General features: G+C 58.0%; 52 protein-coding genes, 1 tRNA gene, 1 other RNA gene and 1 riboswitch (1 of these 55 only partly in view). Of the genes, 30 read left to right on the forward strand and 24 right to left on the reverse strand.

All coding sequences use genetic code 11. The features are described from left to right. Window positions 1–50 precede the first annotated feature (50 nt). Both N1689_RS01645 and N1689_RS01650 read left to right on the forward strand, forming a co-directional pair. Window positions 51–126 (forward strand) — tRNA-Lys (locus N1689_RS01645). Between the two features lie 43 nt (window positions 127–169). After that, window positions 170–303: non-coding RNA, RtT sRNA (locus tag N1689_RS01650), on the forward strand. A 519-nt stretch (window positions 304–822) separates the two neighbouring features. Here N1689_RS01650 and N1689_RS01655 read toward each other — a convergent pair. Further along, window positions 823–2,298, reverse strand: coding sequence for an AlkA N-terminal domain-containing protein (locus tag N1689_RS01655; protein ID WP_253421344.1), 1,476 nt, complete (start codon window positions 2,296–2,298; stop codon window positions 823–825). A 158-nt stretch (window positions 2,299–2,456) separates the two neighbouring features. Here N1689_RS01655 and N1689_RS01660 point away from each other — a divergent pair, with 158 nt between their 5' ends. From N1689_RS01660 to pnuC, 3 genes are all read left to right on the forward strand, one after another. After that, complete coding sequence (locus N1689_RS01660) at window positions 2,457–2,990, forward strand: methylated-DNA--[protein]-cysteine S-methyltransferase (protein WP_260057692.1); 534 nt, start codon at window positions 2,457–2,459, stop codon at window positions 2,988–2,990. 126 nt (window positions 2,991–3,116) lie between these two features. After that, entirely contained in the window at window positions 3,117–4,178 is a 1,062-nt protein-coding gene (gene nadA / locus N1689_RS01665) for a quinolinate synthase NadA (protein ID WP_260057693.1), read from the forward strand. Between the two features lie 23 nt (window positions 4,179–4,201). Further along, complete coding sequence (pnuC, locus tag N1689_RS01670) at window positions 4,202–4,924, forward strand: nicotinamide riboside transporter PnuC (RefSeq protein ID WP_161736263.1); 723 nt, start codon at window positions 4,202–4,204, stop codon at window positions 4,922–4,924. On the opposite strand, the gene zitB is transcribed toward pnuC, so the two are convergent. From zitB to N1689_RS01690, 4 genes are all read right to left on the reverse strand, one after another. After that, complete coding sequence (gene zitB / locus N1689_RS01675) at window positions 4,918–5,907, reverse strand: CDF family zinc transporter ZitB (RefSeq protein ID WP_222924338.1); 990 nt, start codon at window positions 5,905–5,907, stop codon at window positions 4,918–4,920. The genes pnuC and zitB overlap by 7 nt on opposite strands. Further along, complete coding sequence (locus tag N1689_RS01680; RefSeq protein WP_260057697.1) at window positions 5,885–8,986, reverse strand: ATP-binding protein; 3,102 nt, start codon at window positions 8,984–8,986, stop codon at window positions 5,885–5,887. Before N1689_RS01680 ends, zitB begins: the two co-directional genes overlap by 23 nt. Continuing rightward, on the reverse strand, window positions 8,968–9,549 hold the full coding sequence (locus N1689_RS01685; RefSeq protein WP_161736266.1) for a response regulator transcription factor: 582 nt from the start codon (window positions 9,547–9,549) through the stop codon (window positions 8,968–8,970). The genes N1689_RS01680 and N1689_RS01685 overlap by 19 nt, the downstream gene beginning before the upstream one ends. A gap of 100 nt (window positions 9,550–9,649) precedes the next feature. Beyond that, window positions 9,650–10,018, reverse strand: a complete 369-nt coding sequence (locus tag N1689_RS01690; RefSeq protein ID WP_202605056.1) for a YbgS-like family protein — start codon at window positions 10,016–10,018, stop codon at window positions 9,650–9,652. A 287-nt stretch (window positions 10,019–10,305) separates the two neighbouring features. Here N1689_RS01690 and aroG point away from each other — a divergent pair, with 287 nt between their 5' ends. Continuing rightward, complete coding sequence (gene aroG / locus N1689_RS01695; protein WP_260057699.1) at window positions 10,306–11,358, forward strand: 3-deoxy-7-phosphoheptulonate synthase AroG; 1,053 nt, start codon at window positions 10,306–10,308, stop codon at window positions 11,356–11,358. Window positions 11,359–11,701: 343 nt separating this feature from the next. Here the strand turns inward: aroG and gpmA are convergent, their stop codons facing one another. From gpmA to modE, 6 genes are all read right to left on the reverse strand, one after another. Then, window positions 11,702–12,454, reverse strand: a complete 753-nt coding sequence (gene gpmA, locus N1689_RS01700) for a 2,3-diphosphoglycerate-dependent phosphoglycerate mutase (protein WP_161736268.1) — start codon at window positions 12,452–12,454, stop codon at window positions 11,702–11,704. A gap of 151 nt (window positions 12,455–12,605) precedes the next feature. Then, window positions 12,606–13,640, reverse strand: a complete 1,035-nt coding sequence (gene galM, locus N1689_RS01705; RefSeq protein WP_260057700.1) for a galactose-1-epimerase — start codon at window positions 13,638–13,640, stop codon at window positions 12,606–12,608. Further along, window positions 13,634–14,782 (reverse strand): galactokinase, encoded by a 1,149-nt coding sequence (galK, locus tag N1689_RS01710; protein ID WP_260057701.1) that lies wholly within the window; start codon window positions 14,780–14,782, stop codon window positions 13,634–13,636. Before galK ends, galM begins: the two co-directional genes overlap by 7 nt. Beyond that, window positions 14,779–15,825 carry a galactose-1-phosphate uridylyltransferase gene (gene galT / locus N1689_RS01715; protein WP_260057702.1) on the reverse strand — a complete coding sequence of 349 codons (1,047 nt, stop codon included), beginning with the start codon at window positions 15,823–15,825 and terminating at the stop codon, window positions 14,779–14,781. The genes galK and galT overlap by 4 nt, the downstream gene beginning before the upstream one ends. 236 nt (window positions 15,826–16,061) lie before the next feature. Continuing rightward, the gene (modF, locus tag N1689_RS01720; RefSeq protein WP_260057703.1) at window positions 16,062–17,534 is read right to left on the reverse strand and encodes a molybdate ABC transporter ATP-binding protein ModF; all 1,473 of its coding nucleotides are present in this window, start codon (window positions 17,532–17,534) and stop codon (window positions 16,062–16,064) included. Between the two features lie 69 nt (window positions 17,535–17,603). Then, a complete protein-coding gene (modE, locus tag N1689_RS01725; protein WP_222924333.1) occupies window positions 17,604–18,386 on the reverse strand; it encodes a molybdenum-dependent transcriptional regulator in 783 nt (260 codons plus the stop codon). Between the two features lie 136 nt (window positions 18,387–18,522). On the opposite strand from modE, the gene N1689_RS01730 reads away from it, so the two are divergent. The 4 genes from N1689_RS01730 (at window position 18,523) to modC (ending at window position 21,341) form a co-directional block, all read left to right on the forward strand. Further along, window positions 18,523–18,678, forward strand: coding sequence for an AcrZ family multidrug efflux pump-associated protein (locus N1689_RS01730; RefSeq protein WP_033731900.1), 156 nt, complete (start codon window positions 18,523–18,525; stop codon window positions 18,676–18,678). Window positions 18,679–18,823: 145 nt separating this feature from the next. Continuing rightward, entirely contained in the window at window positions 18,824–19,597 is a 774-nt protein-coding gene (modA, locus tag N1689_RS01735; RefSeq protein ID WP_161736273.1) for a molybdate ABC transporter substrate-binding protein, read from the forward strand. Then, window positions 19,594–20,283 carry a molybdate ABC transporter permease subunit gene (gene modB, locus N1689_RS01740; protein ID WP_161736274.1) on the forward strand — a complete coding sequence of 230 codons (690 nt, stop codon included), beginning with the start codon at window positions 19,594–19,596 and terminating at the stop codon, window positions 20,281–20,283. The genes modA and modB overlap by 4 nt, the downstream gene beginning before the upstream one ends. Then, on the forward strand, window positions 20,283–21,341 hold the full coding sequence (gene modC, locus N1689_RS01745) for a molybdenum ABC transporter ATP-binding protein ModC (RefSeq protein ID WP_222924332.1): 1,059 nt from the start codon (window positions 20,283–20,285) through the stop codon (window positions 21,339–21,341). Before modB ends, modC begins: the two co-directional genes overlap by 1 nt. Here modC and N1689_RS01750 read toward each other — a convergent pair whose 3' ends face one another. Further along, on the reverse strand, window positions 21,342–22,160 hold the full coding sequence (locus N1689_RS01750; RefSeq protein ID WP_253421362.1) for a pyridoxal phosphatase: 819 nt from the start codon (window positions 22,158–22,160) through the stop codon (window positions 21,342–21,344). A gap of 155 nt (window positions 22,161–22,315) precedes the next feature. Between N1689_RS01750 and pgl the strand changes: the two genes are divergently transcribed. Next, entirely contained in the window at window positions 22,316–23,317 is a 1,002-nt protein-coding gene (gene pgl / locus N1689_RS01755) for a 6-phosphogluconolactonase (protein ID WP_161736277.1), read from the forward strand. A gap of 333 nt (window positions 23,318–23,650) precedes the next feature. Here pgl and N1689_RS01760 read toward each other — a convergent pair whose 3' ends face one another. Together N1689_RS01760 and bioA are read right to left on the reverse strand one after the other, a co-directional pair. Then, complete coding sequence (locus N1689_RS01760; RefSeq protein WP_013357177.1) at window positions 23,651–24,127, reverse strand: kinase inhibitor; 477 nt, start codon at window positions 24,125–24,127, stop codon at window positions 23,651–23,653. 75 nt (window positions 24,128–24,202) lie between these two features. After that, a complete protein-coding gene (bioA, locus tag N1689_RS01765; protein ID WP_260057704.1) occupies window positions 24,203–25,507 on the reverse strand; it encodes an adenosylmethionine--8-amino-7-oxononanoate transaminase in 1,305 nt (434 codons plus the stop codon). Between the two features lie 86 nt (window positions 25,508–25,593). Between bioA and bioB the strand changes: the two genes are divergently transcribed. The 4 genes from bioB to bioD are packed head-to-tail and all read left to right on the forward strand — an operon-like array spanning window position 25,594 to window position 29,183. After that, window positions 25,594–26,625 (forward strand): biotin synthase BioB, encoded by a 1,032-nt coding sequence (bioB, locus tag N1689_RS01770; RefSeq protein ID WP_161736280.1) that lies wholly within the window; start codon window positions 25,594–25,596, stop codon window positions 26,623–26,625. Further along, window positions 26,625–27,776 (forward strand): 8-amino-7-oxononanoate synthase, encoded by a 1,152-nt coding sequence (gene bioF, locus N1689_RS01775; RefSeq protein WP_253421369.1) that lies wholly within the window; start codon window positions 26,625–26,627, stop codon window positions 27,774–27,776. Before bioB ends, bioF begins: the two co-directional genes overlap by 1 nt. Continuing rightward, window positions 27,760–28,515: a malonyl-ACP O-methyltransferase BioC gene (gene bioC / locus N1689_RS01780; RefSeq protein WP_161736235.1), complete on the forward strand. Its 756-nt coding sequence runs from the start codon at window positions 27,760–27,762 to the stop codon at window positions 28,513–28,515. The genes bioF and bioC overlap by 17 nt, the downstream gene beginning before the upstream one ends. After that, window positions 28,512–29,183, forward strand: a complete 672-nt coding sequence (gene bioD / locus N1689_RS01785) for a dethiobiotin synthase (protein ID WP_222924324.1) — start codon at window positions 28,512–28,514, stop codon at window positions 29,181–29,183. Before bioC ends, bioD begins: the two co-directional genes overlap by 4 nt. A gap of 3 nt (window positions 29,184–29,186) precedes the next feature. On the opposite strand, the gene N1689_RS01790 is transcribed toward bioD, so the two are convergent. Then, entirely contained in the window at window positions 29,187–29,909 is a 723-nt protein-coding gene (locus N1689_RS01790; protein WP_013357183.1) for an ABC transporter ATP-binding protein, read from the reverse strand. Between the two features lie 892 nt (window positions 29,910–30,801). Between N1689_RS01790 and uvrB the strand changes: the two genes are divergently transcribed. Further along, window positions 30,802–32,823, forward strand: a complete 2,022-nt coding sequence (gene uvrB, locus N1689_RS01795) for an excinuclease ABC subunit UvrB (RefSeq protein WP_161736233.1) — start codon at window positions 30,802–30,804, stop codon at window positions 32,821–32,823. Here uvrB and yvcK read toward each other — a convergent pair. Next, window positions 32,807–33,730 carry a uridine diphosphate-N-acetylglucosamine-binding protein YvcK gene (yvcK, locus tag N1689_RS01800; RefSeq protein WP_161736232.1) on the reverse strand — a complete coding sequence of 308 codons (924 nt, stop codon included), beginning with the start codon at window positions 33,728–33,730 and terminating at the stop codon, window positions 32,807–32,809. The genes uvrB and yvcK overlap by 17 nt on opposite strands. A 204-nt stretch (window positions 33,731–33,934) precedes the next feature. Then, a riboswitch (molybdenum cofactor riboswitch) is annotated at window positions 33,935–34,068 on the forward strand. On the opposite strand from yvcK, the gene moaA reads away from it, so the two are divergent. From moaA to moaE, 5 genes are all read left to right on the forward strand, one after another. Beyond that, window positions 34,058–35,044, forward strand: coding sequence for a GTP 3',8-cyclase MoaA (gene moaA / locus N1689_RS01805; protein ID WP_161736231.1), 987 nt, complete (start codon window positions 34,058–34,060; stop codon window positions 35,042–35,044). It overlaps the preceding riboswitch by 11 nt. Window positions 35,045–35,058: 14 nt before the next feature. Continuing rightward, window positions 35,059–35,574, forward strand: a complete 516-nt coding sequence (moaB, locus tag N1689_RS01810) for a molybdenum cofactor biosynthesis protein B (RefSeq protein ID WP_161736230.1) — start codon at window positions 35,059–35,061, stop codon at window positions 35,572–35,574. Between the two features lie 2 nt (window positions 35,575–35,576). Continuing rightward, a complete protein-coding gene (moaC, locus tag N1689_RS01815; RefSeq protein WP_161736229.1) occupies window positions 35,577–36,062 on the forward strand; it encodes a cyclic pyranopterin monophosphate synthase MoaC in 486 nt (161 codons plus the stop codon). Further along, window positions 36,055–36,300, forward strand: coding sequence for a molybdopterin synthase sulfur carrier subunit (gene moaD, locus N1689_RS01820; protein WP_161736228.1), 246 nt, complete (start codon window positions 36,055–36,057; stop codon window positions 36,298–36,300). Before moaC ends, moaD begins: the two co-directional genes overlap by 8 nt. Before the next feature lies 1 nt (window position 36,301). Then, window positions 36,302–36,754, forward strand: a complete 453-nt coding sequence (gene moaE, locus N1689_RS01825; protein WP_161736227.1) for a molybdopterin synthase catalytic subunit MoaE — start codon at window positions 36,302–36,304, stop codon at window positions 36,752–36,754. Window positions 36,755–36,843: 89 nt separating this feature from the next. Here moaE and N1689_RS01830 read toward each other — a convergent pair whose 3' ends face one another. Further along, entirely contained in the window at window positions 36,844–37,629 is a 786-nt protein-coding gene (locus N1689_RS01830; protein WP_161736226.1) for an OBAP family protein, read from the reverse strand. Window positions 37,630–37,735: 106 nt separating this feature from the next. Here N1689_RS01830 and N1689_RS01835 point away from each other — a divergent pair, with 106 nt between their 5' ends. Continuing rightward, entirely contained in the window at window positions 37,736–38,830 is a 1,095-nt protein-coding gene (locus N1689_RS01835) for a DUF1615 domain-containing protein (protein WP_260057705.1), read from the forward strand. A 98-nt stretch (window positions 38,831–38,928) separates the two neighbouring features. After that, window positions 38,929–39,636: a Bax inhibitor-1/YccA family protein gene (locus N1689_RS01840; RefSeq protein ID WP_260057706.1), complete on the forward strand. Its 708-nt coding sequence runs from the start codon at window positions 38,929–38,931 to the stop codon at window positions 39,634–39,636. 50 nt (window positions 39,637–39,686) lie between these two features. Here the strand turns inward: N1689_RS01840 and N1689_RS01845 are convergent, their stop codons facing one another. The 3 genes from N1689_RS01845 to N1689_RS01855 are packed head-to-tail and all read right to left on the reverse strand — an operon-like array spanning window position 39,687 to window position 42,654. Further along, window positions 39,687–40,652, reverse strand: coding sequence for a YbhN family protein (locus N1689_RS01845; RefSeq protein ID WP_222924320.1), 966 nt, complete (start codon window positions 40,650–40,652; stop codon window positions 39,687–39,689). Beyond that, the gene (clsB, locus tag N1689_RS01850) at window positions 40,652–41,896 is read right to left on the reverse strand and encodes a cardiolipin synthase ClsB (RefSeq protein ID WP_161736223.1); all 1,245 of its coding nucleotides are present in this window, start codon (window positions 41,894–41,896) and stop codon (window positions 40,652–40,654) included. Before clsB ends, N1689_RS01845 begins: the two co-directional genes overlap by 1 nt. After that, complete coding sequence (locus tag N1689_RS01855; protein ID WP_013357197.1) at window positions 41,893–42,654, reverse strand: endonuclease/exonuclease/phosphatase family protein; 762 nt, start codon at window positions 42,652–42,654, stop codon at window positions 41,893–41,895. Before N1689_RS01855 ends, clsB begins: the two co-directional genes overlap by 4 nt. Before the next feature lie 179 nt (window positions 42,655–42,833). Here N1689_RS01855 and N1689_RS01860 point away from each other — a divergent pair, with 179 nt between their 5' ends. The 4 genes from N1689_RS01860 (at window position 42,834) to N1689_RS01875 (ending at window position 47,025) form a co-directional block, all read left to right on the forward strand. Beyond that, a complete protein-coding gene (locus N1689_RS01860) occupies window positions 42,834–43,226 on the forward strand; it encodes a YbhQ family protein (RefSeq protein WP_031594396.1) in 393 nt (130 codons plus the stop codon). A gap of 217 nt (window positions 43,227–43,443) precedes the next feature. Then, a complete protein-coding gene (rhlE, locus tag N1689_RS01865) occupies window positions 43,444–44,814 on the forward strand; it encodes an ATP-dependent RNA helicase RhlE (RefSeq protein WP_110331543.1) in 1,371 nt (456 codons plus the stop codon). 2 nt (window positions 44,815–44,816) lie between these two features. Next, window positions 44,817–45,767: a tRNA dihydrouridine(16) synthase DusC gene (gene dusC, locus N1689_RS01870; RefSeq protein WP_161736221.1), complete on the forward strand. Its 951-nt coding sequence runs from the start codon at window positions 44,817–44,819 to the stop codon at window positions 45,765–45,767. Window positions 45,768–45,837: 70 nt separating this feature from the next. Beyond that, window positions 45,838–47,025, forward strand: a complete 1,188-nt coding sequence (locus N1689_RS01875) for an MFS transporter (protein ID WP_161736220.1) — start codon at window positions 45,838–45,840, stop codon at window positions 47,023–47,025. 20 nt (window positions 47,026–47,045) lie between these two features. Here the strand turns inward: N1689_RS01875 and N1689_RS01880 are convergent, their stop codons facing one another. The 4 genes from N1689_RS01880 to N1689_RS01895 form a co-directional block, all read right to left on the reverse strand. Continuing rightward, window positions 47,046–48,647: an inorganic phosphate transporter gene (locus tag N1689_RS01880; protein ID WP_222924316.1), complete on the reverse strand. Its 1,602-nt coding sequence runs from the start codon at window positions 48,645–48,647 to the stop codon at window positions 47,046–47,048. Window positions 48,648–48,834: 187 nt separating this feature from the next. Beyond that, the gene (locus tag N1689_RS01885; RefSeq protein WP_222924312.1) at window positions 48,835–49,956 is read right to left on the reverse strand and encodes a L,D-transpeptidase family protein; all 1,122 of its coding nucleotides are present in this window, start codon (window positions 49,954–49,956) and stop codon (window positions 48,835–48,837) included. Window positions 49,957–50,170: 214 nt separating this feature from the next. Next, window positions 50,171–51,985 (reverse strand): glycoside hydrolase family 15 protein, encoded by a 1,815-nt coding sequence (locus tag N1689_RS01890; protein WP_161736217.1) that lies wholly within the window; start codon window positions 51,983–51,985, stop codon window positions 50,171–50,173. A gap of 202 nt (window positions 51,986–52,187) precedes the next feature. After that, window positions 52,188–52,769 (reverse strand): DedA family protein, encoded by a 582-nt coding sequence (locus N1689_RS01895; protein ID WP_260057710.1) that lies wholly within the window; start codon window positions 52,767–52,769, stop codon window positions 52,188–52,190. A 205-nt stretch (window positions 52,770–52,974) separates the two neighbouring features. Between N1689_RS01895 and N1689_RS01900 the strand changes: the two genes are divergently transcribed. From N1689_RS01900 to N1689_RS01910, 3 genes are all read left to right on the forward strand, one after another. After that, window positions 52,975–53,562, forward strand: a complete 588-nt coding sequence (locus N1689_RS01900; RefSeq protein ID WP_161736215.1) for a Yip1 family protein — start codon at window positions 52,975–52,977, stop codon at window positions 53,560–53,562. Window positions 53,563–53,741: 179 nt separating this feature from the next. Continuing rightward, a complete protein-coding gene (gene pbpG, locus N1689_RS01905; RefSeq protein ID WP_161736214.1) occupies window positions 53,742–54,689 on the forward strand; it encodes a D-alanyl-D-alanine endopeptidase in 948 nt (315 codons plus the stop codon). Between the two features lie 227 nt (window positions 54,690–54,916). After that, a protein-coding gene (locus N1689_RS01910) for a DUF3772 domain-containing protein (RefSeq protein WP_253421382.1) crosses the window boundary here: on the forward strand, window positions 54,917–56,544 show its 5' portion. Its footprint extends 817 nt past the window's final position; only the first 1,628 of its 2,445 coding nucleotides appear in the window; the start codon lies at window positions 54,917–54,919; its stop codon lies off the right edge, out of view.

Genomic DNA, 56,544 nt, shown 5'->3' on the forward strand with positions numbered 1-56,544 from the left:
ACCATCTTATCTCAGCCGCCTGGCGCGCTGAAGGGTTGTAAGCCCCCAGCGGGTCGTTAGCTCAGTTGGTAGAGCAGTTGACTTTTAATCAATTGGTCGCAGGTTCGAATCCTGCACGACCCACCAATTAAGAAAGAAGCGCCTTTAAGGCGCTTTTTTCGTTTCCGGGGCACGGACTTTATCGTGCAGGGTGAGAACCTGCAGCAGGTTCGACTGAATCGCCCGGCGATTCAGGCTGATGCGTTAGCATCACCCGGAGGGTGAGGCCCTGGAAGGGCCGAGGCAGTCCTGCACGACCCACCCATTAAGAAAGAAGCGCCCTCAGGGCGCTTTTTTCGTTTCTGCGGCACTAACTCACTTTGAAGAAGCAAAACACCTCAAGTGCTTGAGGTTGTCGCTGCCCGCTGTTTGATCGAGCCTGCGCAGAGAACAGGGTCAGATCGGAAAGACGCAAAAGCCGTCATCCCTGACCTGCTCGGCCCGCGCCGTCCCTGGCGCGGGACGCTTTCCTCTTCTGACCCTGTTCCCTGCGCGTTGAGCATCTGTATTGTTGGGAAAATTACCCTGGTTTGCTTTCCTCAACAGTCTGAAAGCATCACTGGCGTTTTTGTCTTTGGCGCGGGACGCTTTCCTCTTCTGACCCTGTTCCCTGCGCGTTGAGCATCTGTAATGTTGGGAAAATTACCCTGGTTTGCTTTCCTCAACAGTCTGAAAGCATCACTGGCGTTTTTGTCCCTGGCGCGGGACGCTTTCCTCTTCTGACCTTGTTCCCTGCGCGTTGAGCTTCTGTCTTGTTGACAGAGTTGCCCCCAAATCTCGCCCTCACGCCTTTTTCTTCACCTTTGCCACCGCCAGGCTCTCCCAGATATGCATCACCGCATAGCTGCGCCAGGGACGCCAGGATTGCGAGCGCGCTTCCGCTTCTTTGGATGACAGGCCGCCCAGGTTGTTACGGATGGCGATATCCTCTTTGGGAAAAGCATCCGGCCAGCGCAGGGCGCGCATCGCGATATAATGCGCTGTCCAGGGGCCAATGCCCGGCAGGCTGACCAGCTTTTTTATCACCTCGTCAGGCTGCTGAGCGGCGCTAAGACGCAGGTCACCGCTGGCGCAGGCGCTGGCAAAGGCGATGATGGCGCGGGAGCGCGCGGCGCTGACAATGCCCATCGGTGCAACATCGTCCACCGTCAGTCCGGCGATACGTTCAGGAAGCGCGGTATAACGGGTGAGATCGGCAAAAGGCGTCTCGCAGGGCTCACCGAAGGCGGCGGCAAAGCGGCTGCTGACCGTGGTGGCTGCTTTGACCGTTACCTGCTGGCCGATAATGGCGCGCACGCCCAGCTCAAAAGCGTCAAACGCGCCAGGCACGCGCAGACCCGGATGCGCGATCAGGCTGGGCGCCAGCAGCGGATCCTGGGCCAGGCAGGTGGCGATACGCTGCGGCTGCGCGTCAAGATCGAACAGGTCACGCAGACGGCGCAGCAGCAGAGGCAGCACTGGCGTCAGGGACGTTGAGAGCGTCACCTGCAATGCGTTCTTCTGCGGCAGATGGGAAACGCTGACCCAGCCCCGGCAGCGACCCAGCGCTACGGTGCGTCGCCAGCTGCCATCTTCCACTGCTTCGACCTCCTTCATCAGGTGCGTCTGCAAAAACCAGAGCATCGCTGCCCAGTCGTAGGGTGGGCGATAGGCCAGCCGCAGCGTCACGTGGTTGCCGGGCTGCGCACGTTGAGTGCCCGTATCGTCCCGACGCAGCGCGCTCGGCGTCATGCGGTAGCGCGCCTGGAACACATCATTAAAGCGACGCAGGCTGCTGAAACCGCTGGCGTAGGCGACTTCTGTAACCGGCAGTTGTGTTTCGGTCAGCAGCTGTTTTGCCAGCAGCATACGACGCGTCTGCTTCAGCTCCATCGGCGAGACGCCGAGTTCAAGCTGCACGATACGGCGCAGCTGACGCAGGCTAAGGCCGAATTCAGCGGCAATCGCTTCCAGACCTTCGCGCTCCTCCAGCATGCCTTCCTCAATGCGCTGAATCAGCCGCTCCGCCACACGATGCGGCTGATCAACGGGCGCATTGCCGGGTGCCAGTTCTGGCCGGCAGCGCAGGCAGGGACGGAAGCGCGCTTTTTCCGCTGCCTCGGCGCTGCTGAAGAAAAGGCAATTCTTCTGCATGGGTGCTTTGACCGGGCAGATCGGACGGCAATAGATACCGGTTGACGTCACGCCCACAAAGAAAACGCCGTCAAAGCGGGTATCACGAGAGGTCAGCGCCTGATAAGCAATGTCGGGATCGATCATGGTATTTCTCCGGTAAATAAGCACAGCCTACAATGGTGAATCCCGAGAGACTGGCTGTTTTCGGACAGCACAACAGTTTAGAACCATGACCGAAAACAGCCAGTCAGGCTGATGAAAAGTGCGATAATAGGCGATGAAACCGTGACGGGAGAATCACTATGTACTACTTCAAACCGATAGTTACCCCGGTAGGCGAGCTGAAACTGGTCGCCAGCGACAGTGGCCTGGCGGGCATCTTGTGGGAAAATGATGATCCGAAGCGCAACCGATTTTTGCCCCAGACGCGCGATGACGATCATCCCATCCTGCTTGAAACTGAACGTCAGCTCAGCGAGTACTTTACCGGTGCGCGTCGCTGCTTTGAGCTGCCGCTCGATTTTGTTGGTACCGAGTTTCAGAAAAAAGTCTGGCAAGCGCTGGTGGCGATTCCGTTTGGTGAAACGCGCAGCTACAGCCAGATTGCCAGAGAGATCGGCCATCCGCTGGCAGTACGGGCGGTCGGCGCGGCCAATGGCCGTAATCCACTCTCCATTGTTGCGCCATGCCACCGCGTGATCGGTGCCAACGGCAAGCTGACCGGCTTTGCCGGCGGGCTGGATATCAAAGCTTTCCTGCTGGCGCTGGAAGCGCCGCAGTCGCTTCCCGACAAAGCGGCTCCAGAGCCGGTCCAGTTAGTGATACAGGCGGACTAAAAATCCCACGACACAGTCTGACTTTTCCGTTATCGTGTTTAGCATATAAAACACTACGGCGGATTCATCGCCATTATTCGCCTTATCAGGCGATTTTCGTTAATTAGATAAAACGAGAGCTGTGTCATGAGTGTGATGTTCGATCCTGAAAGCGCCGTTTACCCTTTTCCACCTAAACCTGCTCGTCTGAGTGACGACGAGAGGGCGTTTTACCGTGAGAAAATCAAAGCGCTGCTGAAGGCGCGTAACGCAGTGATGGTGGCGCACTACTACACCGATCCGGAAATTCAGGCGCTGGCGGAAGAGACCGGCGGCTGCGTCTCTGACTCGCTGGAGATGGCGCGCTTTGGCAGCCACCATTCTGCCACCACACTGCTGGTGGCAGGCGTACGCTTTATGGGCGAAACCGCCAAAATCCTCAGTCCCGAAAAAACCGTGCTGATGCCGACGCTGCAGGCGGAGTGCTCCCTGGACCTGGGCTGTCCAATCGAAGAGTTTAACGCCTTCTGTGATGCCCATCCCGATCGCACCGTCGTGGTCTATGCCAATACCTCAGCGGCTGTCAAAGCGCGGGCCGACTGGGTAGTGACGTCCAGCATTGCGGTTGAGCTGATTGAGCATCTCGACAGCCTGGGCGAAAAGATCATCTGGGCACCGGATCGTCATCTTGGCCGCTACGTCACCCATAAATCGGGGGCGGATGTGCTCTGCTGGCAGGGTGCCTGCATTGTGCATGACGAGTTTAAAACCCAGGCGCTGCAGCGTATGAAAGCGCTCTATCCCGACGCAGCGGTGCTGGTGCACCCGGAGTCGCCGCAGGCGATTGTCGATCTGGCGGACGCTGTCGGCTCGACCAGCCAGCTGATTCAGGCGGCGAAATCCCTGCCACATCCGCAGATGATTGTCGCCACCGATCGCGGCATCTTCTACAAGATGCAGCAGGCAGTACCGGACAAAGAGCTGCTGGAAGCGCCGACCGCGGGTGAGGGCGCAACCTGCCGCAGTTGTGCTCACTGTCCATGGATGGCAATGAACGGCCTCAAAGCCATCGCAGAGGCGCTGGAGACGGGCGGGGCGGAACATGAGATTCAGGTGGATGAGGCGCTGCGTGAGGCGGCGTTACTGCCGCTTAATCGCATGCTATCCTTTGCAGCGGAACTTAAACTCAACGTGAAGGGCAACGCCTAAGCGTTCCCGGACAGGTGCTCAGCATGGATTTCTTCAGCACACATAATATTCTGGTTCATATTCCTCTGGGTGCCGGGGGCTACGATCTCTCATGGATTGAGGCCATCGGCACGCTGGCGGGCTTACTCTGTATCTGGTTTGCCAGCCTGGAAAAAATCATCAACTATCCGTTCGGTTTGATCAACGTTACGCTGTTTGCGGTGATCTTCTTTCAGATCCAGCTCTATGCCAGCCTCCTGCTGCAGCTCTTCTTCTTTGCCGCCAATATCTATGGCTGGTACGCCTGGAGCCGTCAGACCGCCGATCATCAGGTCGAGCTGAAAATCCGCTGGCTGCCACTGCCCAAAGCGCTGGCCTGGGCGGCGGGTTGTGTGATCGCCATTGCGCTGATGACCCTCTATATCGATCCGGTGTTTGCGCTGTTAACCCGTACAGCGGTGACGCTGATGAACGGTCTTGGCCTGTCGGTAGCGATGCCCGCGTTGCAGCCGGATGCTTTCCCGTTCTGGGATTCCTGCCTGATGGTGTTGTCGATTGCGGCGATGGTGCTGATGACACGCAAATATGTTGAGAACTGGCTGCTGTGGGTCATCATCAACGTGATTAGCGTGATGATTTTCGCCCGTCAGGGCGTGTATGCGATGTCGCTGGAGTATGTGATTCTGACGCTGATTGCGCTGAACGGATCGCGTATGTGGATCCGCAGCGCGCGGCAACAGGGTTCCCGCGCGCTCTCGGCTCAGTGAGTGTGTGCTTCGCCTTTAGCGTGAGCGTGGTCATGATCAGGGTCGTGAGAATGACTGTGATCATGGCCGGAGGCAGCAGCGCTGCTTAAGCCGAGTTCACACTCGGCACCGGCACAGGGCTGATACTCCATCTGCACGGTCGCATGCGCAATTTGATAGTGCTGGCGCAGATAGTCGTGGATACGATGCAGCAGCGCATCGTGATCGTAAGGCGGGATGACCTGCGCATGCAGCGTCAGCAGCGGCTTTTCGCCGACCTGCCACAGATGCACATGGTGAACATTGCGCACTTCGGCGATGTTCAGCGTCAGATCCCGTATCAGCCGGTTCACATCCAGCGAATGCGGTGTCCCTTCCAGTAACTCCTGCAGACTTTCACGCAGCAGCGCCCAGGCGCTGCGCAGCACCAGCAGGGAGACCAGCAGTGACAGAATCGGGTCGATAGGCGTCCAGCCGGTCAGCAGAATAATCACCGCCGCCACAATCGCGCCCACCGAACCCAGCAGGTCACCCATGACATGCAGCGCGGCAGCCCGCACGTTGAGGTTCTTTTCTCCACTGCCGTGATGCAGCAGCCAGAATGACAGAATATTGGCCAGCAGGCCGCCAATCGCGATCCCCAGCATCAATCCGCCCGTCACCGGCTGCGGGTCGGCAAAGCGACGCACTGCCTCCCAGACGATAAGCACGGTAATGCCCAGCAGCGCAATCGCGTTAACAAATGCCGCTACCGTGGTCAGACGCAGCAGGCCAAAGGTGTGGCGTGCATTAGGTTTACGGCGTGAGAAATGGACCGCCAGCAAGGCCATCAACAGAGCGGCGGCGTCGGTCAGCATATGCCCGGCGTCCGCCAGCAGCGCCAGTGAACCTGAGAGCCAGCCGCCAATGACTTCAGCAACCATGAAGACGACTGTCACCCCGAAGGCGGCCGCCAGACGCGTGCGATTACTATCCTGCCCGCTATGAGTGTGGGTATGTGCCATAAGATTCCAGTTTTTTCAGTAACCTGTTTGCGAATAATATCAGTAATTGCCACGTCTCAGACGTGTCCTGATGCTGTTTAACCTGCTCCGTCAGCTGCTGGCTGAGTTGCGCGCCATGCTCCAGCCCTGCCAGCAAGCAGCTTCCTTTCATCCGGTGTGCTGCTTCGGCGAACTGCGTCCAGTCTGCGCGTTCGTGTGCCTCACGCATCACAGCCAGGTCCTGTGTCACCGTACTGTGCAACGTCTGGCTCAGACGGCTGAGGAATTTGTCATTCTGCTGCGCCAGCTGCCACAGGTTGTCATCCAGTGTCGCCAGCGGATCGTCCTGCCACTCCTGCTGCCACTCCTGCTGCCACTCTGCCAGCAGCGCGCTGAGATCGGCTAACTGCATCGGTTTAATCAGCACACGCTCGCCCGCCTCAGGTGACTGCGACAGCAGCTGCGCGTCAGCCGAGCAGAGCACCCGCATCGCCTGACGTCTGCGCTGGCGGTCACGACGACGCAATATGCGCAACAACAGCGTACCGTCAGGGCGCGGCATCATCTGGTCGATAAACAATAGATCATAAGGCTGCTTTGCGTCGGCCTGCAGCAGTGCGCGTCCCTGTTCGAAGATGTCAGCCTGAATTGCAAAGCGCGCCAGCTGCTGCTGCATCACCAGCAGATTGGCTGGATGGTCATCGACAATCGCCACCCTAAGCTGTGGAAAGCCGGGCAGGGTCGTGTCGTCTGCGTGGTTTACCGGTGCACAGATCTGCAGCGGCAGCGTCACGGTGACCTGAGTACCGTGCCCAGGTTCAGAGGCGAGCCGGATGTCGCCGCCCATCCGCAGCACCATTTCCCGGCAGATAAACAGCCCCAGGCCGCTGCCCTGCACCGAAACCGATTTACCGGACGGCGCCTGATACCAGGGATCAAACAGCTTCTGCTGCTCCTCTGGCGGAATACCGCTGCCGCTGTCGCTCACTGTCAGAATCAACTGTTGTTGCTGTGCGGCCAGCGTCAGGCGAATCGCGCCGTGGCGGGTGAATTTTAGCGCATTGGTCATCAGGTTGTTTACAACCTGCTGAAGGCGGTCGGCATCAATCAATACGGTGCCAGGCAGCGGCGTCAGCGCCTCGACGATCAGACGTGGGCCGTCAGCGCGCATCAACGGATGATAAAAATGCTGCTGTTGATCGAGCCACTGCGCCAGCGCCAGCGGGCGAGGTGCCAGGGTAAAACTGTTGCTCTCGATGCGTGCATGATCCTGCAGGTCATTCAGCAGAGTCAGCAGCGATTGTGCGCTGCTGTGCAGTAGCGAAAGGTTCTGGCTGCTGTGCTGCTGCTTCTCCAGCTCCAGCAGACCCAGGATCGCCTGCATTGGGGTACGCAGCTCATGACTGACGGTCGCCAGAAACTGGCTTTTCATTGCATTGGCATGTTCCGCCTGTTCACGCTGCTGACGTTCCCGGCGCTGTTGCCAGTAGCGGCGCGCCAGCAGCAACAGCAGCAGCACAATGGCCGCACCTGCCACCGCCAGCACCATCATCGGCAGCGAACGCATCGCTATCACGCTGCCGGGCTGCGGCGGGGTTGACCAGCTGTCGCGCATCTGGCTCTGTGTGTCAGCCGGGATCTGCTGCAGCGCGCGATCCAGCAGGGTGCGCAGCACCGGCTGGCCAGGCGTGACGCCCAGCGCGATCGGCCAGGCGATATCGCTGGCGGCAAAGGCGAGATGAATACGGGCATCATCCCGGCTGGCGATGCGCCAGCGGGCGGAGAGTACGTTATCGACCAGCACATCGATCTGCCCCTTTGCCAGCGCGTCATAGAGACTATTACGATCGGCAAACGGCTGTGGCTTGAGATCCGCAGGGAGCAGACGCAGCGCCAGGTCATCCTGCAACACGCCGATCCGCTTGCCCTGCAGGTCGCGCCAGTGAGCCAGCGTATCGGACTGGACGCTATAAATGCCCCACAGCGCACGCCACACCGGCAGCGACGTGCTCTGCATCGCATCGCCATTCAGCGGCTGCATCAGCTGCAGCATTGCCTGCTTTTGCTGAATCAGCGTGCTGGCCTGACGGGGATTACTGACCCACACCGGCTCAAACGCTAATCCGGTGCTCTGCGCAATCGCTTTCAGCAAATCCACGCCATAGCCTCGGGCAGTTCCGCTGGCATCGCGATAACTCCAGGGATAGTTGTCCGGTTCGGCGGTATAGGTAATACGCGGATGATCGGCAATCCAGGCGCGCTCAGCGGGGCTGAGCATCAGAGTCTGGGTGTCCTGATAGCGCGGCAGGCTGCTGCTCCAGCGTGCCTGTAGCGTGTTCATCAGTTCTGCAGGCAACTGACGCAGGCTCTGATTTATCCAGCTGATAAGCTGGGGATCGCGCGCCACCGCGCGCAGGTTGAGCTGGCCGGCCTCAATATGGGAGGCGATCTGATAAATCTGGCCCTGTTGCAGCTGGCTCAGCAGAAAACCGGCGCTGGTCTCATCTGCCACCACATAGTCATTTTGCTGATTAAGCAGGGTATAGAGCGCCTGCAGGTCGCTGCTGTAGCGTTGCCAGCTGTGACGGGCCGCCAGCGCAGATGGCAGCTGTGCCAGCGTGCTGTCACTGATAGCAAGCGAGGCATTCTGGCTGTTAAACATCACGGCACGCTGGTTTTGCTGATTGCGGTAAACCCGCAGCGGACTGCTGAACCAGTTTTCGCTGCTCAGGGTGCCGGGTGGCAGTGGGTTGCTCCACATGCCCAGCGCAAAATCGATCTGGCCGCTGGTCAGCGCCTGCATCAGATGTGGTTGATCGCTGTAGAGGTTAAGCGTGAACTGCGCACCGGTCAGCTGTCGTAGCGCGGAAAGATAGTCGGCATTGATGCCATAGAGGTCATTGCCGATGCGCATTGCCCAGGGCGCGTGGTTCTCTTCCAGCAGGCCGACGCGCAGGATCCTGCCCTGCATCGTTTCCGCGTGCGTCACCGGCAGCATCATCGGCAGATTCACGCTGCTCACCGGACGCACCTCAGCCAGTCCGGTGCCGCACCAGAACAGCAGGATCAGCAGAATAACCCTCACTGCTGGGCTTTCCACAGGTCAGCCAGTTCCACTACTGAGCGGGCTCCGGTTTTTTCCAGAATGTTCTTTTTATGAGTACTGACCGTTTTGTTACTGATGTGCAACTGAGCCGCGATTTGCAGATTGGATAGTCCACTGGCCAGCAGTGCCAGAATCTGACGCTCCTTCTGGGTCAGGGGCAGCTCAGGCTCATCATCCATCACCGGAAAGGCCGTCTGACCGCCCAGCACCGCCAGGATGGCGCTGAGTAATTGCGTCATGCGCTGACTCTTTACCACGTAACCGGCCGCACCCAGCGCCTGGGCGCGACGCACATAGTGGCGGGTCTGCTGCGCAGAGTAGATGAGCACCGGGCAATCAGGCCGATGGATCTTCAGACGACGAAGAAACTCCAGGCCATCACTGTCCGGCAGGCCGATATCCAGCACGATAATGTCCAGTGGCTCCTGAAGTAAGGGGCGGGCGGCTTTTTCACTGATGGCAGAGAGGAGTTTAATGGGTATGGGTGACTGGCTCAGGGCAGCTTCCAGTGCCACTTCAACCAGCGGATGATCGTCAATCAGAAGCAAAACGGCCATGAAGGATTTCCTGTAAATTTCACAGGATTAGCATAGCGGAAGAGTGGGGCAGAGGGGAGAAAAACCAGGAGAACGTCAGCTCTCCTGGTTTTAAACAGAATTACTGGGTGGTGCCGTCGGTTTTGGTATCTACGTCGCCGCCGCCCACTTTAGTCTGAACTTTTTTGTTGATGTTCGGACATTTGCCATCTTTACACTGGGCGTTCTGGTCCATTTCGTTAGCAGACATATTACCATGGCTGGTGGTGCTGCCAGACGTTGCAGGATTTGTGTCGGTGCCAGTGTTATTAATTTTGCTGTTATCAACATTATTTGGTGGCAGATTCTCTTTTGCTCCACCCGCCGCTGCACCTGCACTGGCTGCCTGATTCGCTGTACCGTTATTGCTGCTGCTGTCTGCAGCCAGTACCGCGCCGCTGCTCAGTGTCATTGCTGCTGTCAAAAAGATTAAGGCAAACTTTTTCATCATTATGCTCCCGTTAATAAATGAAGAGGCTTTAAGCCCAGAGGTGCAATTTCGGGTAAAAAAATTCCTGACGAAATAAAATTCGCCATTTGGCTTAAACAGGGTAATTAAATAAGGTAAGCGGGACTTTCCTCAGTGCTTACCATTAAAAAGTCTAGTCGCTAAGCTGATTAATGCAAATATGACCCGCACATTTAACCCGCAGCAGGAATTTACACCCCTGGCGCTTCGGGCTACATTGGGCAGGATGTGTCCGGCGGGCGTCGGGCAAGAAATAATATGGAATCAGTATGAATTACCAGAACGATGATTTACGCATCAAAGAGATTAAAGAGCTGTTACCTCCTGTTGCGCTGCTCGAAAAATTCCCGGCGACCGATCGTGCTGCACAGACCGTTTCACAGGCCCGTCAGGCGATTCATCAGATCCTGCAGGGCAAGGACGATCGTCTGCTGGTGGTGATTGGACCCTGTTCAATTCATGACACCGAAGCGGCGAAAGAGTATGCAGGCCGCCTGCTGGCGTTGCGTGATGAGCTGAAAGGCGAGCTGGAAGTGGTCATGCGGGTCTATTTTGAAAAGCCGCGCACCACGGTGGGTTGGAAAGGGCTGATTAACGACCCCTATATGGATAACAGCTACCAGCTTAACGACGGTCTGCGTCTGGCGCGTAAGCTGCTGCTGGAGATCAACGACAGCGGCTTACCGGCAGCGGGCGAGTTTCTGGATATGATTACCCCGCAGTATGTGGCTGACCTGATGAGCTGGGGCGCGATTGGTGCGCGCACCACGGAATCTCAGGTACACCGCGAGCTGGCATCCGGTCTTTCCTGCCCGGTTGGCTTTAAAAACGGCACCGATGGCACCATCAAGGTCGCGATTGATGCGATTAACGCAGCGGGATCGCCACACTGTTTTCTGTCAGTGACAAAGTATGGTCACTCCGCCATTGTGGAAACCAGCGGTAACGATGACTGCCACATCATTCTGCGCGGCGGCAAAGAGCCGAACTACAGTGCGCAGCATGTTGCAGAGGTCAAAGAGGGCCTGGCAAAAGCGGGTCTGCCACAGCAGGTGATGATCGATTTCAGCCACGCCAACAGCAGCAAGCAGTTCCAGCGTCAGATGATCGTAGCAGACGATGTCTCACAGCAGCTGATTAACGGTGAGCAGGCGATTGTCGGTGTGATGATTGAGAGTCATCTGGTGGAAGGCAACCAGAGTCTGGAGAGCGGCAAGCCACTGGTCTATGGCAAAAGCGTCACCGACGCCTGTATCGGCTGGGAAGATACGGACAAGGTGCTGCGTCAGCTGGCGGCAGCGGTTAAACAGCGCCGCGGCTGATTGGTTATTCAGACTCATTAACAAAGTCTGGCCGGATTCGCTGTGGAGAGTGAGCCTGCTCAGGGAACACGGTCAGATCGGAAAGACGCTCAAGCCAGTCCCTGGTCGCTCTGCCCGCGCCATCCCTGGCGCGGGACGCTTTCCTCTTCTGACTCTGTTCCCTGCGCGTCGAGCTAGTTTATTGCTGCCAGACTTAGACGGATTTGAATATGTGATTAGTCTGGTACGTACTCACATCCAGGATTTTACTCTGGCAGTTAAACATGACGCGCAGCATTGTCGGGCGCAGCCCAATAAAAAAGGCCAGACTTTCGTCTGGCCTTTTTGCCTTTTCAGCGAAAAATTACTTCGCTTTACCCTGATTCGCAACGGCTGCGGCTTTCGCAGCAATCTCGTCCTGGTCGCCCAGGTAGTAGCGTTTCAGCGGTTTGAAGTTTTCATCGAACTCATACACCAGCGGAACGCCGGTAGGGATATTCAGCTCGAGGATTTCATCTTCGCCGAGGTTATCCAGATATTTCACCAGCGCACGCAGTGAGTTGCCGTGTGCGGCAATAATCACTTTCTCACCGCTTTTGATGCGCGGCAGAATGGTGTCATTCCAGTAAGGGATAACGCGGTCGATGGTCAGCGCCAGGCTTTCGGTGGTTGGCAGCTGCTCCGGAGTCAGTTTCGCGTAACGCGGGTCATGGCCCGGGAAGCGCTCATCTGAACGATCCAGCTCTGGCGGGGTAACGGCAAAGCCGCGACGCCACTGCTTAACCTGCTCGTCGCCATATTTGGCGGCCGTTTCCGCTTTGTCCAGACCCTGCAGCGCACCGTAGTGACGCTCGTTCAGACGCCAGGTTTTCTCAACCGGCAGCCAGGCCTGATCCAGCTCATCCAGCACATTCCACAGCGTGTGAATCGCACGCTTCAGTACGGAGGTGTAAGCGAAATCAAAAACAAAGCCCTCTTTCTTCAGCAGCTGACCTGCTGATTTGGCTTCGCCACGACCTTTCTCAGAAAGGTCAACATCATACCAACCGGTAAAGCGGTTTTCGTTGTTCCACTGGCTTTCGCCGTGTCGCACCAGAACCAGCTTAGTTACAGCCATAGCTTAACTCCTTAATACTGTGATGTTTCTGTGAGATTGGAAACCTGCTGCTGCCCGCATGAAACACGAGCTGATTGCGCCATACCATAACGGAAAAGCGGGCAGCGCGTAAGCCTGTGTGTGACGCACTGCGCGTTTTTCAGCCGGAGGCTCAGCGTAGCGTGAAGCGATACCGCGTCACGGATTCCCAGCGATCTCCCGGCTGCAGCCAGCAATCAGGCTGAGGCCACTCAGCATGATTAGGCGAATCCGGTAAAAATTCACTCTCCAGCGCAATGCCCTGAAATGCATTATAGCTCGCCTGCTCACGGGCACGGGTGCCGGCCAGGTAGTTGCCGGTATAGAACTGCAGTGCCGGTGCCGAGGTAGTCACGCTGAGCTGCAATCTGCCATCTTCCGACCAGAGTTCTGCCGCAGGCTGACTATCGTCGCCTGCGCTGTTGAGCAGAAATGCATGGTCATAGCCCTTCACCGCGCGCTGGTCATCGTCTGCCAGGAAATCCTGCGCCACGACTTTGGCGTTGCGGAAATCAAAGCTGGTATCGGCAACGGCTTTCAGCGGCGCATTCGGAATACCTTCGCTGTCGACCGGCAGATACTGGTCGGCGTGCAGTTGTAAGCGATGCTGGCGTGCGTCGCCATGATGCGCATCAAGGTTAAAGTAGGCATGGTTAGTCAGATTGACCGGGCAGGGCTGATCGCAGCGCGCTTCGTAGCGGATGCTCAGGCAGTTCTGGTCATCCAGTTGATAGCGCACGTCGGCAATCAGATTGCCCGGATAGCCCTGGTCGCCATCCGGCGAGTCGATGCGGTAGTGCACTTCGCTGTCGGACTGGCTGACAATCTGCCAGCGGCGTTTATCGAAGCCCTCCGGCCCGCCATGCAGCTGATGGGCACCCTGGTTTGGCACCAGCTGACGGTTCAGTTTATTCAGTTTTGCCCCGGCGATGCGGTTGGCGTAACGGCCCACCGTGGCACCCAGATAGGCATCCTGGTGCAGGTAGTCAGAAGGCGTGGCGCAGCCAAGCAGCGCTTCACGCACGGTGCCATCCTGCATCGGGACGCGGGCAGAAAGCCAGGTTGCGCCCCAGTCCATAAAGGTCGCCAGCATGCCGTTGGCATTACGCAGCACCGTTATGCGCCACGGCTGACCGTCGGGCGCATGGGAATTGACGTCATTCAGCATTGGCCCGCTCCTTCAGAGGCTTTGCAGACGTAGAAGGTCTCTTTGATGCCGGTCGCGGCTTCATACTGCTCAGCAACGGCGGCTTTCACCTGATCGACCAGATCCAGTGGCATCAGTGCCACGATGCAGCCACCAAAGCCGCCGCCGGTCATGCGCACGCCGCCGCGTTCACCAATCTGCGTTTTCACGATCTCAACCAGCGTATCAATTGGCGGCACGGTGATCTCGAAATCGTCACGCATTGAGGCGTGCGACTCGGCCATCAGCTGACCCATACGTGTCAGGTCGCCCTGAGTCAGCGCATCGGCTGCTTCCAGCGTTCGGGCGTTCTCGGTCAGAACGTGACGCACGCGTTTTGCCACCTGGGGGTCGAGCTGCGCCTGGGCTGCTTCAAACTCGGCCAGTTCAACGTCACGCAGGGCCTTCTTATTGAAGAAACGCGCGCCCGCTTCACACTGCTCGCGACGGGTATTGTATTCGCTGCCGACCAGGGTGCGGCGGAAGTTGGAGTTGATGATCACCACCGCGATATCTTCCGGCATCGACACCGGACGGGTGCCCAGCGTGCGGCAGTCGAGCAGCATCGCGTGATCTTTCCTGCCCAGTGCGGAGATCAGCTGGTCCATGATGCCGCAGTTACAGCCAACGAACTGGTTCTCCGCTTCCTGACCATTCACCGCGATAGCCGCGCCATCCAGCGGCAGGTTATAGAGCTGCTGCACCACGGTACCGACCGCCACTTCCAGCGAGGCGGATGAGCTCAGACCTGCGCCCTGTGGCACGTTGCCGCTGATCACCATATCAATGCCACCGAAATCGGCATGACGCTGCTGCAGATGTTTCACCACGCCGCGCACATAGTTGGCCCACATCGGTTCCTGCACGCTGACGATCTCTTCGTCCAGCGAGAAGGTGTCCTGCGCATTCTCATAATCGGCAGCGACTACGCGAATCTGGCGGTCGTCACGGCGGGCGCAGGCGATGACTGTCTGGTAATCGATGGCACATGGCAGCACAAAGCCGTCGTTATAGTCGGTGTGCTCGCCAATCAGGTTAACGCGGCCCGGCGCCTGAATGGTATGCGTTGCAGCGTAACCGAAGGTGTCAGAGAAAAGCTGCTGCGTGATGGTTTTTAAGCTCATTGTTGTGCCTCACGGAAGTGAACGTCGCTGACAGAACGCAGACGTTCCGCCGCCTGTTCCGCCGTTAAATCGCGTTGGGTTTCGGCCAGCATTTCATAGCCAACCATAAATTTACGTACCGTTGCTGAGCGCAGCAGCGGTGGATAGAAGTGCGCATGCAACTGCCAGTGGTCGTTGGCTTCGCCATTAAACGGCGCGCCGTGCCAGCCCATGGAGTAGGGGAAGGAGCACTGGAACAGGTTGTCGTAGCGGCTGGTCAGAAGCTTAATGGCTTTTGCCAGATCGGCACTCTGCGCTTCACTGAGATCGGTCAGCTGTTTAACGTGCGCTTTCGGCAGCAGCAGAGTTTCAAACGGCCAGGCAGCCCACCACGGCACGACGGCCAGCCAGTGTTCGGTTTCCACCACGGTGCGGCTGCCATCCTGCTGCTCACGTGCCAGATAATCGACCAGCATCGGCGAGCCATGTTTTGCGAAATAGTCGCGCTGATGATCATCTTCGCGCTGCGCTTCATTCGGCAGGAAGCTGTTGGCCCAGATCTGACCATGGGGATGCGGGTTTGAGCAGCCCATCGCCGCGCCTTTGTTCTCAAACACCTGCACCCACGGATAGTGCTGACCCAGATCGGCGGTCTGCGCCTGCCAGGTACGCACCACTTCTTCCAGCGCGCTCAGTGACATCTCCGGCAGAGTTTTGCTGTGATCGGGCGAAAAGCAGATGACCCGACTGGTGCCGCGTGCGCTTTCACAGCGCATCAGGATATCGTCGCTCTCGGGCGCGTCAGGCGTGTCGGTCATCAGCGCAGCAAAGTCATTGGTAAAGACATACGTGCCAGAATAGTCGGGGTTTTTGTCACCGGTAATGCGGGTATTTCCGGCACACAGGAAGCAGTCCGGATCGTGCGACGGTAAGGTATTAACTGCTGGCGTTTCCTGCGCGCCCTGCCACGGACGCTTGGCCCGATGAGGTGAAACTAAAATCCATTGATCAATCAGTGGATTGTAACGGCGATGGGGATGAACGACCGGGTTGAATTTTTCCATGTGAGATCCTGGTAAGCGTCAAAAGCCAGAGAGGCATCGGTAAAAAGTAGCACATCAGCGCGCCCGAAAGCGTGATCAAGTCTGGATAAATGGTATCGTTTACACAAGCTGAATATTCTTATTTCGTGGCATTGTGTGCAGTAATGCGGGATAAAAGGCAGGCCGGAATGGTAGCGATTACACAGGTGTACTTTAAAACGCCGCGATAGCGGCGTTGAGGGGCCGATGTGAACGCGTTAGCGCAACGTTTCCTGCTGAAAAGCGTAGCCGCCTTTATCGGGAACAAAGCTCAGGCGATGCGTGATACAGGCGGGCGCATCTTCGGCATGATGGGAAACAAACAGCAGCTGAGTGCGACCTTCGCCAATCAGCACATCGACGAAGCGCCGCACCAGCTGGCGGTTAATCGGGTCAAGTCCCTGGAGTGGCTCGTCCAGAATCAGCAGCGTCGGATGCTTAACCAGCGCGCGGGCAATCAGCACCAGCCGCTGCTGTCCCCAGGAGAGTGAATGGAACGGCGCATCGCCCAGCCGGTTATCCATTCCCAGCAGTGTCAGCCACTGTTGTGCCAGCGCTTTCTGCCGATCGGATGCCGCCTGATAGAGACCGATGGAGTCGAAGAAGCCCGAAAGGATCACCGTCCGCACATTGGTGCTGACGCGATAATCGAGGTGCAGACTGCTGCTGACATAGCCAATATGCTGTTTGATATCCCAGATGGTTTCGCCACTGCCGCGACGACGGCCAAACAGGGTGAGATCATTGCTGTAGCCCTGTGGATGATCGCCGGTTACCAGACTCAGCAGCGTCGATTTCCCGGCGCCGTTCGGGCCAGTGATCTGCCAGTGCTCGCCTGCGTTAACCCGCCAGTTCAGCCCCTGAATGACCGGTCGGTCGTTGTAGGAGACGGTGCCGTTGCGCAGGATAACGCGCGGCGCATCATCCGCCAGTGAGGGCAGCTGATCCGGCACATCCGCTTCGGGCAGCGCCATTCCCATCAGCTGTTCACTGTGTGCCAGCTGTGCCACCAGCGCTTCCGTTAAAATCGTCTGGCGTGGGCCACTGTGAGTAAGAGTGCACTCCGCCAGCACACCCACCTGCTGAACGAAATCGGGAATGTCATCAAAGCGATTGAGCACCAGCACCAGCGTAAACGCCGGGTGCTGCAGGTTGCGCAGCGTATCGGTCAGGCTGGCGCGTGACGCCACATCCAGTCCGTCAAACGGCTCATCCAGAATCAGCAAATCTGGCTGGTTCATCAGGGCCTGACAAAGCAGGGTTTTGCGGGTTTCGCCGGTAGAGAGATATTTGAAGCGGCGTGACAACAGCGGTTCGATACCAAACTGCTGAGCCAGTTGTTCGCAACGTTCTGGCTGCTGCACTTCCGCCTGAATGACCTCTGCCACGGTCAGTCCGGTATCCTCTTCACCTTCGCTGAGCATGTCGGTGTTGTTGCGCTGCCACTCCTGCGCCACCAGCGTCTGTAACTGTTCCAGTGACAGCCGGACCGGCCTTGTGAAATCGCTGCTGACGGAACCCGCAAGCGGGGGCAATTCACCGGAGAGCGCGCGCGCCAGTGAGGATTTACCGCTGCCGTTGGCACCGACAAAGGCCCAGCTTTCGCCGCGCTGCAGTTCCACCTGATTCAGACTCAGTATCCGGGTATCACTGAGATGAAACGTGCCTTGCAAAATATGCAATGAAGCCATGATCTGTTCCATTTTTTGCATCGAGTTACTGAGTTGTAACCATTGCCCGCAGTGAAGTCAACTCAACCGCTAGAGCAGGGTAGCGACGATAGCGTTCTCTGCATTGAAACTGGCGATCACCGCATCGCCGGGCTGCAGCTTCAGCTGCTGTAACTGTGCATTACTCAGAGTGGCACACAGGGTTTCGCCGCTGGCGAGCTGCATCAGCACCTCACTCATCTGCTCACCCGGTTCGATGGCAGTGACGATGGCGGTCAGCTGATTGTCTTCCTCTGCGGCGTCACGACTGATACGGATCCACGGCGCTTTGATCAGCACCAGCACCTCTTTACCCGCCGCCAGCTGCAGACGATCGGCGCTGCGCTGGGTCAGCGCAACATTGAGTTGCGTGACGCCATCAGCCAGCTGAATCATCAGATGCTGAACCACCTGCTGCGCATCGTTGCTCACCACGGTGCCGAACAGCTGGTTGCGGGCGCTGGTCTGCAGTGAAAAGCGGGCGATGGCCGCCAGCAGGCTGTCGAGCGGCAGTGTATCCTGCTGCAGTGCATCAAAGGCTTTCTGCTGGATCTGCTCCATCAGATGAAACAGCTGAATCAGGCGTTCACCGTAGCGGGTCAGCGTTGCACCGCCGCCGCCTTTGCCGCCGGTTGCCCGCGCCACCAGCGTTTCATCCGCCATCTGGTTCATCTCATTAATCGCATCCCAGGCACTTTTGTAACTGATGCCAGCCAGCTTCGCCCCCTGACTGATCGAGCCGGTCTGCTGGACGCGTTTCAGCAGCTCAATACGTCGTGGATCGGCAAACAGTTTCTGTTGTAAACGGATATGAAGGGACAGTTCGGCTTCCATGACAACTCCGGCAAAGGGTTAAGGCGAAGGCCGATGATAGCGGCGTTTTATGTCCAAAGTAAAAGCACGAAAAGGGCTGCGCAAAATTTTACTGACCCGTTACAATCACTTTTTTGTTAGCAGAGTGAGACTCTCCATGCTGGAATTACTGAAAAGCCTCGCCGTGGCTGTACTCATGGTCCCTGTGGTAATGGCGCTGATGCTGGGTATGATTTATGGCCTGGGTGAAGTGTTTAATATCTTCTCTAAAGTGGGTCATCGCGAAAAATCTTCAGCCCGTTCCCATAATTAATTTCTGTGACGCCCGCCATCCTGGCGAGCGTCATCATTTTTGTCCCGCATTGATTCAACCTTCTCTGACACCTGCCGATAATTTACTGAACCTCCCTGATATTGCGTTATATTATTCGCTACACAACGAATAGCCGGAGAGAATCATGTCATCAAATTACACCCGCTGGGGCGTCGCGGCGCTGGTCACCGTATCGCTGGCCGGACAGGCAGTGGCCGCCGATAACATTACCGTGTTCGCCGCGGCTTCGCTGACCAATGCGATGCAGGATATTGCCAGTCAGTATCAGAAGGAAAAGGGCGTGACAGTCGTCTCTTCGTTCGCCTCATCCTCCACGCTGGCGCGTCAGCTTGAACAGGGTGCGCCTGCCGACCTGTTTATCTCTGCCGATCAGCAGTGGATGAATGATGCGGTGGCGAAGAAAAGCGTGATAACCCGCACCCGCTATACCCTGCTGGGCAACGACCTGGTACTGATTGCGCCACGGAGTGCCGCAGCTAAAGCGGTGACGCTGGATCCGCAGACCGACTGGAAAACATTGCTGCACGGCGAACGTCTGGCGGTGGGCGATCCGGACCACGTTCCGGCGGGTATCTATGCTAAAGAGGCGTTGCAGAAGCTGGGAGCCTGGGATGGCGTTGCGCCCGCGTTAGCGCCCGCTAATAATGTGCGGGCAGCACTGGCGCTGGTCGAGCGTAACGAAACCCCATACGGCATTGTCTACGGATCTGATGCGGTCGCCAGCGATAAAGTGCAGGTGGTCGGGCGTTTTCCGGCAACCAGTCACAAACCGGTGGAATATCCGATGGCGATCGTAAACGATCACGACACGGCCACCGTTCAAGCCTTTTATGATTACCTGAAAGGGCCGCAGGCTGCGGCGATTTTCAAACATTACGGATTCACACCGACGAAATGATACTCAGCGATCCCGAATGGCAGGCAGTGCTGCTTAGCCTTAAAGTCTCTGGCATAGCCGTGCTTGGCAGTCTGCCGTTTGGCATTCTGATGGCCTGGATTCTGGTGCGCTGCCGTTTTCCCGGCAAAGCGCTGCTCGACAGCCTGATCCACCTGCCGCTGGTGCTGCCGCCAGTAGTGGTAGGTTATCTGCTGCTGGTTAGCCTGGGGCGACGCGGCTTCATTGGCGAAAAGCTTTTTGACTGGTTCGGTTTCAGCTTTGCGTTCAGCTGGCGCGGTGCAGCGCTGGCTTCCGCCGTTATCGCCTTTCCCTTGATGGTACGCGCTATCCGGCTGGCGCTGGAAGCGGTGGATAGCCGGCTGGAGCAGGCGGCACGTACGCTGGGTGCCGGACGCTGGCGGGTCTTTTTCACCATCACACTGCCGCTGACGTTGCCAGGCGTGATCGCCGGAACGGTGCTGGCGTTTGCCCGATCGCTGGGCGAATTCGGTGCCACCATTACCTTTGTGTCCAATATTCCCGGTGAAACGCGCACGCTTCCGCTGGCAATGTTTACCCTGATCGAAACCCCTGGTGCAGAGGGTGCGGCGGCGCGGCTCTGTATCATCGCTATCGTACTGGCACTGGCGTCACTGCTGGCGTCGGAAGGGCTGGCACGCGCAGGCCGCAAGCGGATGGGAAGCTGATGCTATCACTCAATTTTATGCAGCAGCAGGGCGCTCACCAGCTGGAGATCGACCTGCAGATCCCGGCCAAAGGCATCACCGCCATTTTCGGTGTTTCCGGTGCCGGTAAAACCTCACTGATCAACGCCATCAGCGGACTGACTCAGCCGCAGCGCGGGCGGATTGAGCTTAACGATCGTCTGCTGTTTGATGCGGAGCAGAAGGTTGCGCTGCCGCCGGAAAAACGCCGCATCGGCTATGTGTTTCAGGATGCGCGGCTCTTCCCGCACTATCGGGTCCGGGGCAACCTGCAATATGGTATGGCCCCGGCGATGAAAGCGCAGTTCGACAGCCTGGTTTCGCTGCTGGGGCTGGAGGCGCTGCTGTCGCGCTTTCCGCTGTCGCTGTCGGGCGGTGAAAAGCAGCGGGTTGCGATTGGCCGGGCACTGCTGACCGCACCGGATATGCTGCTGCTTGATGAACCGCTGGCGTCGCTGGATCTGCCGCGCAAACGTGAGCTGATGCCGTATCTGCAAAAACTGGCGAAGCAGGTCGATATTCCTATGCTCTACGTCTCGCACAGTCTGGATGAGATCCTGCATCTGGCTGATAACGTGCTGGTGCTGGATGCGGGCAAGGTCAAAGCCTTTGGTCCGCTGGAGCGGGTCTGGAGCAGCAGCGCGATGCGGCCATGGCTGCCGGTAAGCGAACTGACCAGCGTGCTGCGGGTGCAGGTGCTGGAGCAGCATCCCGACTATCCGATGACCGCGCTCTCGCTGGGCGATCAACACATCTGGGTCAGCCGGGTGAATCAGCCGGTGAAAACGCCGCTGCGTATTCGCATCGCCTCATCAGATGTCTCGCTGGCGCTGCAACCGCCACAGCACACCTCCATTCGCAACATTTTACCGGCACAGGTAGTTGAGCTGCTGGAGGTCGGAGACCAGGTGGAGGTGAAGCTGCGTATCGGCATCAGCGAACTCTGGGCGCGCATCACGCCGTGGGCGCGGGATGAACTGGGCATCCGGCCGGATCAGTGGCTTTATGCCCAGATAAAAAGCGTTTCGGTAACGCCCTGATTACAACACGTACTGACGGAGGGTGTCGGCAATGCCGGGTTCAAGATTGGTGCCGATTACCTTTTTCACCCGCGCTTTGATCGCCTCGTCGGCATTGCCCATCGCCACGCCCAGACCGGCCGTTTCCAGCATGCTGAGGTCGTTGTAGTTATCACCAAACGCGATCACATCGGACATGCTCAGCCCCAGCGATTCAACCCACTGCGCCAGCCGTTTGCCTTTGCTGTTGCCGCCTCTGGCGATATCCACCTGATCGTGCCATGACCATTCGCAGGCCAGCCCCAGCTCCGCTTCCACTGTAGTGGCGAACTGTTGCAGCTCCTGATGGTTGTCGTGCGACAGGGCAAACTTCCAGATCGAACCGGCGTCACGTGCCGCCTGGGCTAAATCAGGCACCTGACAGAACAGCGGACGCTGATGCTCAGGCAGCGATTCGGCCCACTTCAGGGTGCGCATCACATGACCGGTCGGCGTCTGATAGAGCATGGCATCATCCACGTAGAGCAAACCGTGAATCTGCTGCTGATCCAGCCTATCAATCACCTGTAACGCCAGCTGCGGGTCGAGAGGATCGGACGCCAGCACCTTTTTCGCACGGTAATCATACAAATAGGTGCCATTACAGCAGATTGCGGGTGTATCCAGTTGTAGCGCCTGATAAAAAGGGTGGATAGCGCAGTGATGGCGTCCGGTCACGATAGCGACATGAACACCCGCCTGGCGGGCCTGGTTCAGCGCGTCAATTGACTGCGGCAGAATCGTTTTGGCTGGGGTCAGCAGCGTGCCGTCGAGGTCGAGGGCAATTACTCGGTAGCTCATTCATCCTCTCGTTTTTTCAGGTTTGCAGGGGCTGAAGTCTACACCTGTCCACGGTCCGGAGACAAAAAACAGGGCACAAATGATTCCAGCGTAGGGTAATAAAACGCGCTACAGTGATTCACAGATATGATCAGGCAGCAAAAAAAGGAGAATGCATGAAACAGGTTGTCTACACCGCCAGTCCCGAGAGCCAGCAGATTCACGTCTGGCAGATGAATGATGAGGGTGCGCTGACGTTGCTTCAGGTGATCGATGTCGCCGGCCAGGTTCAGCCGATGGTGGTGAGTCCGAAACGCGATTTTCTCTATGTCGGTGTGCGTCCCAATTTTCGCGTGCTGGCGTTCCGGATTGCCGCCGATGGTACGCTGACCGAAGCCGGTCAGGCAACGCTGCCCGGCAGTCCGACCCACATTTCCACCGATCGCGAGGGCCGGTTCCTGTTCTGCGGCTCCTACAATGATGCCTGCGTCAGCGTCAGCCCGATTGGCGATGATGGCATTCCGCAGGCCCCGCTACAGGTAATCAACGGCCTGGATGGCTGTCACTCAGCCAATATCGACACTGACAATAAAACGCTCTACGTCCCGGCACTGAAGCAGGATCGTATCTGTCTGTTTGCGCTGGGCGCAGACGGTCAGCTGACGCCGCGCAAACAGGCGCAGGTCACGACGGTAGAGGGTGCAGGCCCGCGTCATATGCAGTTCCATCCGGGCGGCCAGTATGCTTACTGCGTGAATGAGCTGGACAGTACTGTTGATGTCTGGGCATTAAATACCGGTGAAGGCGAAGCGGAAAGCGTGCAGACGCTGGATATGATGCCGCCGGACTTCAGCGGTACGCGCTGGGCAGCCGATATTCACCTGACGCCGGATGGCCGTTTCCTCTACGCCTGCGACCGCACCAGCAGCACGCTGGCGATTTTCAGCGTCAGCGAACTGGGCGATGAACTGACGCTGGAAGGGTTCCAGCCGACGGAAACGCAGCCGCGCGGGTTCAATATCGATCACAGCGGACGTTTTCTGGTGGCGGCGGGACAGAAATCGCATCACATCGAAGTGTATGCGATTAGCGAACCGAAGGGGCTGTTACAGCCGCTGGGACGTTATGCGGTAGGGCAGGGCCCGATGTGGGTGGTGATTCACCAGTTGCAGGCGTAACGCATCGTGAAAAAGCCTCTCCCGGGTGGGAGAGGCGTGAAATTGTTGACGGCGTTTGCCACTGCCAGCTGTGAGATCGTGCAGACACAGGCAATAGGGTCAGATCGGAAAGACGCAAAAGCCGCCATCCATGGCGTGCTCGACCCGCGCAATTACGCACCTCATTCCTGAGGTGCGTCCGTTGCCGGGCCAACGCGTTGCGTTGTTCAAAAACGCTCCCGGCGTTTTTTTCCGGGCGGCGGGACGCTTTCCTCCTCTGACCCTATTCCCTGCAGTTTAAGCTAATGCGTTGCTGCCAGGTCACTCAGCTTTGGGTTTGTCAGACGGACTGAATTACTGATAATTCACGGTCAGCGAGGCGCTCGCCAGTGCGTGGAAATGCACATTAAAGCCGACCATTGCGCCACTGGCGCCTTCATCCACCTCAATCGTCTCCACATCCAGCGCATGCACGGTGAAAATGTAGCGATGGGTTTCGCCCTGAGGCGGCGCCGCGCCACCATAGCCCGCCTGACCGAAATCGGTACGGGTCTGGATTGCGCCTGCTGGCAGTGACGCTTTGCCGGAACCGGCACCCTGCGGCAGTGACGTGGTGCTGGCCGGAATATTCGCCACGACCCAGTGCCACCAGCCGGAACCCGTCGGCGCATCAGGATCGTAGCAGGTCACCACAAAACTTTTGGTGCCTTCCGGTGCCGCTTCCCAGGCAAGATGGGGAGAAATATTCTCGCCCTGATAACCCATGCCGTTGAAAACATGCTTTTCTGGCATCTTTTCGCCGTCATTAAAGTCCTGACTAAAAACGCGCATCACATCTCCTTAACTGTCGATGAATAGCCTTTCATCATAACCAAAAGCACCACCAGTGCCAGTGGTCAGCCCGCATCAGGCGGCAAAATGTTGCGAATGTTCCAGCGCGCTGCCCATCGCCTGCACCAGCTGACTCAGCGCCTGCGGCGAGATGATGTAGGGCGGCATCAGGTAAATCAGTCGGCCAAACGGCCGGATCCAGACGCCCTGTTCAACAAAGAACTGCTGTAGTGCCGCCATGTTGACCGGCTGATGGGTTTCCACCACGCCAATCGCCCCCAGCACGCGCACATCGGCCACCTGTGGTGAACGGCGCAGCGGCAGCAGCTCAGCCCGCAGCTGCTGTTCGATCGCGGCCACCTGTCGCTGCCAGTCACCTTCCGCCAGCATGCTCAGGCTCTCCGCCGCCACCGCGCAGGCCAGCGGATTCCCCATAAATGTCGGGCCATGCATAAAACAGCCTGCCGCGCTGCGGCTGATGGTATCAGCCACCTCGCGGGTAGTGAGGGTCGCCGCCAGCGTCATCATGCCGCCGGTCAGCGCTTTGCCGACACAAAGAATATCCGCGGTAATACCCGCGTGTTCACAGGCAAAGAGCTTGCCGGTGCGGCCAAATCCGGTGGCGATCTCATCCGCTATCAGCAGCACGCCATAGCGGTCGCACGCTTCCCGGACCTGCTGCAGATAGCGCGGATGATAGAAACGCATCCCGCCCGCACCCTGCACAATCGGCTCCAGGATCACCGCCGCCAGTTGCTGGTGATGCTGTTCGATCAGTCGGGTAAAATCATCGAAGTCGCGCGCGTCCCATTCATCATCAAAGCCGCAGGCCGGAGCCGCCGCAAAGTGGTGCTCAGGCAAATAACCGCGCCACAGGCTGTGCATCGAGTTCTCGGGATCGCAGACCGACATCGCGGCAAAGGTATCGCCGTGATAGCCGCGCTTCAGCGTCAGGAACTGCTGGCGAGTTTCACCCCGGCCCAGCCAGTACTGCAGCGCCATCTTCATCGATACTTCCACTGCTACCGAGCCGGAATCGGCCAGGAAAACGCACTCCAGCGCCTCAGGTGTCATCGCCACCAGCTGACGACAGAGTGCCACTGCTGCCGGATGGGTAATGCCGCCAAACATCACGTGCGACATCTGCGTGACCTGCTCCGTGAGCGCCCGGTTCAGGCGGGGATGGTTGTAACCATGAATTGCCGCCCACCACGATGACATTCCATCCACCAGCTCACGGCCATCGGCCAGCTGCAGCTGAAAACCCTGCGCGGCAACGACCGGATAGCAGGGCAGGGGATCCCGCATCGAGGTGTAAGGATGCCAGATATGCTGGCGGTCAAAACGGGCATCATCCAGGGAGAAAAGGGGGGTAGTCATCGGAGTTGTAAACCAAAATAAAAAAATATAGTTTACAAGTATACCCCTGCTTTCTGTCGGGATGACACCCTTTTCTGGAGTACCTAATGGCTAAACGCTGGACAATTGCACAGGCGCAAGCGCTGTTTGATCAACCTTTTCTTGAACTGATGTTTAAAGCGCAGCAGGTGCATCGTCAGCACTTCGACCCGCGCCAGGTGCAGGTCAGTACCCTGCTGTCGATTAAAACCGGCGCCTGTCCGGAAGATTGCAAATATTGCCCGCAGAGCGCGCGCTACAAGACCGGCCTGGAGTCGGAACGTCTGATGGAAGTGGAGGAGGTACTGACCTCCGCGCGTCAGGCCAAAGCCGCGGGTTCAACCCGTTTCTGCATGGGTGCCGCGTGGAAAAACCCGCACGAGCGCGATATGCCTTACCTGGAAAAAATGGTTGAAGGCGTGAAGGCGATGGGAATGGAAACCTGCATGACGCTCGGTACGCTCAGCGATCAACAGGCGCAGCGGCTGGCGGGCGCGGGCCTCGATTACTACAACCATAACCTCGACACCTCACCGGAATTCTACGGCTCTATCATCACGACCCGCAGCTACCAGGAACGTCTCGATACGCTGGGCAAAGTGCGCGACGCCGGGATCAAAGTCTGTTCGGGCGGTATCGTTGGCCTGGGCGAAACCGTGAACGACCGCGCCGGTCTGCTGGTGCAGTTAGCCAATCTGCCGACGCCGCCAGAGAGCGTGCCGATCAACATGCTGGTCAAGGTCAAAGGCACGCCGCTGGCGGACAACGATGACGTAGAGCCTTTCGATTTTATCCGCACCATCGCGGTAGCGCGCATCATGATGCCAACCTCGCATGTGCGTCTCTCCGCGGGCCGCGAGCAGATGAGCGAGCAGACTCAGGCGATGTGCTTTATGGCCGGGGCGAACTCGATTTTCTACGGCTGCAAACTGCTGACCACGCCGAATCCGGAAGAGGATAAAGACCGCGTGCTGTTCCGCAAACTGGGGCTGAACCCGGAGCATACCCACACCCAACATGGCGATCAGCAGCAGGAAGAACAACTCAGCGAGCAGCTGTTCCATGCCGACACTGAACAGTTCTACAACGCGGCACTGTAATGAGCTGGCAGCAACGACTTCAGCAGGGGCTGGCGCAGCGCCGTGCGGCCGATGGCTGGCGGCAGCGTCGAATCATCGATCAGCAAGCCACCCGCACGTTAGAGAGCGGTGGCCGCCGCTATCTGCACTTCTCCAGCAATGACTATCTTGGTTTAACCCGCCATCCGGCGGTGATTGCGGGCTGGCAGCAGGGCGCGGCGCAGGCGGGGGCGGGGGCGGGTGCCTCGGGACACGTCACCGGTTATCACCGTCAGCACGCCGATCTTGAGGCGCAGCTGGCCGACTGGCTCGGCTACGACCGTGCGCTGCTGTTTATCTCCGGATTCGCGGCCAATCAGGCGGTGATTCATCTGCTGGGCGAGAAAAACGATCGCATCCTGGCCGATAAACTCAGCCATGCCTCGCTGCTCGACGCCGCCAGCCACAGCCCGGCGCAGCTGCGGCGTTTCAGTCATAACGATCCGGAGAGCCTGGCAGCACGGCTCGCGTCACCCTGCGAGGGGGAGACGCTGGTGGTGACCGAGGGGATTTTCAGCATGGATGGCGACAGTGCGCCGCTGGCTGCGCTGGCACAACAGACGCAGCAGGCAGAGGGCTGGCTGCTGGTGGATGATGCACACGGCATCGGTGTAGTAGGTGAGCAGGGGCGCGGCAGCTGCTGGCAGCAGGGCGTTAAACCGGAACTGCTGGTGGTCACCTTTGGCAAAGCTTTTGGCGTCAGCGGTGCTGCGCTGCTGTGCGACGCCGATATCGCTGACTATTTCCTGCAGTTCAGCCGGCATCTGATTTACTCCACCGCCATGCCCGCCGCACAAGCCACTGCGCTGCAGGCGGCGCTGCGCGAAATTCAGCAGGGCGATGTGCTGCGCCAGCAGTTGCAGCAGAACATTGCGCATTTCCGGCGTGGCGCGGCCTCGCTGCCGTGGCAATTGATGGACTCTGCCAGCGCGATTCAGCCGCTGCTGATAGGTGAAAACAGCGATGCAATGGCGCTCTCTCAGCGACTGGCGGAGGCAGGCTGCTGGGTCAGTGCGATCCGACCGCCTACCGTGCCGCCGGGAACGGCCCGGCTGCGTATTACCCTGACCGCGGCACATCGCCCTGAAGATATTGACCGGTTACTGGAGGCGCTGCATGACGCTGCGGGTTGATAAGCAGGCGGTGGCGCGCGCCTTTGGCCGCGCGGCCAGCCATTATGATGCGCATGCTGCGCTGCAGCGCCTCAGCGGCAATGCGCTGCTGGCACGTGCACCCGTACAGAGCGGACTGCAGCTGCTGGATGCCGGGTGTGGCACCGGCTGGTACAGCAGGGTATGGCGTGAGCGGGGCAAACAGGTCACGGCGCTGGATCTCTCTCCGCAGATGCTGCAACAGGCGCGGGACAACGACGCGGCGCAGCACTATCTGGCGGGCGACATCGACGCACTGCCGCTGGCGGATAACAGCCTCGACCTGGTGTGGAGTAACCTGGCTGTGCAGTGGAGTGAAAATCTGCCCGGCGCGCTGCGTCAGTTCCGGCGCGTGCTGCGCCCCACTGGCACGCTGCTGTTTTCTACGCTGGGCGATGGCTCGTTGCAGGAGGTGCATGAAGCCTGGTCCCATCTGGATGCGTCGCCGCACGCCAACCGCTTTCTCAGCGAGACGCAGATTGCGGCGGCCTGCTACGCAGAGCAACTGCATTGCAGCGCGGAAAAAGTGACGCTGCATTTTCCCGATGCGCTCAGCGCCATGCGTTCGCTGAAAGGGATCGGCGCGACCCATCTGCATCAGGGCCGCGACGGGCAGCTCCTCACCCGACAACGACTCAACCAGTTAGAGGCGCACTGGCCGCGCGACCGGCACGGCTATCGCCTGAGTTACCATTTAATTTATGGAGTAAGTGCATCATGAAACGGCTGTTTATTACCGGCACCGACACCGAAGTCGGTAAAACTGTCGCCAGCGGCGCACTGTTGCAGGCCGCCGCCGCTGCGGGCTACCGCTGTGCAGGCTATAAGCCGGTTGCTTCAGGCTGTGAGATGACGCCAGAGGGGCTCCGCAACAGTGATGCGCTGGCGCTGCAGCGCTTCAGCAGCGTGCCGTTGAGCTACCAGCAGGTCAATCCGCTGGCGTTTATCGAACCGACCTCGCCGCACATCGTCAGCGCTGAAGAGGGCAGGCCGATCACCCATCTGGCACTGTCAGCAGGTCTGGCAGCGCTGGAGCCGCTGGCGGACTGGATTCTGGTCGAAGGCGCGGGCGGCTGGTATACCCCGTTGTCAGAGACGCACACCTATGCGGACTGGGTGGTCAGCGAACAGCTGCCCGTGATTCTGGTGGTGGGAATTAAGCTCGGCTGCATCAATCACGCCATGCTCACCGCCGAGGCGGTGCGCGCGCGTGGCCTGCTGCTGGTGGGCTGGATCGCTAACACCGTCGAGCCGCCAGGCAAACGCTATCAGGAATATCTCTCCAGCCTGAAGCAACGACTACCTGCCCCCTGCCTGGGCACGATTCCGTATCTCACCGATGCAGCGCAGCAGGCGTCCTGTGGACAGTACCTGACGCTGCCGCAGTGAGGTTCAGGCGACCGTCAGCCACTTATCCACGGTGTGGTCATCGAGCTGCTCCATGCTGCCCTGCGCCACATTACGGCCACGGTGCAGCAGCAGGAAATAGTCCGCCACACGCCGGATCAGCGACAGCCGCTGCTCCAGCAGCAGAATGGTCAGCCCGTAATCAAGGTTAAGCCGGCGGATCAGGTTGCCCATCTCCTCTTCCAGCCACGGCGACATCCCATCAGTCGGCTCATCCAGAATCAGCAGTTTTGGCTGCAGCACCAGCGCGCGCGCCAGTGCCAGCTGTTGCTGCTGATCGATGGGCAGATCGCCGCTGCGTTGCTGGCGCAGCGAGTAGAGCGCCGGGAACAAATCAAATACCATTTCAGGAATAGCACGATGACGGTCGCGCTGGCTGGCACCCGCGAGCAGGGCAATCAGCAGGTTATCTTCCACGCTCATCTGGGTAAAAATATGGCGGCCCTGAGGCACATAGCCAATCCCCATCTGCGCCCGCTGTTCAGCCGGTTGCAGCAGCAAATCTTCCGGCGGCGAGCCATCCTCTTTCCAGGAAATTGTGCCGCTGTTAATCGGCAATCTGCCCATAATGCAGTTGACCAGCGTGGTTTTGCCCATGCCAGGACGGCCCAGAATGCCGGTGCAGGTGCCAGGCGACAGATCCAGGTCCACATCCCACAGAATATGGTTCTGACCGTAAAATTGATTTACCGAACGTAGACTCAGCATCTGACACTCTCCTTCCCGATCATTAGCCTGATTGCTTCCGCTCTCTGTCGTCTGGCAAACAAGTCATCAGCAACGGCAGCCTCACCATTGCAGCACAGTGCGCATAAAGCGCGGTGACGTTACTGACTCCTGCAATTCCCAGGCCAGATCTTAAAATGGCCCTGTTTCCTGCTACAGCGCGCTGTATCAGGGATAAAAGGTGAGAAAAACTTATCAATTACCCATGGTCATCACGCGCCTGCACTTTTACAGTGCCTGCGGGCGCTGTTTGTGGTGCAGACGTGCTGCAGTAACGCAGAATGTCTGATTAAGAATCTTAGTGGAATGATGATAATTTGCGTGCCACGCCAGAAGACAGATTAAAAATGCAGAATAATCCGTCAGCAGCCAACGCGAAATTTAACGCAAAAAAAATTATTTTCACTGAGGCGGGAGGGCAGGGAAAAATTATACACAGCTGATGGCGGCGGGGCTGCCATCACTTATCCACCATTCCTGTGGATAACCTTGTGCATTAGGTAATGAAAACCGGTTAGAAGCGAGGAAATACGCGGCCTGGTAACATAATGACGAGATTCTGGCCTTATGAGCTTAAATCAATAAAATCAGCTGGTTATCAAAAAACAAGCCTGCGAATTCTCTGTCAGGTAACCGAACTGTAATTTTGTGACGTTCTATTGACAAATGTTAAATCTGATCCCGGTCTGGGGATAACATTGCGCAACTCGCTTTGCGATAACGCCTCCACAATACGGGCAGGCTAAGACTCACCCTGATTGCATTAACTTTGCACGATTACTGTTTTTATATCCAGTATTATTTTCTGGCAAAATCACCATAGCAGAGTAAAATAAGTGCCTGCCCGCCGACTTCTCCAGCAGGAACTGCATTCATGACCAAAGCTTTTAAACTCAATTCCGCCTTTAAACCTTCGGGCGACCAGCCTGAGGCGATCCGTCGCCTGGAAGAGGGGCTGGAGGATGGACTGGCCCATCAGACCTTATTAGGCGTGACCGGCTCAGGTAAAACGTTTACCGTCGCCAACGTCATTGCTGACCTTAACCGCCCGACGATGGTGCTGGCACCGAACAAGACGCTGGCGGCTCAGCTCTATGGCGAGATGAAAGAGTTTTTCCCGGATAACGCCGTCGAGTTTTTCGTCTCTTACTACGACTACTATCAGCCTGAAGCCTATGTGCCGAGCTCCGATACCTTTATCGAAAAGGATGCATCGGTTAACGAACACATCGAACAGATGCGTCTGTCGGCCACCAAGGCGCTGCTTGAACGGCGCGACGTTATCGTGGTGGCGTCGGTTTCGGCGATCTACGGTCTGGGCGATCCCGATCTCTATCTCAAAATGATGTTGCACCTGACCCGCGGCATGATTATCGATCAGCGCAGCATTCTGCGCCGCCTGTCAGAGCTGCAATACACCCGTAACGACCAGGCGTTCCAGCGCGGCACTTTCCGCGTGCGTGGCGAAGTGATCGATATCTTCCCGGCAGAGTCGGACGATATCGCGCTGCGCGTCGAACTGTTTGACGAAGAGGTCGAGCGTCTGTCGCTGTTTGACCCGCTGACCGGTCAGATCGATTCAGTAGTGCCGCGCTTTACCATCTATCCCAAGACGCACTACGTGACGCCGCGTGAGCGTATTCTGCAGGCGATGGAAGATATCAAAGTCGAGCTGGCGGACCGTCGCCGGGTATTGCTGGAGAACAATAAGCTGCTGGAAGAGCAGCGTATTACCCAGCGTACCCAGTTTGACCTTGAGATGATGAGTGAGCTGGGTTACTGCTCCGGTATCGAAAACTACTCGCGCTACCTCTCCGCACGCGGACCGGGCGAAGCGCCGCCGACGCTGTTTGACTATCTGCCCGCCGATGGCCTGCTGGTGGTGGATGAGTCGCATGTGACCATCCCGCAGATTGGCGGCATGTACAAAGGCGATCGGGCGCGTAAAGAGACGCTGGTGGAGTATGGCTTCCGCCTGCCGTCGGCGCTGGACAACCGTCCGATGAAGTTTGAAGAGTTTGAGGCGCTGGCCCCGCAGACCATCTATGTCTCGGCAACGCCGGGCAAATATGAGCTGGAAAAATCGGGCGATGAAGTAGTCGATCAGGTGGTACGTCCTACCGGCCTGCTGGACCCGATCATCGAAGTGCGTCCGGTCGGGACGCAGGTTGACGATCTGCTGTCCGAGATCCGTCAGCGCGTGGCGATCAACGAACGTGTGCTGGTGACGGTGCTGACCAAGCGCATGGCGGAAGATCTTACCGAGTATCTCACGGAGCATGGCGAGAAAGTGCGCTATCTGCACTCCGACATCGACACCGTAGAGCGTATGGAGATTATCCGCGACTTACGTCTGGGTGAGTTTGATGTACTGGTAGGCATCAACTTACTGCGTGAGGGGCTGGATATGCCGGAAGTGTCGCTGGTGGCGATTCTGGATGCGGATAAAGAGGGCTTCCTGCGTTCCGAACGATCGCTGATTCAGACCATTGGTCGTGCGGCGCGTAACATCAACGGCAAGGCGATTCTTTATGGCGATAAAATCACGCCGTCAATGGCGCGCGCCATTGAAGAGACGGAGCGCCGCCGTGAGAAGCAGCAGCTGCACAACGAGCAGAACGGCATTGTGCCGCAGGGCCTGAATAAGAAGATCACCGATATTCTGGAACTGGGCAACAACGTGGTGAAAACCCGTGGTAAAGCGAAACCCGCCCGACCTGGCGAAGCTCAGGCACTGGCCGATTTGCAACTGCTAACGCCGCAGGCGCTGCAGAAGAAGATCCACGAGCTGGAAGGGCAGATGCAGCAGCACGCGCAGAACCTGGAGTTCGAACAGGCAGCCAGCGTGCGCGATCAGCTGCATGAGCTGCGAACGCTGTTTATTGCGGCCTCGTAGCGCCGTCAAAGCCCTGAATGGCGTGTTCCAGCGCCACCCGTAACAGCTGGCGGTCGTGACGATATTTAATGTCAGCGGCCTCCAGCGGTTCACGGACAATCAGCCGGTTCTCAATGCCCTCTGTGGCGACCGCCGGACCGACCACGACCGCATCAATCACCCGCTTGCCGATATAACGTTCCATCATCTGAAGCTTGTCAGCCACCGAAAGACTGGCCGCGGCAGGACTCAGCTCGCGACCCAGATTACCGATAAACACCATAGTGGCAGGCGTGCGACGCAGTGCCTGCGCCATCTCTTCCATCAGCAGAATCGGCATCAGGCTGGTATAGAAACTGCCTGGGCCAATCAGGATCAGATCCGCTTCTGCAACAGCCTGTAGCGCTTCCCGCGTCGGCTGGACGTTGGGGTGCAGCATCAACTCCTGCGGCGGCTGCTTCATCTCGTCAATCGCGGTTTCGCCGTAAACCATATTGCCTTCGGCATCCATCGCCACCAGATCCACTGGCTGCTCTGACATCGGGATTAAAAAGGCGTCGACCTTCAGCAGGTTACGGATGATGTTGATCGCTTCCAGCGGACGAACGCTCAGATGATCCAGCGCGCGCAGCATCAGGTTACCGAGATTGTGACCGGCCAGTTCGCCGTTACCGGCAAAGCGATACTCGAACATCGCGGAGGCGACGCTCGGTTCTGCAATCAGCTGGTTGAGGCAGTTGCGCATGTCGCCCCAGGCGATACCGCCTTCGGATCGACGAATGCGGCCGGTCGATCCGCCGTTGTCGGTGGTGGTGACGATGCCGGTGAGACGTGAGCCCAGCGGGGAAAGAGCCGACATCACGCGGCCTAAACCGTGTCCGCCGCCCAGTGCCACAACGCGATCAAGATCGGCCAGTGTGCGATTCATACTTCTCCTTACTATCCTTTCGCGTAGCGTGGCTCTAAACGCTAAGCCCGCGCGGATGACTTACGTCAAAATCTGGATCGCATTTTAACGTATCCTGTCGCGAAAATGCGGTGAAAATTCGATATGTATAAGAATATATAGCGAAAAGAGCAAATGGAAGAGTGGCGGAATTCACGCTACCATCATGTTTACCGCGCTGATCAACGGGTCAGCGTACACTCAAGCCTGAATGCCTAAGTCTGCGGATAGGGGGTTCAGGCCGTAGCCATCGAGCTGCCAGGGTGCAGGAAGAAATGACTGCATCTCCCAATCTGGAAAGGTGTTCTGGTGTCACAATTTACTGATGCATACGCGCGTAAGTTCTATTACCTGCGCCTGTCGGTCACGGATGTCTGTAATTTCCGCTGTACCTACTGTCTTCCTGACGGCTACAAACCGCAGGGAATTCGTAACAAAAGCTTTCTCTCTCTGGATGAAATCCGCCGCGTCACGCGGGCCTTCGCCGCAGCCGGAACCGAAAAAGTGCGGCTGACCGGCGGTGAGCCGTCGCTGCGCCGTGATTTCACTGACATCATTGCGGCAGTGCGTGAAAACGCCTCTATCCGCCAGATCGCAGTGACCACCAATGGCTACCGGCTGGCCCGCGACGTGAAGCAGTGGCGTGATGCGGGTCTGACCGCACTTAACGTCAGCGTCGACAGCCTGGACGCCCGTCAGTTTCACGCCATCACCGGCCAGGATAAATTCCATCAGGTGATGAGCGGCATCGACGCGGCGCTGGACGCCGGTTTTCGCCAGGTCAAAGTCAACAGCGTGCTGATGCGCGATCTCAATAGCCGTAATCTGGCGACTTTTCTTGACTGGATCCGCACCCGTCCGATTCAGCTGCGCTTTATCGAACTGATGGAGACCGGCGACGGCGGCACGCTGTTCCGCGATCAGCATGTGTCCGGCATGGTGATCCGCGATCAACTTATCGCCCAGGGCTGGCAGCGGCGCGAAAGCGGACGCAGCGACGGCCCGGCGCAGGTTTTTTACCATCCCGATTATGTCGGCGAGATTGGCCTGATCATGCCTTACGCCAAAGATTTCTGTGCCAGCTGCAACCGTCTGCGTGTATCGGCGCAGGGTAATCTGCACCTGTGCCTGTTTGGTGACGGCGGTGTGCCGCTGCGCGACCTGCTGGCATCCGATGCGCAGCAGGCCGAACTGCAGGCGCGCATCGCCAGCAGCCTGGGGCAGAAGAAACAGACGCACTTCCTGCATCAGGGCAACACCGGCATCACACAGAATCTCTCTTACATTGGTGGCTAATTTCAGGAGGAAGTATGGGTAAACCAGCCAGCGAATTTCAGGCCGTGCAGATTGCGGTGATGACGGTGTCAGACCGTCGCGATGCCAGCAACGACACCTCCGGCGACTATCTGCGCGAGGCGGCGGCAGAAGCGGGCCATGACGTCGTCGATCACGCCATCGTGCCGGATAATCTCTACCGCATTCGCGCCACAGTATCGCGCTGGATCGCCAGTGACGATGTACAGGTGGTGATCATTAATGGCGGCACGGGCTTTAACCTGAAAAACAGCACGCCGGAAGCGCTGCTGCCGCTGTTTGACCGCGAAATCGACGGGTTTGGCGAACTGTTCCGGATGATCTCCTATGAAGAGATTGGCGGATCGACGCTGCAGTCACGCGCCATTGCCGGTCTGGCTAACGGGACGCTGATCCTGGCCGTGCCGGGCTCCACCAGCGCCTGTCGCACCGCCTGGGAGCGCATTATTGCTGACCAGCTTGATGCACGCACCGCGCCCTGTAATTTTGTCTCACATCTGAAAAAACGGTAAGTATGTCTCAACTCACACACATTAACGCCGCGGGCGAAGCGCACATGGTGGATGTCTCCGCCAAGGCTGAAACCGTGCGCGAAGCACGTGCCGAAGTGCTGGTGCTGATGCAGCCGGAAACGCTGCAGATGATTATGGAAGGCAGCCACCACAAAGGGGATGTCTTTGCCACCGCGCGCATCGCCGGGATCCAGGCAGCAAAACGCACCTGGGAGCTGATCCCGCTCTGTCATCCGCTGATGCTGAGCAAAGTGGAAGTGAACCTTGAAGCGGAACAGGACCATAATCGGGTTCGCATCACCTCGCTCTGTCGCCTGACCGGCAAAACCGGCGTCGAGATGGAAGCGCTGACGGCCGCCTCGGTTGCCGCGCTGACCATCTACGACATGTGCAAAGCGGTTCAGAAAGATATTGTCATTGATCAGCTGCGGTTAATCAGCAAGCGCGGCGGCAAAAGCGGTGATTTTCAGGCGGTCGCCCATGATTAAGGTGCTGTTTTTCGCCCAGGTGCGTGAGCTGACCGGCACCGCATCGCTTGAGGTCGGTGCGGAGTATCCGGATGTGGCCGCGCTGCGCGCTGCGCTGGCTGAACGTGACGATCGCTGGGCACTGGCGCTGGAGTCGGGCAAACTGCTGGCGGCTGTCAATCAGACGCTGGTGCCGATGAGTCACCCGCTGCACGCCGGTGATGAAGTGGCCTTTTTCCCGCCCGTGACCGGAGGCTGAGATGGAAACAGAGATTCGCGTCGGTCCCGCACCCTTTGATATGGCGGAAGCGTATCGCTGGCTGGCGGCCTGTGACGAAGATGGTGCCGTAGTGACCTTTACCGGCAAAGTGCGTAATCACAACCTGGGTGCAGACGTGGCGGCGCTGACGCTGGAACACTATCCCGGCATGACCGAGAAAGCGCTGCAGGAGATTGTGGATGCGGCGCGTGAACGCTGGCCGCTGCAGCGCGTTACGGTAATCCACCGCGTTGGCGAGCTGTTTCCGGGCGATGAGATCGTGCTGGTGGGCGTTACCAGCGCCCATCGCGGCAGCGCCTTTTCTGCCGCGGAGTTCATCATGGATTATCTGAAAACCCGCGCGCCGTTCTGGAAGCGCGAAGCGACAGAGCAGGGCGATCGCTGGGTGGATGCCCGCGACAGCGACCATCAGGCGGCCCGGCGCTGGGACTAAGACGACATTATGGCTCAGCGGGCCGGAGGGTTTCTGCCCGCTGAGTTTTCTCTGGACGCCTGCCCGCCCAGGCCTGCACATCCCATCGCTTAAGGTTGCTTCAGCTGCTCTGCCGGGCCAAAGCCGGTCTGACCGTGGCTGTGCTCACCGCCGCCACTGGTACGCTTCAGCTGGATGACCTGACCCTTTTCCCACGCGTTGGCACCAGGTGCCGCCGGATGCGCGACGATATCCGCCCGATCGGCCCGGATCTGTTTGCTGTCCACGCCAAAGCGACGATCGCGATCCGCCAGCAGCCGGGAATCCATCTGACCATCTTCGGTAAAGCCCATCATCAGCGCCGGAATGCCGATCGGCAGCGTTTTGTCGCGGTCGGTGTGCCAGGTGTGCCAGGTTTTGCCATAGGTATTCACGATGCGCGTCATCAGCGCATGGTCGGCAACTTTCGGTAAGCCTGGCGCAATCAGCGTGCCGGACTTCACCTCATACTGATGGCTGTGCCACAGCTTCTTCTCTTCGGGCGGCAGGGTCTTAAACAGCCGTTCACTGATGATGTACTCCACGCCCATCAGCCGCGCGTCGCGCGTGTTGCCGTCGTAAATCACCGCCTGCATCACATCGTCGTTCAGCACGGTGACATAGTGGTGCGCCTCCATCTGACCGTTCTTGTCGCCATTATAAAAATGGAAGCCATCGAGATAGGTATTGATGGCGTCGATGGGCGGACGTGACTGCATCACGCTGGCGCCGGTCTCCAGTACTTTAAGCGAGGAGGAGGTGGGCGCGCCCGGTGACTGCACCTGGGCAGGCGTATTATTAGCGCCGCAACCGGTTAATAACAGGCTGAATGCCGCAGCAGGCCAGAGTTTAAACATCGTAAGTTCCTTTAACGTTAAAAAAGGTAACCTTAGTTCAGTTCTCTCCTGCCTGTGTAACTCTGGCGATGATAGAGTAAGGTTTTAGTTCATTCTGAGGACAGGCATGTCATCCACCCCGATTCTGCAACGTCTGACACTGGTCGCCGCACTGGTGCTGGCGGGTTGTAGCAGCAAGAAAACCCCGGAGGCGCCCGTACGGCAGCCTGAAGATGTCAAAGCACAGATCCAGCGGCTGCTGCCGTCGCACGTCAGCAATAAAGCGGCCTGGAGCGACGATATCTACACCACCTTCCGCACGCAGCAGATCGAACCCAGCGCCAGTAACCTCTGCGCGGTGATTGCCGTGGCGGATCAGGAGAGCAACTTCAGCGCCGAAGCTGCCGTGCCGGGACTGCCGAAAATCGCCTGGGGTGAGATCAACCGCCGTGCGGCGCAGGTGCATGTGCCGGCCTTCCTGGTTCGCACCGCGCTGCTGATTAAATCGCCGACCGGCGAAAGCTATGCGGCCCGGCTCGATAAAGTGCGCAGTGAAAAAGATCTCAGCGCCATTTTCGATGACCTGATCGATATGGTGCCGATGGGCCAGACGCTGTTCGGCAATCTCAACCCGATCCACACTGGCGGGCCGATGCAGGTCAGCATTGCGTTTGCCGAAGCGCACGCCAAAGGCTACCCGTGGCCGGTAGATGGCACGATCCGGCGCGAAGTCTTTACCCGTCACGGCGGGATCTACTTCGGCACCATGCACCTGCTTGGCTACCCGGCTGACTACAGCCAGCCGCTCTACCGCTTTGCCGACTACAATGCGGGCTGGTACGCCAGCCGCAACGCGGCGTTTCAGGCGGCGGTGTCAAAGGCCACCGGCATGAAGCTGGCGCTGGATGGCGACCTGATCCTCTATGGCTCAGACGCGGCAGGCGGTACCGAACTGGCTGTGCGCACGCTCTCGAAGCAGATCGATATGACCAACAGCGCCATTCGCCGCGACCTGGAGAAAGGAGAGAAAGAATCGTTCAGCGACAGTGAACTCTGGAAACAGGTCTTTGCCCTGGCGGATAAAATGGCGGGTCGTAAGCTGCCGCGCGAAATGCTGCCGGGCATCAAGCTGGAAAGCCCGAAAATTACCCGTAATCTGACGACGGCGTGGTTTGCGCAGCGCGTCGACAGCCGTTATCAGCAGTGTCTGTCGCGGCGTTAACCGGCATGTTGTGGCACAGTTGAGCTGAGCTGTGCCACACTTAACTCTGGCATGGCTCCCGGCAGGGAGCTGTTCATCCGTTCAACAAGAGGTGCATCATGGACCGATATCCACGCAATGATTCCATCGTTCAACCCGCATCTCGCGGTTTACAAGCCTATATGGCGCAGGTTTATGGCTGGATGACCTGCGGTCTGTTACTGACCGCATTTGTCTCCTGGTTCGCGGCGCGCACGCCCGCAGTCATGGAGCTGGTGTTTGCCAATCGCATTACCTTCTTCGGGCTGATTATCGCGCAGCTGGCGCTGGTGTTCTTCCTGTCAGGCATGGTGCATCGTCTGAGCGGGGCCGTAGCCACCGGGCTGTTTATGCTCTATTCAGCGCTGACCGGCATTACCATGGCGAGTATTTTCCTGGTCTACACCTACTCCTCCATCGCCAGCACCTTCTTTGTCACGGCAGGGATGTTTGGCGCGATGAGCTTCTACGGCTATACCACTAAACGCGACCTGAGCCGTTTTGGCAGCCTGCTGTTTATGGCACTGATAGGCATTGTGCTGGCGTCGCTGGTGAACTTCTGGCTGAAAAGTCCGGCGCTGATGTGGGCGATTACCTACATCGGTGTGGTGGTGTTTGTGGGATTAACCGCTTATGACACGCAGAAGCTGAAAAACATCGGTGAGCAGATCGATGCCCGCGACGCGGAAAATCTGCGTCGCTACTCGATTATGGGCGCACTGACGCTCTATCTCGACTTCATCAACCTGTTCCTGATGCTGCTGCGGATTTTCGGTAACCGCCGCTAATTTTCGGTGTAAAAGGGGGAGACGCACAGGTTGCGCCTCCCCCTTTTTTATTATGACTTCTGTAACTTCTGCTCGTTCTTCTGACGCAGATGCTTCGCCCGACTCTCCAGCCCCAGATAGAGCACCAGCGCTAACAGCAGCGGCAGGATAAAGTAGAGCACGCGATAGGCCAGCAGCGCTGCGATAATGGTGCCATGCGAAGCGTGCTGACCGCTGAGCAGTGCCAGGAACACCGCTTCCAGAACCCCAATGCCCGCCGGAATATGAATGATTACCCCGGCAATACTGCTGATCAGCAGCACGCCCAGCACCATCGGATAACCGACGTCTCGTCCCAGCAGCAGCCAGATAATCGCCCCCATCACCATCCAGTTGGCGCAGGAAACCGCAAACTGCAGCAGTGCCATGCGCAGCGAAGGCAGCTGCAGCGTCTGGCCTTTAATGGTCCAGCGACGCTGCTTCGAGAAGGCGCAGGCCCAGAGGTAAACCGCCACCAGCACCAGCAGAACCACACCAATCAGCCGCAGCGTGGTTTCACCAATAAACCAGCCGCCGGGGATAGAGACCATGCCAGCGCTGAACACCACGCCCGCAAGCAGAATATAGCCCAGCCAGTTAGTCGCGATGCTTAGTGAGAAGATGCGGGTGATGGTGCCGCTGTCCAGGCCGAGGCGGGAATAGAGCCGGTAGCGCATGGCGACGCCGCCCACCCAGGTACTCAGCGTCAGGTTAAAGGCGTAACAGATAAACGACACCAGCATGACCTGTCGCTTCGCCAGCTTATGACCGCAGTAGGCGCGGCCAATCAGGTCATAGCAGCCGTATACCAGGTAACTCAGCACCACCAGTCCGGCGGCGGTCAGGACGACAAAGCGGTTGTAGTTAACGATGACGTCGTAAACATCTTCCCAGTTCACTTTGCGGGCATAAACCACCAGCAGAACCACCACCGCGACGAAAAACAGCACGGTGAGGATTTTTTTTGCCAGTTGCCAGCGTGGATGTTTTTTTGCCATCAGGATTTTGCTCCCGGGTTGTCTGCTTCTACACGATCCTGCGTCTCCATTTCAGGCTGTACCGGGGCGCTGACCTGAGCCAGCAGCGGTGTGTGCGCCGGAAGCCAGCCCGCGATGGCCGGGAAATGACGCAGGAAATGGAATACCACCACGCTTTTACTCAGTTGCCACCAGTTGCGCGGCGGCAGACGATCCTCCTGCACGCGCTGGCAGTCGTTAGCCAGCAGCGCTTCGAGGTTGTCACGCAGCGTCTGGTTGAACGGCCTGTCGTGGATGATCAGGTTAGCTTCCAGATTCAGAGAGAGGCTCAGCGGATCGAGATTGCTGGAGCCGACAGTGGCCCAGTAATCATCTTTTACGGCGATCTTGCCGTGCAGCGGACGACGGATATATTCGTAGACTTCCACGCCACCATCGACCAGATAGTTGTAGAGCAGCTCCGCGCCCACTTTCACAATCGGCATATCCGGCTCACCCTGCACGATCAGCCGTACCCGGACGCCACGCTGCGCGGCATTGCGCATCTCACGCAGAAGCCGGTAGCCGGGGAAGAAGTAAGCGTTGGCAATAATCACATCGCGCTTCGCCTCGCGCAGCATCTCCAGATAATGCACTTCGATATCGTCACGATGCTCGTCGTTATCACGAAAGACATAGAGGACCTGGGCATCGCCGGGTTTAGCATTCACCGCCGGACGATGAGAACGCGATCCCCACCAGCGCCGGGTGTGCTGCTCGCTGCCAATCGCCTGTTGCAGATAGCGGGCGATGTCTGCCACGACCGGGCCTTTTACCTGCACGGCGTAATCCTGCTTCGCCTCCGGGCCGTAATCAGTATTGTGCTCGGCCGAGAAGTTGATACCGCCAACAAAGGCGACCACGTCATCCACCACTACCGTTTTACGGTGCAGACGGCGGAAGACGTTGGTACGCATCCCCATCACCAGCGGACGCGGATCGTAGTAGATGAAACGCACGCCCGCGCTGGTCAGGCTGTTCACAAATTTGTCAGAGAGTTCAGCGGAGCCGTAGCCATCGACCATCACTTCGACCCGCACGCCGCGCTGGGCCGCTGCCAGCAACTCACGATGCAGGGCGTTACCGACCTCATCTTCGAACAGAATAAAGGTTTCGATCAGAACTGAGCGTTCTGCCCGCTGGATCGCACCAAAGACGCGCGGGAAAAACGCTTCACCATTTTCCAGCAACAGCAGCCGGTTGCCTTCCTGCCAGTTAAAATTCATAGATGAATCTCCACCGCCAGCGGCGCATGGTCGGAAAGATGGGACCAGGGTTTTCGCGGCAGTGCCCACGGATGACTGACGGTAGCATTGCGCACATAGATGCGGTCAAGCCGCAAGAGCGGGAAGCGCGCCGGGAAGGTGCGCGCCGGGCGTCCGGTTTTCATACTGAATACCTCTTTCAGGCCTGCGCCCTGTTTTAAAATGGCGTTCGCACGTCGCTGCCAGTCATTAAAATCGCCTGCCACGACGACCGGCGCGTCGGGCGGCAGCGAGTTGACCATTTCACAGATCTTCTTCATCTGCGCGTGACGATGCGCCTCTTTGAGACCCAGGTGAACACAAATGACATGCAGCGTGCCGTGCGGCTCGGGCAGGGCGATCTGACAGTGCAGCATGCCGCGATTTTCACTGCCTGCCACCGAGATATCCCGGTTCTCATAGTCGGTTATCGGGAAGCGTGACAGCACCGCGTTGCCGTGATGCCCCTCCGGATAGACCGCATTGCGGCCATAGGCGAAATCGTTCCACATGGTGTCGGCCAGAAACTCATAATGAGGCGATTCAGGCCACTCTTCATGGTTAAGGGAGTGGATGGCATGTGTGCCCATTACCTCCTGGAGAAAGACCACATCCGCCGAGGTTGCGCGAACGGCTTCGCGCAATTCCGGCAGGATGAAGCGGCGATTAAACGGAGCGAACCCCTTGTGTGTATTGATCGTCAGGACTTTTATTGAAAATCCTTGCGCATTTTGTGGCATACTCGCGACGCACTCCTTTTCATCATCAATAGAATCAAAGTGTAGTCTTTGTCACAAATGGGTGGTGAGAGAGCGCGATATTTAGGGCGTTATCCGAAAATTGTTTTACATTGAGGAAACCGTTTCCGGCTTGTGCCGGTAGCACTTGGGCGACCTGTTGGGTCTGCCAGGAGAATTGAATGAAATGGTCTAATCGTATTCAAATCATCACGGGTCAGACGTTGTTGCATATCGCTATGCATCTGCTGGTGATCGCTGCGCTGATCTGGGGCTGGAAACACAAGGCGCTGGTTGATGTCTGCAGCACGCTGGTGGCGATGTACGCACTGGTTTTTGTTGCCATGCTGGTGACACAGCGTATCGCCCGTTTACGTACGCTCGGCGATTATCTTGAAGAAGCGACCACCACTTACTACTTTGGCGCCGCCATGATGACGCTGTTCCTTGTGTCGCGGATTTACCACAACAACCTGCTGCTGGCCTGTCTCGGCGTAGTGATGTTGCTGGGTCCGGCGCTGGTTTCGCTGCTGGCGAAAGAGCCACCGCGGCGCATCGAAAATAAACGTAGTTAAGTTGAAGGCCACCGCGAGGTGGCCTTCCTGTTTCTGCACCGTTAAGTTATGTCAGTAAATGTGAGCTATCTCGCACACTTCATTTAAAGCTGCTACACTCGCCCGCTTACGCATCGTAGTTTGTGCCCTTTTCACGCGTCAGCCCCAGCTGCCGTCACTATCCCTCTGAAAACTACACCGTGAATCACGGCCAGAGCGGACCGGAGTAAACCACGTAATGTCATTTGACTCTCTCGGCCTGAGTGCCGATATTTTGCGCGCGGTTGCCGAACAAGGCTACAGCGAACCTACACCTATCCAGCGCCAGGCGATTCCTGTGGTGCTGGCAGGCCGCGATCTGCTGGCGAGTGCCCAGACCGGCACCGGCAAAACGGCCGGCTTTACCTTACCGTTGTTACAGAAACTCTCTGCCACCGCGACGCCCGTACGCGGCCGTCGCCCGGTACGCGCTCTGATCCTGACCCCGACCCGTGAACTCGCGGCGCAGGTCGGCGAAAACGTCAGCGACTACAGCAAATATCTCTCGCTGCGTTCGCTGGTGGTGTTTGGTGGCGTCAGCATCAATCCACAGATGGTCAAGCTGCGTGGCGGTGTCGATGTGCTGGTCGCCACGCCAGGTCGCCTGCTGGATCTGGCGCAACAGAATGCCGTTGACCTGTCACAGGTCGAAATTCTGGTGCTGGATGAAGCGGACCGTATGCTGGATATGGGCTTTATCCACGACATCCGTCGCGTGCTGGCCCGTCTGCCGGCTAAACGTCAGAACCTGCTGTTCTCGGCCACCTTCTCGGATGAGATCAAAGGCCTGGCGGAAAAACTGCTGACCAACCCGGAAATGATTGAAGTGGCTCGCCGCAACACCGCTTCTGAGCAGGTGGCGCAGCAGGTGCATTTCGTTGATAAGAAGCGTAAGCGGGAACTGCTGTCGCAGCTGATCGGCGAAGGTAACTGGCAGCAGGTGCTGGTCTTTACCCGTACCAAACACGGCGCTAACCACCTTGCCGAGCAGTTGGGCAAAGATGGCATCACCGCTGCCGCGATCCACGGCAATAAGAGCCAGGGTGCCCGTACCCGTGCGCTGGCCGACTTTAAGTCAGGCGGCATTCGCGTGCTGGTTGCGACCGATATCGCGGCCCGTGGCCTGGATATCGAAGAGCTGCCACACGTCGTGAACTACGAGCTGCCTAACGTCGCCGAAGATTACGTTCACCGTATTGGCCGTACCGGCCGTGCGGCTGCAACCGGTGTCGCACTGTCGCTGGTCTGCGTCGATGAGCACAAACTGCTGCGTGATATCGAACGTCTGCTGAAGCGTGAAATCCCGCGTCTGGCGATTGAGGGTTATGAACCCGATCCGAGCATCAAAGCGGAGCCGATCATCAACGGTCGTCAGCAGCAGTCTCGCGGCGGTGCAGGTGGCGGCGGTCGTGGGCGTGGTCAGGGCGGACAGGGTGCAGGCGCATCGCGTTCATCTTCATCCGGCGACAAACGTCCTCAGGCGCGTCGTCAGAGCCAGGCTGCGCCTCAGGGCGATAAGCCCGCAGCCCGTCCGCGTCGTCCGGCTCCGAAGCGCACCGGAAACGTCTGAGTATGAGGGTTTTACTGGCTCCGATGGAAGGCGTGCTGGATTCACTGGTGCGCCAGCTGCTATCGGAAGTGAATGACTACGATCTCTGCATCACTGAGTTTTTGCGCGTAGTCGATCAACTGCTGCCGGTAAAATCCTTCACCCGTCTCTGCCCCGAACTGCATCACGGCAGCCGTACGCCATCCGGCACGCGGGTGCGTATGCAGCTGCTGGGGCAGCATCCCGAATGGTTAGCCGAGAACGCCGCACGCGCGGTGGAACTGGGTTCCTGGGGTGTTGATCTCAACTGTGGCTGTCCCTCTAAACTGGTCAACGGCAGCGGAGGCGGTGCAACCCTTCTGAAAGATCCCGATCTGATTTATCGCGGCGCGAAAGCGATGCGTGAAGCGGTGCCTGCCGATTTGCCGGTGACGGTAAAAGTGCGGCTCGGCTGGGATTCCAGCGCCCGCAGCCTGGAGATTGCCGACGCGGTCCAGCAGGCCGGTGCCAGCGAGCTGACAGTACATGGGCGCACTAAAGAAGAGGGCTATCGCGCAGAAGCGATCAACTGGCAGGCGATTGGCGACATTCGTCAGCGGCTGCGCATTCCGGTGATTGCCAATGGCGAAATATGGGACTGGCAAAGCGCGCAACACTGTATGGCGGTCACCGGCTGCGATGCGGTGATGATTGGCCGTGGCGCACTGAACATCCCCAACCTGAGCCGGGTCGTAAAATATAATGAGCCGCCGATGGCCTGGCCCGATGTGGTGCGGTTATTGCAAAAATATAGTCGGCTGGAGAAGCAGGGCGATACCGGCCTCTATCACGTGGCGCGTATCAAACAGTGGCTCGGTTATCTGCGCAAAGCGTACGGCGAAGCCGATGGCTTATTCAGTGAAATCCGTGCGTTAAAAAACTCGGGTGACATCGCGCAGGCGATTGACCGTCATGCACATGTTCATGGTTTGTGATAAAAAATCAGGCGACCCTTTAGCAGCCTGACGGTATAGTGGGCAAAATTTCCCACACCACAAGCCTGCTATGTCTGACAACGCTGTGTTGAGCAACAGCCAGCTCAACAAACGAATCCTCTCCGTTATTATCTTCACCTTCTTCTGCTATCTCTCTGTCGGACTGCCGCTGGCCGTGCTGCCGGGCTTCGTCAAAAATCAGCTTGGTTTCAGCTCCTTTATTGCTGGTCTGATTATCAGTATTCAATATTTTGCGACGCTGCTCAGCCGTCCACAGTCGGGCCGTCTCGCCGATCGCCTGGGGCCAAAACGGGTGGTGATGCTGGGACTAATCTGCTGCGGCATGAGCGGGGTGCTGACTATCGTGGCCGCACTGCTGAGCAGCTGGCCCTGGCTGAGCCTGGCGCTGCTGGCTATCGGGCGACTGTTTCTCGGCGTGGGGGAAAGCTTCAGCAGCACCGGCTCAACCCTGTGGGGTATGAACATCGTCGGGCCACTGCAGACCGCGCGCGTCATCTCCTGGAACGGCGTCGCCACCTATCTGGCGATGGCCGTTGGTGCGCCGCTGGGCGTGCTGCTGAACAGTCAGTTTGGCATGAGCGGATTTGCCGGACTGATTGCGCTGATGGGCGTCGTCGGGTATCTGATGGCCAGCCGCAAACCGGCGGTCACCGTCAGCGTGGGTGAGCGCATTCCCTTTCATCGCGTCTTCTCCCGCGTCTGGCTTTATGGCCTGGCGCTGGGCTTCGGCACTATCGGCTTTGGCGTCATCGCCACCTTTATCACTCTCTATTTTGCCAGCCGTGACTGGCAGGGCGCGGCCTATGCGCTGACACTGTTCAGTCTGGGGTTTGTGCTGGTGCGGCTGGGGTTTGGTCGCTTCATTACTCGCTTTGGCGGACTGCGCGTGTCACTTTTCTCTTTTCTGCTGGAGTGTCTGGGACTGCTGATTATCTGGCAGGCTGACAGCGCCTGGCTGGTAGGCGCGGGCGCGTTTCTCACCGGCAGCGGCTTTTCGCTGGTCTTCCCGGCGCTGGGCGTTGAGGCGGTAAAACGGGTTGAGCGTCAGGATCAGGGTTCGGCGCTGGGCACCTATTCCGCGTTTCTCGATCTGGGGCTGGGCTTAACCGGCCCGGTGGCGGGACTGTTTATCGGACACTGGGGGATGCAGTCGGTCTATCTGGCTGCCGCCGTAATGGTACTGGGCGCGCTGCTGATTACGCTGCGGCTTTATACGCAGCAACGGCTCACCACCTGACCGGTGGTGAGCGCTGACTATCAGAAATGGGTAAACGCCCAGTAGAGCAGGGCGGAGAGCAGAATGGAGACCGGCAGCGTTAATACCCAGGCCACAGCCAGATTACGCAGGGTTGAAAACTGCAGACCAGAGCGGTTGGCCGCCATGGTGCCTGCTACGCCGGACGACAATACATGGGTGGTTGACACCGGCAGGCCAAAGCCATCGGCTGCGCCAATGGTCATCATCGCCACCAGCTCGGCGCTGGCACCCTGGGCATAGCTCAGATGGGTTTTCCCGATGCGTTCTCCCACCGTCACCACAATCCTGCGCCAGCCGACCATGGTGCCCAGCCCCAGCGCAATTGCCACCACCACTTTCACCCACATCGGAATAAAGCGGGTGGCGCTATCGAGTTCAGTTTTCACCGCTTTCAGATTGCGTTCGGTCTCCTGCGGCAGTGTGACCTTTGCGGTCTGCAGGTGCTTAATCGACTCCGAGGCCAGATACATCTGATTGCGGGTGTTGGTCACTGCCTGGGCAGGAATGTTATCCATCGAACCGTAGCGGCGAATCTGATCGCCCACCTCGTTAAGCGTCCTGGCCAGCGCCGGTAACACCCCGGCATTCATCTGGTTGCTGCCGACAAAACCGGTCAGCACGTCGCGCGCCGCCGGAGGATGTGCTGTCGCCGGTTGCAGTTGCAGCAGCTGATGGGCGGTCACCTCGGTCAGTGCGGCCACGCGTGGGATCTGATCGGCCGGCAGCGATCGGTTCAGGGCGTAAGCGATCGGCATAGTGCCCACCAGGATCAGCATAATCAGCCCCATTCCTTTCTGTCCATCGTTGGAGCCGTGCGCAAAGGAGACGCCGGTGCAGGTCAGGATCAGCAGACCACGGATCCAGACCGGCGGCGGCTGGTCACTTTTCGGCGCCTGATAAAGCTGGCGATTACGGATAAACATCTTCATCACCCACAGCAGCAGCCCGGCGCAGACAAAACCGACCACCGGCGACAGCAGCAGGGCATAGCCGACCTTAAGTGCCTGATCCCAGTCCACGCCGCTCAGTCCGCTGCGGCCGTGCAGCATGGCGTTAGCCACCCCAACGCCGATAATTGAGCCAATCAGCGTATGCGACGACGACGAGGGCAGACCGAAATACCAGGTGCCCAGATTCCAGATAATGGCGGAGAAGAGCAGCGCATAGACCATGGCAAAGCCGTTGCCGCTGCTGGCCTGCAGGATCAGCTCGACCGGCAGCAGCGAGATAATGCCAAACGCCACCACGCCGCTGGAAAGCAGCACGCCCATAAAGTTACAGAAACCGGACCAGACTACCGCCACGCCGGGCGTCAGCGAATGGGTGTAGATTACCGTGGCGACCGCGTTGGCGGTATCGTGAAAGCCATTGACGAACTCAAAGCCGAGCGCAATCAGCAGCGCCAGTCCCAGCAGAAAGAACGGCAGATAGCTGGTGACCGGCATATTGGTTTCTTCAACATCATTGACCAGGTTAAGTCCGGCGAACGCCAGTCCGGCGACCAGCAGAATGAAAAACAGCGGCTTACTGAAGCGACTGCCCTTGCCGTTGAAATCGGGGCGTCCCCGGGCTGATGAGGAGGAGAGACTGTTTTCGCTCATGGTGTACCTCACGTGGCTGATGCCGGATGCTGATTTGCATCGGGTTAACAGAGTGTGATACGCGCTTTCTATGACAGATTAATGATGGTCACGCGGGGAAGGATGGAGGAAATAGTGGGTAATTTGCCTTAATTCAGGCAATAAAAAAGCCAGCGACAGGCGCCGGCTTCTAAAAGCAGGGCGGCAATTACGAGCTGGTATTGGCCGCGGCTGCCGGTGCTGCTGGTGTTACCGGAGCGGCCGGTGCGGCTGGCTCAGTGGTCGGCTGCTGTGGCTGCGCGGCATCACTGCTGGCACCCTGTGGGGTCACCGGCGTCATCGGTTCTTCCTGTGGTGCAGCCTGCGGGTTTTCCGGCGCCGGGACAGGTGCGGTCTGGATGTTGTTTTCCACACCGTTCACTTTTACCGGCATACCGGTGCGGCCCTGAATAGCGCCGTTAACCTGATCCTGATTGACGCTGGCATCAACCAGCACTTTGCTTACGGCCTGCGTCAGCGTAATCGGCACCAGTTCACGTGAGTTGAACTGCTCTTCGGTGGTCGACAGCGGGTTATGCACTTCAACGTACCGTGAGCCATCAGGCTCTACGGTCGCTTTTACCGGCTGGTCAACGAACTGTACGCGCGTGCCGACCGGCACGTTCTGATACAGCCACTTAATATCGTCAGCGCGCAGACGCACACAACCGTGGCTCACGCGCAGGCCGATACCGAAGTTGGCGTTGGTGCCATGAATCGCATAGAGACGACCGATATAGAGCGCGTAAAGCCCCATTGGGTTATCCGGGCCTGCCGGGAACACGGCTGGCAGCGTTTCACCGCGTGCCGCGTAATCCGCGTGCATACCTTTGGTTGGCGTCCAGGTCGGGCCATCTTTCTTACGTTCTACCGCTGTGGTCCAGTTAATCGGGGTATCTTTACCCAGTTCACCGATACCAATTGGCAACACCACCACGGTTTTGCTACCTTTCGGATAGTAATAGAGACGCATCTCCGCGCTGTTAATCACAATGCCTTCACGCGGTGCGTCAGGCAGGATCAGCTGCTGTGGGATGATCATTTTGCTGCCAGCTTTAGGCAGATAAACGTCAACACCCGGATTAGCTTCCAGCATATTGCTGAGGCCCATCTGGTACTGCGCCGCAAAAGCTTCCAGCGGCAGCTTGCTGTCTTCAGGAACCGTAATTTCAATATTTTCCCCGATCAGACGGCTGTTGGCCGGCGGTAACGGGTAAACCACAGCAAAGGCTGACTGGCTGAACGCTGCCAGGGCCAGAGCGATTGAAGCGAAAGCGCGAATAATTTTCATATTTTACAAGTCTTTATCGCCATATTTCAGGCTGGTCTATGTGTCGAATTCATGCTGGCCAATGTGACCTGCTGCGCATTATATGTTCATTAATCTGACGTTGTGAATCGGGATTTTAACCTGCCTGCAATACTTTACGTAAATTCACCGCGGATGTTAGCGCATTTCCGGAAAGCAGGGCGCTAAAAATGGGGCTTTCCGGGCTTATCGCTGACTAAGGTTGCCACTGCGTCTGTTCACCACTGAGTTTGCGATTCAGGAAAAAGGCGGCACTGATTAACGCCAGATGCGTCAGCGCCTGCGGCGTATTGCCCAGCGCATGACCGTGGCTGTCAAATTCCTCGGCGTACAGGCCCAGCGGATTGGCGTAGCTCAGCAGCTTCTCAAACTCAAAATGCGCCTCCTGAATCCGGCCTGCGCGCGCCAGACACTCGACATACCAGAATGAACAGGCACCAAAAGAGCCTTCCGATCCCTTAAGGCCATCGGCCGGTGTTTCATGCGTGTTGTAACGCCGCACCATACCATCGCTGACCAGATTGGTTTTGATCGCATCCAGCGTGGCAATCCAGTCCGGGTCGGTGGCACCGACGAAGCGCACCAGCGGCATCAGCAGCATGGAGGCATCAAGATGTTCCCCATGACGGGTGGCAGAGAAATGGCCGCGTTCACTGTTCCAGAAGTTTGCCCAGATATCTTCGCGGATCTCCCGACGCGCCCGATCCCAGCGTTCGTAAGGCATCGGCAGGGATCGCTTCATGCCCAGTCGCAATGCGCGATCCAGCGCCACCCAGCACATCAGACGCGAATGCAGGAAGTGTTCCGGCTCGCCGCGCATCTCCCAGATACCGGCATCGGGCTGATTCCAGTTATCACACAGCCAGTCGATCATTTTGACCACATGCTCCCAGCCGCGCTGAGAGATCGCCTCACCATACTTATTGGCCAGATAAACCGCATCCATCAGCTCGCCATAGATATCGAGCTGGGTCTGCTGCCAGGCGTCATTGCCGATGCGAACCGGACGGGAGTCGGCATAGCCGGAGAGATTGAGTAACTCCATCTCATGTAGCTCGGTGCCGCTGTCCAGCCGGTACATCACCTGCAGGCGCATCTCATCGTGATGGCTGTTTTCAACACAGCGTCCAACCCAGTGGGTAAAGTGTTTGGCTTCATCGACGTAGCCCAGCCGCATCAGGGCATACATGCTGAACGAGGCGTCGCGGATCCAGGAGGCGCGATAGTCCCAGTTGCGTTCGCCGCCCAGCTCTTCAGGCAGGCCAAAGGTTGCCGCCGCCGCAATCGAGCCGTGCTGATGTGAAGTCAGCAGCTTCAGGACCAGCGCCGAACGCTGCACCATCTCGCGCCAGCGTCCCTGATAGGTGCTGTGGGCGCTCCAGCGTCGCCAGTAGTTAAGCGTCTCTTCGAAACAGTGTTCGGTCGCCAGCGCTTCGATATGTGCATCATCCACGCTGCCAAATTCAAACTGCGCATGTTCGCCGGGCTTTAATGTGAAGTGGGCGGTGGCGCTGTCATCCTCCAGCGTCATGACCACGGAGGCCGCAAGGCGCAATGACGGCTGGCCTTCGGCATGGAAGTCGATGCAGCCGTTGTGCGCTTCGGCACGGGTCTGCGCCCGGGCATAGTCATGACGCGGTGAACAGTGCAGCTGGAAGGTTGCGCTGCCGCGGATCATTTTGACCCGGCGGATCAGGCGCGGCAGTTTGTTCTTATCATCACAAATCGGCATGTAGTCGGTGATTTCCGCTACGCCCTCATCATCCAGCCAGCGGGTCTGCAGAATATTGGTATCGGGCAGGTAAAGCTGCTGACGCCGCGCATTGGGCCAGTCAGGGGCCAGGGAGAAAAGGCCGGCATCATCGCTATCGAGCAGGGCGGCAAACACCGACGGGCTGTCGAGTTCCGGCCAGCAGAGATAATCAATGGTGCCGTCATTCGCGACCAGCGCACAGGTGCGCAAATCACCGATGACGCCGTGGTCTTCAATCTTACGTTTTACCTTACTCATCCTCATCTCCCTGTCAGTGTCCCTCCTAACTATAGCTGAGCCCGCCGATGCGGCTTCGTTTGGGCACAGATGGTTAACGCGGGGGTGAATAAGGACGGAGAGGGTAAGATGGGCGGGTGAGACTTACATTATCGTCAGCAGGTCGCCAGACGCTGTTCAGCGTCTGGCGACCGGTGTGTTATCTGGTGAATACGCCGTTCATTTATTGCTGATCGGCCCGGCGGTTGTGCCAGCGGCGGATCACCCAGCGCAGCACAAAGGCGAAGACGACCGCGCCGACCAGCCACAGCAGATGTTTCAGATGCTGATCGAGTTTATGCAGCCACGGTGCGATGATGCCGCCCGCGAAATAGCCCAGCGTCACAAAGATCAGCGACCAGATAGCCACCCCGATGACGTTGAGAATAAAAAATTTCATCGGGTTGAGGCGGCTGGCACCGATGATGATGGGACCAATCAGCCGGAAGCCATACATAAAGCGCACGCCAATCACGAACAGGCTGGGGCGGCGTTTAATCAGGCGGTTTGCCTTGACCACTTTGTCCTGATGCTTTTTAAAGCGGTGCAGGATCCGCGTGCCCCAGCGGCGACCGATCCAGTAGAGCAGTTGATCGCCAACAATGCCGCCGCCCATCGCGGCCAGCACCACTCCCACGTAATGCAGCAGCCCCTCATGCGCGGCAACACCGCCCAGCAACGTAAATGTTTCCCCCTCGGCGATACAGCCAATAAAAAGTGCCAGGTAACCGTACTGCGTAATTAATGCGTTGATATCCAGATGCAAAATGACCCTCCCTGTTCAGTGACTGTTTCTTCAAGTCTATACGCGATTTAGCTTTGCTTCCGCTCGTGCCTCATGGGGCCGTTTATTTATGCTGTTTTTTTGTCCGGTCACCACGAAAATTTCACTGCCGTTTATACTTGAGAAGACGCTGCCCCTAAAGACGGATGCATCATCGGGCAGCCCACTGCATCAGAGGATTGAATCTATGAATCATGTCTGGGGTCTGCTGGCGCATCCGAATCAGGAAATGCGTCATATCAAGCAAGAGAATGAGAGCGTATCGCACCATTACACCCACCATGTTCTGTTGATGGCGGCGATTCCGGTGATCTGCGCCTTTATCGGTACAACTCAGCTGGGCTGGAATCTGGGCGAGGGGCAATATGTGCAACTTAACCTGGCAACCGGGATCGGGCTGGGCATTCTGTTCTATCTGATTATTCTGGGCGGTGTCGCGGTTATGGGACGCGTGATCCACTGGATGGCGCGTGATTTTCCGCAGCGTCCTGGCGTCCAGCGCTGCACCGTGTTTGCGGGATACGTGGCGACGCCACTGTTTCTCAGCGGGCTGGTGGCACTCTATCCGCTGGTCTGGCTCTGCGTGCTGGCCGCCGCTGTGGCGCTGCTCTACACCGGCTATCTGCTCTATATTGGCATTCCGCTGTTTCTGAATATCGATCGCGAAGAGAGTCTGCGGTTTTCCGGCTCTACACTTGCCATCGGCGTGCTGGTTTTTGAAGTGTTACTGGCATTGACCGTGGTGCTGTGGGGATATGGACCGCATCTGTTCTGACTGACCACTGCCGCCGCTCTGGCGGCAGTACTCTTTTTACGCCCGGAAACAATCTCACCAGGAAATTTCTTAACCTTAAGCGTATGATGCTGCTGCCAGCCCGCGCGCCGACGTGAATGAAGCGGGCGGCCTGTGTCGGTCTGACACAGTACACAATCATAACCGGGTTTTTTTCTACGATGCCTGCAAAAATTCGCTCCACCCTGCTTTCGCTGGCGCTGCTCGTTTCCGGGCAGATTGTTTCACTTCCGGCGCAGGCGACGACTTCGCTGTCGCAACTTGCGCCTATTGCTCAGCCGCAGATCGCTTCTGGCAGTGCGATGATTGTCGACCTCACCACTAATAAAGTGCTCTTCTCCAGCCACCCGGATCGGGTCAGGCCGATTGCGTCCATCACCAAGCTGATGACCGCGATGGTGGTGCTGGATGCGCATCTGCCGATGAACGAGATGATTAACGTCGATGTCAGCCAGACGCCGGAAATGCGTGGCGTTTTCTCGCGCGTGAAGCTCAACAGCCAGATCAGCCGACGCAATATGATGTTACTGGCGCTGATGTCTTCAGAAAACCGTGCCGCCGCCAGCCTTGCACACGCCTATCCGGGCGGTTATCGCGCCTTTATCCAGGCAATGAATGCCAAAGCGCGGTCACTTGGCATGAAACAGACCCGCTATGTAGAGCCAACCGGCCTCTCAACGCAGAACGTCTCCAGCGCACAGGATCTGGTGAAGTTACTCAAAGCGACGCGGGAATATCCGATGCTTGGCGCGCTCAGCACCACAAAAGAAGAGACGGCGGTGTTTGCCCATCCGAACTATGCGCTGCCGTTCCGCAATACCAACCATCTGGTCTATAAAAACGACTGGCATATTCAGCTGACCAAAACCGGTTATACCGACGAGGCGGGCCATTGCCTGGTGATGCGCACGATGATTAACAATCGTCCGGTGGCGCTGGTGGTGCTGGATGCCTTTGGCAAATATACCCACTTCGCCGACGCTAACCGTCTGCGCAGCTGGATTGAGACCGGCAAAGCCGCGCCAGTCCCCGCTGCTGCACTGGCGTATAAAAAGCAGAAGTCGGGCCAGGTTGCCAGCAATGGTGCCAGCAGTGCCGACGTTGAGTAGAGAATAGCGGGTGTCGCGCACGGCGCGCACTGGCATGAACTGCAGGCTGAGCAGGTCGCCGGGAAGAAGCAGGCAGAGGCGTACAGCGATGTTTACGCCGCTGCCTGTCCCGAATCAGCCCGAAAAATGCCCGTTATTCCTATATTGCCATCCCTTGCAAAGCCCTACACTTACGCGCGACTGGCGAGGGACGATCGCCTGAATTAAGCTGCCGGAATCTTACACATATGTTTATACGATCCCTTTTTGCATTGTTAATGCTGGCGCTGGTAGGGTTTGCCCCGGCGCTGGCGCTGGCCGCAGATGATGCGGCCGGTGCTGCTCAGGAACAGGATGCCCCGCCGAAGCTGAATGCCGCGGTTGAACTGCCGAAAATGCAGAAGATCCTCGACAAAATTAAAAGTCAGGTTTCTGTCGATGCTGGCGAAAACAAGCTGACGCAGCTGAATGAAATGGCGCTGGAGCTCTCCGGCAATGCCGATACGCTGGGTCAGGCGCTGGTTCCCGATCGCCAGCAACTGGAAGCCCAGTTGCAGGTGCTGGGTCCGGCCCCGAAAGCGGACAGCGGCGTCAAAGAGACGCCGGAGGTGACGCGCAAGCGTAACACGCTGGAGAGTCAGAAAAGCAAACTCGACGACCAGATTAAGCAGGCTGAAGGCATTAAAAATGGCGCACTGATGCTCTCCTCGCAGATTGTTAACCTGCGTCGCGATCAGCTGAAAAGCCAGCTGGCGCTGAACTCCGGCAGCATTCTCGGGGCGCGCTTCTGGTCACCGTTGCTCAGCACACAGGATCTGGATGGCGAGAAAATTGGTGAGTTCCTGCAGGAGTTGCAGGACACCGCAGCGCTTTCCTGGGAGCCGGGCTGGCGCGTCGGCAGTGTCTTCTGGCTGCTGGCGGCGCTGCTGGTGATGACGGCTGGCCGTCGTTACAGCGAAGAGTTTCTGGCCTGGATCAGCATTCACAAACTGCCGGAAGGTAAGCTGCGCCGCAGTTTCCTGGCGGCAGCGATAGCCCTGACCACCCTGGTGGCTGTCGTCCTCACCTTTAACTTCATCGCCCTGGCCTTTACCCGCCGTGATGAGGTTTCTGAAAACGTTCAGGACTTTGTGGATCAACTGGTTCGGCTCAGTGTCTTTTGTGGCCTGATTGCCGGACTGGGACGCGCTTTCCTCTCTACCCGTCGCCCCAGCTGGCGTTTACCGACCATCTCCAATGAAGTGGCGATGGCGTTAAAACCGTTTCCACCGATTACCGCCGTGCTGGTCTTTATCTTCCAGACGGTCGAGGCGTTTAACTACAGCGTCGGCACCAGCCTGAATACCACCATTTTTGCCAACGGGCTGACGGCCCTGCTGATCGGCAGCACCGCGCTGGCGATCAGCATGCGTACCAACCGCGTTCGTCGCCGTATGACTCAGGCGGGTACACCACCGGAGGCACGTTCTACGCTGGTCGGACTGATCCAGATGGGCCTGACGCTGACCGGGATCGCCATTCTGGTGTCGCTGCTCATCGGTTACGTCACGCTGGCGCGCTTCCTGAGTTATGAAGTGATCTGGTGCGGCCTGCTGTTTGGCTCGTTCTACTTCCTCAGTCATCTGCTGAAAGATGGCTGTGAGAGTCTCTTCTCAACCAGTAACGCTACCGGTCGTCGCATCCAGAGTTCGCTTAACATTAATGAGCGTCACCTGCAGCAGACGGCCACGCTGCTGGCGGCCATTGGTAAAACGTTCCTGGTGCTGATTGTCGCGCTGGCGCTGGTCAACGGCACTTTTGCCTCCTCAACGCCGATTGAGCTGCTGCAAAAAGTGATCGAGTTCTGGGGCGGTAAAGGACTCGAATCCCTGAACAT

The organism is Pantoea sp. XY16 (genome assembly GCF_025153065.1).
Taxonomy (GTDB): domain Bacteria; phylum Pseudomonadota; class Gammaproteobacteria; order Enterobacterales; family Enterobacteriaceae; genus Pantoea; species Pantoea alfalfae.

Bases quoted from the DNA above. Each gene is read 5' to 3' on its own strand.
- N1689_RS01655 (WP_253421344.1), bottom strand. From the start codon at position 2,298: ATGATCGATCCCGACATTGCTTATCAGGCGCTGACCTCTCGTGATACC.
- N1689_RS01660 (WP_260057692.1), top strand. From the start codon at position 2,457: ATGTACTACTTCAAACCGATAGTTACCCCGGTAGGCGAGCTGAAACTG.
- nadA (WP_260057693.1), top strand. From the start codon at position 3,117: ATGAGTGTGATGTTCGATCCTGAAAGCGCCGTTTACCCTTTTCCACCT.
- pnuC (WP_161736263.1), top strand. From the start codon at position 4,202: ATGGATTTCTTCAGCACACATAATATTCTGGTTCATATTCCTCTGGGT.
- zitB (WP_222924338.1), bottom strand. From the start codon at position 5,907: ATGGCACATACCCACACTCATAGCGGGCAGGATAGTAATCGCACGCGT.
- N1689_RS01685 (WP_161736266.1), bottom strand. From the start codon at position 9,549: ATGGCCGTTTTGCTTCTGATTGACGATCATCCGCTGGTTGAAGTGGCA.
- N1689_RS01690 (WP_202605056.1), bottom strand. From the start codon at position 10,018: ATGATGAAAAAGTTTGCCTTAATCTTTTTGACAGCAGCAATGACACTG.
- aroG (WP_260057699.1), top strand. From the start codon at position 10,306: ATGAATTACCAGAACGATGATTTACGCATCAAAGAGATTAAAGAGCTG.
- gpmA (WP_161736268.1), bottom strand. From the start codon at position 12,454: ATGGCTGTAACTAAGCTGGTTCTGGTGCGACACGGCGAAAGCCAGTGG.
- galM (WP_260057700.1), bottom strand. From the start codon at position 13,640: ATGCTGAATGACGTCAATTCCCATGCGCCCGACGGTCAGCCGTGGCGC.
- galK (WP_260057701.1), bottom strand. From the start codon at position 14,782: ATGAGCTTAAAAACCATCACGCAGCAGCTTTTCTCTGACACCTTCGGT.
- galT (WP_260057702.1), bottom strand. From the start codon at position 15,825: ATGGAAAAATTCAACCCGGTCGTTCATCCCCATCGCCGTTACAATCCA.
- modF (WP_260057703.1), bottom strand. From the start codon at position 17,534: ATGGCTTCATTGCATATTTTGCAAGGCACGTTTCATCTCAGTGATACC.
- modE (WP_222924333.1), bottom strand. From the start codon at position 18,386: ATGGAAGCCGAACTGTCCCTTCATATCCGTTTACAACAGAAACTGTTT.
- N1689_RS01730 (WP_033731900.1), top strand. From the start codon at position 18,523: ATGCTGGAATTACTGAAAAGCCTCGCCGTGGCTGTACTCATGGTCCCT.
- modA (WP_161736273.1), top strand. From the start codon at position 18,824: ATGTCATCAAATTACACCCGCTGGGGCGTCGCGGCGCTGGTCACCGTA.
- modB (WP_161736274.1), top strand. From the start codon at position 19,594: ATGATACTCAGCGATCCCGAATGGCAGGCAGTGCTGCTTAGCCTTAAA.
- modC (WP_222924332.1), top strand. From the start codon at position 20,283: ATGCTATCACTCAATTTTATGCAGCAGCAGGGCGCTCACCAGCTGGAG.
- N1689_RS01750 (WP_253421362.1), bottom strand. From the start codon at position 22,160: ATGAGCTACCGAGTAATTGCCCTCGACCTCGACGGCACGCTGCTGACC.
- pgl (WP_161736277.1), top strand. From the start codon at position 22,316: ATGAAACAGGTTGTCTACACCGCCAGTCCCGAGAGCCAGCAGATTCAC.
- N1689_RS01760 (WP_013357177.1), bottom strand. From the start codon at position 24,127: ATGCGCGTTTTTAGTCAGGACTTTAATGACGGCGAAAAGATGCCAGAA.
- bioA (WP_260057704.1), bottom strand. From the start codon at position 25,507: ATGACTACCCCCCTTTTCTCCCTGGATGATGCCCGTTTTGACCGCCAG.
- bioB (WP_161736280.1), top strand. From the start codon at position 25,594: ATGGCTAAACGCTGGACAATTGCACAGGCGCAAGCGCTGTTTGATCAA.
- bioF (WP_253421369.1), top strand. From the start codon at position 26,625: ATGAGCTGGCAGCAACGACTTCAGCAGGGGCTGGCGCAGCGCCGTGCG.
- bioC (WP_161736235.1), top strand. From the start codon at position 27,760: ATGACGCTGCGGGTTGATAAGCAGGCGGTGGCGCGCGCCTTTGGCCGC.
- bioD (WP_222924324.1), top strand. From the start codon at position 28,512: ATGAAACGGCTGTTTATTACCGGCACCGACACCGAAGTCGGTAAAACT.
- N1689_RS01790 (WP_013357183.1), bottom strand. From the start codon at position 29,909: ATGCTGAGTCTACGTTCGGTAAATCAATTTTACGGTCAGAACCATATT.
- uvrB (WP_161736233.1), top strand. From the start codon at position 30,802: ATGACCAAAGCTTTTAAACTCAATTCCGCCTTTAAACCTTCGGGCGAC.
- yvcK (WP_161736232.1), bottom strand. From the start codon at position 33,730: ATGAATCGCACACTGGCCGATCTTGATCGCGTTGTGGCACTGGGCGGC.
- moaB (WP_161736230.1), top strand. From the start codon at position 35,059: ATGGGTAAACCAGCCAGCGAATTTCAGGCCGTGCAGATTGCGGTGATG.
- moaC (WP_161736229.1), top strand. From the start codon at position 35,577: ATGTCTCAACTCACACACATTAACGCCGCGGGCGAAGCGCACATGGTG.
- moaD (WP_161736228.1), top strand. From the start codon at position 36,055: ATGATTAAGGTGCTGTTTTTCGCCCAGGTGCGTGAGCTGACCGGCACC.
- moaE (WP_161736227.1), top strand. From the start codon at position 36,302: ATGGAAACAGAGATTCGCGTCGGTCCCGCACCCTTTGATATGGCGGAA.
- N1689_RS01830 (WP_161736226.1), bottom strand. From the start codon at position 37,629: ATGTTTAAACTCTGGCCTGCTGCGGCATTCAGCCTGTTATTAACCGGT.
- N1689_RS01835 (WP_260057705.1), top strand. From the start codon at position 37,736: ATGTCATCCACCCCGATTCTGCAACGTCTGACACTGGTCGCCGCACTG.
- N1689_RS01840 (WP_260057706.1), top strand. From the start codon at position 38,929: ATGGACCGATATCCACGCAATGATTCCATCGTTCAACCCGCATCTCGC.
- N1689_RS01845 (WP_222924320.1), bottom strand. From the start codon at position 40,652: ATGGCAAAAAAACATCCACGCTGGCAACTGGCAAAAAAAATCCTCACC.
- clsB (WP_161736223.1), bottom strand. From the start codon at position 41,896: ATGAATTTTAACTGGCAGGAAGGCAACCGGCTGCTGTTGCTGGAAAAT.
- N1689_RS01855 (WP_013357197.1), bottom strand. From the start codon at position 42,654: ATGCCACAAAATGCGCAAGGATTTTCAATAAAAGTCCTGACGATCAAT.
- N1689_RS01860 (WP_031594396.1), top strand. From the start codon at position 42,834: ATGAAATGGTCTAATCGTATTCAAATCATCACGGGTCAGACGTTGTTG.
- rhlE (WP_110331543.1), top strand. From the start codon at position 43,444: ATGTCATTTGACTCTCTCGGCCTGAGTGCCGATATTTTGCGCGCGGTT.
- dusC (WP_161736221.1), top strand. From the start codon at position 44,817: ATGAGGGTTTTACTGGCTCCGATGGAAGGCGTGCTGGATTCACTGGTG.
- N1689_RS01875 (WP_161736220.1), top strand. From the start codon at position 45,838: ATGTCTGACAACGCTGTGTTGAGCAACAGCCAGCTCAACAAACGAATC.
- N1689_RS01880 (WP_222924316.1), bottom strand. From the start codon at position 48,647: ATGAGCGAAAACAGTCTCTCCTCCTCATCAGCCCGGGGACGCCCCGAT.
- N1689_RS01885 (WP_222924312.1), bottom strand. From the start codon at position 49,956: ATGAAAATTATTCGCGCTTTCGCTTCAATCGCTCTGGCCCTGGCAGCG.
- N1689_RS01890 (WP_161736217.1), bottom strand. From the start codon at position 51,985: ATGAGTAAGGTAAAACGTAAGATTGAAGACCACGGCGTCATCGGTGAT.
- N1689_RS01900 (WP_161736215.1), top strand. From the start codon at position 52,975: ATGAATCATGTCTGGGGTCTGCTGGCGCATCCGAATCAGGAAATGCGT.
- pbpG (WP_161736214.1), top strand. From the start codon at position 53,742: ATGCCTGCAAAAATTCGCTCCACCCTGCTTTCGCTGGCGCTGCTCGTT.